At 69.9% G+C, this 57671-nt stretch carries 45 protein-coding genes and 1 pseudogene (1 of these 46 running past the window's edge); 24 read left to right on the forward strand and 22 right to left on the reverse strand.

Annotated features, from left to right (window positions below; translation table 11 throughout):
• The 3 genes and pseudogenes from AC5Y5Z_RS02385 to iniC form a co-directional block, all read left to right on the forward strand.
• Nucleotides 1–1505, forward strand: a pseudogene (locus tag AC5Y5Z_RS02385) (IniB N-terminal domain-containing protein); the annotation flags it as partial.
• Nucleotides 1506–1608: 103 nt separating this feature from the next.
• Nucleotides 1609–3450 (forward strand): dynamin family protein, encoded by a 1842-nt coding sequence (locus tag AC5Y5Z_RS02390; protein ID WP_499923188.1) that lies wholly within the window; start codon nucleotides 1609–1611, stop codon nucleotides 3448–3450.
• Nucleotides 3447–4940, forward strand: coding sequence for an isoniazid-induced dynamin-like GTPase IniC (gene iniC / locus AC5Y5Z_RS02395; RefSeq protein ID WP_463825494.1), 1494 nt, complete (start codon nucleotides 3447–3449; stop codon nucleotides 4938–4940). The genes AC5Y5Z_RS02390 and iniC overlap by 4 nt, the downstream gene beginning before the upstream one ends.
• Nucleotides 4941–4944: 4 nt before the next feature.
• On the opposite strand, the gene AC5Y5Z_RS02400 is transcribed toward iniC, so the two are convergent.
• Entirely contained in the window at nucleotides 4945–6771 is a 1827-nt protein-coding gene (locus AC5Y5Z_RS02400) for an Hsp70 family protein (protein ID WP_499923189.1), read from the reverse strand.
• A 104-nt stretch (nucleotides 6772–6875) separates the two neighbouring features.
• On the opposite strand from AC5Y5Z_RS02400, the gene AC5Y5Z_RS02405 reads away from it, so the two are divergent.
• Nucleotides 6876–7187, forward strand: coding sequence for a hypothetical protein (locus AC5Y5Z_RS02405; RefSeq protein ID WP_499923190.1), 312 nt, complete (start codon nucleotides 6876–6878; stop codon nucleotides 7185–7187).
• Between the two features lie 262 nt (nucleotides 7188–7449).
• Here the strand turns inward: AC5Y5Z_RS02405 and AC5Y5Z_RS02410 are convergent, their stop codons facing one another.
• The 4 genes from AC5Y5Z_RS02410 to AC5Y5Z_RS02425 all read right to left on the reverse strand — a co-directional run bounded on the left by AC5Y5Z_RS02410 (nucleotide 7450) and on the right by AC5Y5Z_RS02425 (nucleotide 11287).
• A complete protein-coding gene (locus AC5Y5Z_RS02410) occupies nucleotides 7450–8313 on the reverse strand; it encodes a hypothetical protein (RefSeq protein WP_499923191.1) in 864 nt (287 codons plus the stop codon).
• 27 nt (nucleotides 8314–8340) lie between these two features.
• Nucleotides 8341–8913 (reverse strand): hypothetical protein, encoded by a 573-nt coding sequence (locus tag AC5Y5Z_RS02415; RefSeq protein ID WP_463825498.1) that lies wholly within the window; start codon nucleotides 8911–8913, stop codon nucleotides 8341–8343.
• Between the two features lie 120 nt (nucleotides 8914–9033).
• On the reverse strand, nucleotides 9034–10464 hold the full coding sequence (locus AC5Y5Z_RS02420; RefSeq protein ID WP_499923192.1) for an amino acid permease: 1431 nt from the start codon (nucleotides 10462–10464) through the stop codon (nucleotides 9034–9036).
• A gap of 130 nt (nucleotides 10465–10594) precedes the next feature.
• The gene (locus AC5Y5Z_RS02425) at nucleotides 10595–11287 is read right to left on the reverse strand and encodes a YoaK family protein (RefSeq protein ID WP_463825500.1); all 693 of its coding nucleotides are present in this window, start codon (nucleotides 11285–11287) and stop codon (nucleotides 10595–10597) included.
• 335 nt (nucleotides 11288–11622) lie between these two features.
• Between AC5Y5Z_RS02425 and dnaK the strand changes: the two genes are divergently transcribed.
• Genes dnaK through AC5Y5Z_RS02445 form a run of 4 tightly spaced genes read left to right on the forward strand, consistent with a single transcriptional unit; the run spans nucleotide 11623 to nucleotide 15741 of the window.
• A complete protein-coding gene (gene dnaK, locus AC5Y5Z_RS02430; protein WP_473139488.1) occupies nucleotides 11623–13494 on the forward strand; it encodes a molecular chaperone DnaK in 1872 nt (623 codons plus the stop codon).
• Complete coding sequence (grpE, locus tag AC5Y5Z_RS02435) at nucleotides 13491–14141, forward strand: nucleotide exchange factor GrpE (protein WP_463825502.1); 651 nt, start codon at nucleotides 13491–13493, stop codon at nucleotides 14139–14141. The genes dnaK and grpE overlap by 4 nt, the downstream gene beginning before the upstream one ends.
• A 53-nt stretch (nucleotides 14142–14194) precedes the next feature.
• Entirely contained in the window at nucleotides 14195–15358 is a 1164-nt protein-coding gene (gene dnaJ, locus AC5Y5Z_RS02440; RefSeq protein WP_499923193.1) for a molecular chaperone DnaJ, read from the forward strand.
• Nucleotides 15358–15741, forward strand: a complete 384-nt coding sequence (locus AC5Y5Z_RS02445) for a heat shock protein transcriptional repressor HspR (RefSeq protein ID WP_463825504.1) — start codon at nucleotides 15358–15360, stop codon at nucleotides 15739–15741. Before dnaJ ends, AC5Y5Z_RS02445 begins: the two co-directional genes overlap by 1 nt.
• A 17-nt stretch (nucleotides 15742–15758) precedes the next feature.
• Here AC5Y5Z_RS02445 and AC5Y5Z_RS02450 read toward each other — a convergent pair whose 3' ends face one another.
• Both AC5Y5Z_RS02450 and AC5Y5Z_RS02455 read right to left on the reverse strand, forming a co-directional pair.
• Complete coding sequence (locus AC5Y5Z_RS02450; protein WP_499923194.1) at nucleotides 15759–16919, reverse strand: FAD-binding oxidoreductase; 1161 nt, start codon at nucleotides 16917–16919, stop codon at nucleotides 15759–15761.
• Nucleotides 16920–17017: 98 nt separating this feature from the next.
• Complete coding sequence (locus AC5Y5Z_RS02455) at nucleotides 17018–24139, reverse strand: PE family protein (RefSeq protein ID WP_499923196.1); 7122 nt, start codon at nucleotides 24137–24139, stop codon at nucleotides 17018–17020.
• Between the two features lie 246 nt (nucleotides 24140–24385).
• Between AC5Y5Z_RS02455 and clpB the strand changes: the two genes are divergently transcribed.
• Nucleotides 24386–26932 (forward strand): ATP-dependent chaperone ClpB, encoded by a 2547-nt coding sequence (gene clpB / locus AC5Y5Z_RS02460; protein WP_463825507.1) that lies wholly within the window; start codon nucleotides 24386–24388, stop codon nucleotides 26930–26932.
• Here clpB and AC5Y5Z_RS02465 read toward each other — a convergent pair.
• Complete coding sequence (locus AC5Y5Z_RS02465; RefSeq protein WP_463825508.1) at nucleotides 26898–27707, reverse strand: enoyl-CoA hydratase/isomerase family protein; 810 nt, start codon at nucleotides 27705–27707, stop codon at nucleotides 26898–26900. The genes clpB and AC5Y5Z_RS02465 overlap by 35 nt on opposite strands.
• 11 nt (nucleotides 27708–27718) lie before the next feature.
• On the reverse strand, nucleotides 27719–30625 hold the full coding sequence (locus AC5Y5Z_RS02470) for a PE family protein (RefSeq protein ID WP_499923198.1): 2907 nt from the start codon (nucleotides 30623–30625) through the stop codon (nucleotides 27719–27721).
• Nucleotides 30626–30915: 290 nt separating this feature from the next.
• Between AC5Y5Z_RS02470 and ttfA the strand changes: the two genes are divergently transcribed.
• The 6 genes from ttfA to AC5Y5Z_RS02500 are packed head-to-tail and all read left to right on the forward strand — an operon-like array spanning nucleotide 30916 to nucleotide 35803.
• Nucleotides 30916–31770 (forward strand): trehalose monomycolate transport factor TtfA, encoded by an 855-nt coding sequence (gene ttfA / locus AC5Y5Z_RS02475; RefSeq protein ID WP_463825510.1) that lies wholly within the window; start codon nucleotides 30916–30918, stop codon nucleotides 31768–31770.
• A gap of 6 nt (nucleotides 31771–31776) precedes the next feature.
• Complete coding sequence (locus AC5Y5Z_RS02480) at nucleotides 31777–32589, forward strand: SDR family NAD(P)-dependent oxidoreductase (RefSeq protein WP_499923199.1); 813 nt, start codon at nucleotides 31777–31779, stop codon at nucleotides 32587–32589.
• Nucleotides 32576–33115 (forward strand): orotate phosphoribosyltransferase, encoded by a 540-nt coding sequence (pyrE, locus tag AC5Y5Z_RS02485; RefSeq protein WP_499923663.1) that lies wholly within the window; start codon nucleotides 32576–32578, stop codon nucleotides 33113–33115. The genes AC5Y5Z_RS02480 and pyrE overlap by 14 nt, the downstream gene beginning before the upstream one ends.
• Before the next feature lie 9 nt (nucleotides 33116–33124).
• Nucleotides 33125–34033, forward strand: a complete 909-nt coding sequence (locus tag AC5Y5Z_RS02490) for a hypothetical protein (RefSeq protein ID WP_499923201.1) — start codon at nucleotides 33125–33127, stop codon at nucleotides 34031–34033.
• The gene (locus tag AC5Y5Z_RS02495) at nucleotides 34030–34674 is read left to right on the forward strand and encodes a TrmH family RNA methyltransferase (protein ID WP_499923203.1); all 645 of its coding nucleotides are present in this window, start codon (nucleotides 34030–34032) and stop codon (nucleotides 34672–34674) included. Before AC5Y5Z_RS02490 ends, AC5Y5Z_RS02495 begins: the two co-directional genes overlap by 4 nt.
• Before the next feature lie 16 nt (nucleotides 34675–34690).
• Nucleotides 34691–35803 (forward strand): glycoside hydrolase family 76 protein, encoded by a 1113-nt coding sequence (locus AC5Y5Z_RS02500; RefSeq protein ID WP_499923204.1) that lies wholly within the window; start codon nucleotides 34691–34693, stop codon nucleotides 35801–35803.
• Here AC5Y5Z_RS02500 and AC5Y5Z_RS02505 read toward each other — a convergent pair.
• Nucleotides 35786–36475: a VTT domain-containing protein gene (locus AC5Y5Z_RS02505; RefSeq protein WP_463825516.1), complete on the reverse strand. Its 690-nt coding sequence runs from the start codon at nucleotides 36473–36475 to the stop codon at nucleotides 35786–35788. The genes AC5Y5Z_RS02500 and AC5Y5Z_RS02505 overlap by 18 nt on opposite strands.
• 84 nt (nucleotides 36476–36559) lie before the next feature.
• Between AC5Y5Z_RS02505 and fbaA the strand changes: the two genes are divergently transcribed.
• Complete coding sequence (gene fbaA, locus AC5Y5Z_RS02510; RefSeq protein WP_463825517.1) at nucleotides 36560–37594, forward strand: class II fructose-bisphosphate aldolase; 1035 nt, start codon at nucleotides 36560–36562, stop codon at nucleotides 37592–37594.
• Here fbaA and AC5Y5Z_RS02515 read toward each other — a convergent pair.
• Entirely contained in the window at nucleotides 37591–38391 is an 801-nt protein-coding gene (locus AC5Y5Z_RS02515) for an Rv0361 family membrane protein (protein ID WP_463825518.1), read from the reverse strand. The genes fbaA and AC5Y5Z_RS02515 overlap by 4 nt on opposite strands.
• 70 nt (nucleotides 38392–38461) lie before the next feature.
• Here AC5Y5Z_RS02515 and AC5Y5Z_RS02520 point away from each other — a divergent pair, with 70 nt between their 5' ends.
• The gene (locus AC5Y5Z_RS02520) at nucleotides 38462–38875 is read left to right on the forward strand and encodes a DUF3151 domain-containing protein (protein WP_463825519.1); all 414 of its coding nucleotides are present in this window, start codon (nucleotides 38462–38464) and stop codon (nucleotides 38873–38875) included.
• Here AC5Y5Z_RS02520 and AC5Y5Z_RS02525 read toward each other — a convergent pair whose 3' ends face one another.
• The 3 genes from AC5Y5Z_RS02525 to AC5Y5Z_RS02535 all read right to left on the reverse strand — a co-directional run bounded on the left by AC5Y5Z_RS02525 (nucleotide 38876) and on the right by AC5Y5Z_RS02535 (nucleotide 41341).
• Complete coding sequence (locus AC5Y5Z_RS02525) at nucleotides 38876–39769, reverse strand: cation diffusion facilitator family transporter (RefSeq protein WP_473139479.1); 894 nt, start codon at nucleotides 39767–39769, stop codon at nucleotides 38876–38878.
• A gap of 129 nt (nucleotides 39770–39898) precedes the next feature.
• The gene (locus AC5Y5Z_RS02530) at nucleotides 39899–40678 is read right to left on the reverse strand and encodes a site-2 protease family protein (protein WP_463825521.1); all 780 of its coding nucleotides are present in this window, start codon (nucleotides 40676–40678) and stop codon (nucleotides 39899–39901) included.
• Nucleotides 40679–40687: 9 nt separating this feature from the next.
• Nucleotides 40688–41341 carry a peptidase M50 gene (locus tag AC5Y5Z_RS02535; protein WP_499923205.1) on the reverse strand — a complete coding sequence of 218 codons (654 nt, stop codon included), beginning with the start codon at nucleotides 41339–41341 and terminating at the stop codon, nucleotides 40688–40690.
• Nucleotides 41342–41430: 89 nt separating this feature from the next.
• Here AC5Y5Z_RS02535 and AC5Y5Z_RS02540 point away from each other — a divergent pair, with 89 nt between their 5' ends.
• Nucleotides 41431–42729, forward strand: a complete 1299-nt coding sequence (locus tag AC5Y5Z_RS02540) for an adenylosuccinate synthase (protein ID WP_499923206.1) — start codon at nucleotides 41431–41433, stop codon at nucleotides 42727–42729.
• The gene (locus AC5Y5Z_RS02545; protein WP_499923207.1) at nucleotides 42726–43364 is read left to right on the forward strand and encodes a PaaI family thioesterase; all 639 of its coding nucleotides are present in this window, start codon (nucleotides 42726–42728) and stop codon (nucleotides 43362–43364) included. The genes AC5Y5Z_RS02540 and AC5Y5Z_RS02545 overlap by 4 nt, the downstream gene beginning before the upstream one ends.
• A gap of 3 nt (nucleotides 43365–43367) precedes the next feature.
• Here AC5Y5Z_RS02545 and AC5Y5Z_RS02550 read toward each other — a convergent pair whose 3' ends face one another.
• Nucleotides 43368–44627, reverse strand: coding sequence for a PPE family protein (locus AC5Y5Z_RS02550; protein WP_473139511.1), 1260 nt, complete (start codon nucleotides 44625–44627; stop codon nucleotides 43368–43370).
• 13 nt (nucleotides 44628–44640) lie between these two features.
• Nucleotides 44641–44952: a PE family protein gene (locus AC5Y5Z_RS02555; RefSeq protein WP_499923209.1), complete on the reverse strand. Its 312-nt coding sequence runs from the start codon at nucleotides 44950–44952 to the stop codon at nucleotides 44641–44643.
• A gap of 123 nt (nucleotides 44953–45075) precedes the next feature.
• Between AC5Y5Z_RS02555 and AC5Y5Z_RS02560 the strand changes: the two genes are divergently transcribed.
• Genes AC5Y5Z_RS02560 through AC5Y5Z_RS02570 form a run of 3 tightly spaced genes read left to right on the forward strand, consistent with a single transcriptional unit; the run spans nucleotide 45076 to nucleotide 47810 of the window.
• Nucleotides 45076–46200 (forward strand): ATP-grasp domain-containing protein, encoded by a 1125-nt coding sequence (locus tag AC5Y5Z_RS02560; protein ID WP_499923210.1) that lies wholly within the window; start codon nucleotides 45076–45078, stop codon nucleotides 46198–46200.
• On the forward strand, nucleotides 46197–46616 hold the full coding sequence (locus tag AC5Y5Z_RS02565) for a rhodanese-like domain-containing protein (RefSeq protein ID WP_499923212.1): 420 nt from the start codon (nucleotides 46197–46199) through the stop codon (nucleotides 46614–46616). The genes AC5Y5Z_RS02560 and AC5Y5Z_RS02565 overlap by 4 nt, the downstream gene beginning before the upstream one ends.
• A complete protein-coding gene (locus AC5Y5Z_RS02570; RefSeq protein ID WP_463825528.1) occupies nucleotides 46617–47810 on the forward strand; it encodes an O-succinylhomoserine sulfhydrylase in 1194 nt (397 codons plus the stop codon). It begins immediately after the preceding gene.
• Here AC5Y5Z_RS02570 and AC5Y5Z_RS02575 read toward each other — a convergent pair.
• Genes AC5Y5Z_RS02575 through AC5Y5Z_RS02585 form a run of 3 tightly spaced genes read right to left on the reverse strand, consistent with a single transcriptional unit; the run spans nucleotide 47807 to nucleotide 50679 of the window.
• Nucleotides 47807–49234 carry an NAD(P)/FAD-dependent oxidoreductase gene (locus tag AC5Y5Z_RS02575; protein ID WP_463825529.1) on the reverse strand — a complete coding sequence of 476 codons (1428 nt, stop codon included), beginning with the start codon at nucleotides 49232–49234 and terminating at the stop codon, nucleotides 47807–47809. The genes AC5Y5Z_RS02570 and AC5Y5Z_RS02575 overlap by 4 nt on opposite strands.
• Before the next feature lie 48 nt (nucleotides 49235–49282).
• Nucleotides 49283–49768: a hemerythrin domain-containing protein gene (locus AC5Y5Z_RS02580; protein ID WP_463825530.1), complete on the reverse strand. Its 486-nt coding sequence runs from the start codon at nucleotides 49766–49768 to the stop codon at nucleotides 49283–49285.
• Nucleotides 49765–50679: a Rieske (2Fe-2S) protein gene (locus AC5Y5Z_RS02585; RefSeq protein ID WP_463825531.1), complete on the reverse strand. Its 915-nt coding sequence runs from the start codon at nucleotides 50677–50679 to the stop codon at nucleotides 49765–49767. The genes AC5Y5Z_RS02580 and AC5Y5Z_RS02585 overlap by 4 nt, the downstream gene beginning before the upstream one ends.
• A gap of 97 nt (nucleotides 50680–50776) precedes the next feature.
• Here AC5Y5Z_RS02585 and AC5Y5Z_RS02590 point away from each other — a divergent pair, with 97 nt between their 5' ends.
• A complete protein-coding gene (locus tag AC5Y5Z_RS02590; RefSeq protein WP_499923213.1) occupies nucleotides 50777–52096 on the forward strand; it encodes an aminotransferase class I/II-fold pyridoxal phosphate-dependent enzyme in 1320 nt (439 codons plus the stop codon).
• Nucleotides 52097–52124: 28 nt separating this feature from the next.
• A complete protein-coding gene (locus AC5Y5Z_RS02595; RefSeq protein WP_463825533.1) occupies nucleotides 52125–53633 on the forward strand; it encodes a cytochrome P450 in 1509 nt (502 codons plus the stop codon).
• A gap of 1 nt (nucleotide 53634) precedes the next feature.
• On the opposite strand, the gene AC5Y5Z_RS02600 is transcribed toward AC5Y5Z_RS02595, so the two are convergent.
• The 3 genes in view from AC5Y5Z_RS02600 to AC5Y5Z_RS02610 are tightly spaced (each overlapping or abutting the next) and all read right to left on the reverse strand, a layout consistent with a single transcriptional unit that may run on beyond the window.
• The gene (locus tag AC5Y5Z_RS02600; RefSeq protein ID WP_499923215.1) at nucleotides 53635–56592 is read right to left on the reverse strand and encodes a thiamine pyrophosphate-binding protein; all 2958 of its coding nucleotides are present in this window, start codon (nucleotides 56590–56592) and stop codon (nucleotides 53635–53637) included.
• Nucleotides 56585–57634, reverse strand: a complete 1050-nt coding sequence (locus AC5Y5Z_RS02605; RefSeq protein ID WP_463825535.1) for a pyridoxal phosphate-dependent aminotransferase — start codon at nucleotides 57632–57634, stop codon at nucleotides 56585–56587. Before AC5Y5Z_RS02605 ends, AC5Y5Z_RS02600 begins: the two co-directional genes overlap by 8 nt.
• Nucleotides 57631–57671 carry the final stretch of a UbiA family prenyltransferase gene (locus tag AC5Y5Z_RS02610; RefSeq protein WP_463825536.1) on the reverse strand. It continues 1027 nt past the right edge of the window, so 41 of the gene's 1068 nt are visible here — the last part of the coding sequence; its start codon lies beyond the right edge, outside the window; the stop codon is at nucleotides 57631–57633. The genes AC5Y5Z_RS02605 and AC5Y5Z_RS02610 overlap by 4 nt, the downstream gene beginning before the upstream one ends.

The following is a 57671-nucleotide window of genomic DNA, read 5'->3' on the forward strand; positions in this document are numbered from 1 at the left end:
GCGGCATCGGTGGCCAGGTCGGTAACGGCATCGGTGGCCAGGTGGGTGGTGCCGTTGGTGCTGGTGGCCAGGTGGGTGGCGCTGTCGGTGTTGGTGGGCAGGCTGGTGGTGCCATCGGTGGGGGTCTTGGCGGTGGCATAGGTGCTGGTGCTCAGGCCGGTGGCGCTGTCGGTGGTGTTGTTGGTGGTCAGGCCGCTGCCGGTATCGGCGGCCAAGCTGCTGCCAGCGCCGCAGGGCACGCCGGTCTCGCCGGGCAAGCCGGCCTTGCCGGTCAAGCTGGTCTTGCCGGTCAAGCCGGCCTTGCCGGTCAAGCTGGTCTCGCCGGGCAAGCCGGCCTTGCCGGTCAAGCTGGTCTTGCCGGGCAAGCCGGCCTTGCCGGTCAAGCTGGTCTTGCCGGTCAAGCCGGCCTCGCCAGCCAAGCTGGTCTTGCCGGGCAAGCCGGCCTCGCCAGCCAGGCGGGCGTCGCTGGTCAAGCCGGTGTAGCCAGCCAGGCGGGCATCGCCGGCCAGGCCGGACTCGCCGGGCAGGCGGGCGTTACCAGCCAGGCGGCTCTCGCCGGTCAGGCCGCGGCAAGCCAACCCGCGTTGATCGCCAGCGAAGGCGCAGCGCTGAATGGTGCTGGTACTGCCCACGTCGGGGGACCGTTGGGCGGTGTCGGCGTCGGGGGTCAGGCCGGTGCTGCCGGTAGCGCCGGACTCGGTATCGGCGGCGGCGGAAATGCCCCCCTCAGTGGCCACCCGAACCCGCAACCGGCCGCTGCAACCGGTGCGGCCGGCGCAGGTGCCGGCGTCCAGGCGGGGCCCAGCGGTGCCGCAGCGACCGGAGCGGGCGGCGGCACAGTGGCCGGCGGTGCCACCGGACCCGGCGGCGTCGCGACGAACCCAGGCACCCACGGCGGGCCCGCGGCAGGCGGATACGGCGACATCCTCGGTCAGGAAGGAACCGTGCTCGGCGGCGGTGCCGGAGCGGGCGCCGGAGCCGCCGGTGGCGCAGGGTCAGGAGCTGGAGCTGGAGCTGGAGCTGGTGCCGGCGGTGGAGCTGGAGCGGGTGCCGGTGCTGCCGGTGGAGCCGGCGCAGGTGCGGGTGGCGTCGGCCCGAGTGAACACGGATCGACGGTCCCCGCAGGTCAGGGCCCGGTCATCCAAACCGGCGGTGCCGGCACCGGCGGTGCGGGCAGCACGACACCGGGCGGCCACGGCCCCGTCATCCAGACGCCAGGTGGGTCGACGGGTCACGAGACCACGCCGGGCGGTGCTCATCCGCCGGTGATCAACGCGCCGGCCCCGCACACCCCGACGCCGCAGACCGAGACGCCGACCCCGGCGCACCCGGCACCGGTCGAGCACGCTCCGACGCCCGCGCCGCAGCAGCACGAGCCGGTCCAGCAGCCGACCCACCACGAGCCGCAGAGCCCGTCGGTGTTCGGCCACGAGCCGGCCGGGCACACGCCGCCGGCGCACACCGAGCCGCAATCGCACGGTCCGGCTGAACACCACGGGTTCTGATTCGGCGACCTGACAGACAACCGGCGGGGACCTTCATGGTCCCCGCCGGTTTGTCCGCATAACGTGATCGGAAAGCACGCGATCAAGAAAGTGGGGCGGCGCGGTGACGCAAGCTGATGACCCGCGTCGGGTCAGCGTGATCGTCGAACTGATCGACCACACCGTCGCGATCGCCGAGCTGCACGGGCGCAGTGACATGGTGCAGCGCCTGCGACGGGCACGCGAGCGGATCAGCGACCCGCGAATCCGTGTGGTGATCGCCGGTCAGCTCAAACAGGGCAAAAGCCAACTCCTCAATTCGTTGCTGAATCTGCCGGTGGCACGGGTCGGTGACGACGAGGCCACCGTCGTGATCACAAGCGTGAGTTATGCGGCTCAACCATCAGCGCGACTCGTCGTCAAGGCCGGTCCCAACGGTGAAACCGCCGCCGTCGACATTCCGGTTGACGATGTCAACACCGATGTGCGCCAAGCGCCCCAGGTCGGCGGACGGGAAGTGATGCGGCTCGAGATCGGGGCACCCAGCCCGTTGCTGCAGGGCGGGTTGTCGTTCATCGACAGTCCCGGCGTCGGGGGCCACGGACAACCACACCTGTCGGCCACGCTCGGCTTGTTGCCCGATGCCGACGCGATCCTGATGGTCAGCGATACCAGCCAGGAGTTCACCGCACCCGAAATGTGGTTCCTGCGCAAAGCGTCGCAGATCTGTCCGGTCGGCGTGGTCGTGGCCACCAAGACCGACCTGTATCCGTACTGGCGGCAGGTCGTCAACACCAATGCCAACCACCTGCAGCGCGCGCGGGTCCCGATGCCGATCATCCCGGTGTCGTCGCTGCTGCGCAGTCACGCCGTGAGCCTCAACGACAAGGAACTCAACGACGAATCCAACTTCCCGGCGATCATCAAATTTCTGAGCGAGAAGGTGCTCACCCGCGAGACCGACCGGGTGCGCGACGAGGTGCTAGGTGAAATCCGCTCGGCGGCAGAGCAATTGACGATCACAGCCGGATCGGAACTGTCCTCGGTGAACGACCCGGCGCTGCGCGAACGCCTTGCCGACGACCTGGCCAGGCGAAAGAAGGAAGCCCAGGACGCACTCGAGCAGACCGCACTGTGGCAGCAGGTACTCAACGACGGGTTCACCGATCTGAGCAACGACGTGGATCACGACCTGCGCTCCAGGTTTCGCGCCGTCACCGACGACATCGAGCGTCAGATCGATGCGACGGACCCGACACTGCACTGGGCCGAGATCGGTGCCGACGCCGAGGATGCAATCGCCACCGCGGTCGGGGACAACTTCGTCTGGGCCTACCAGCGCGCCGAGGTGATGGCGCTCGACGTCGCCCGATCGTTCTCCGACGCTGGCCTCAACTCGGTCATGTCGCCCGAGCTCACCTCGCGGTTGATGGGCGGACACTTCGGTGAACTCAAGGCGCTGGCGGAGCTGGAAGCCAAGCCGCAGGGCAAGGGTCAGAAGGCGCTGTCCGGACTGCGGGGCTCCTACGGTGGCGTGGTGATGATCGGCATGTTGTCCTCGGTGGCGGGTCTGGGGCTGTTCAACCCGGTGTCGGTGGGCGCAGGGCTGCTGCTGGGTCGAATGGCCTACAAAGAGGAGAAACAGAGTCGGTTGTTACGGGCCCGGGCCGAAGCCAAAGCCAATGTGCGTCGGTTCGTCGACGAGGTTTCTTTCGTGGTGGGCAAGGAGTCGCGTGACCGGCTCAAGACGATCCACCGCACGCTGCGCGATCACTACCGTGGCATCGCGATCGAGCTCACCCGCTCGCTCAACGAATCGCTGCAGGCCACGGTCACCGCGGCGCACCTTGAGGATGTCGAACGCGACACCCGGGTCCGCGAGCTGGAACGCCAGCTGAACATCCTCGACCAGATCACCGACAACTTGAACAAGTTGCAAGCACCGGTGAGTCTCGGGAAACCGTGAGCACCAGCGACCGGGTCCGCGCGATTCTGGGCGGAACTATTCAGGCCTACCGGGGCGAACCGGCCTACCGCCAGCGTCCCGATGTCTTCTACGAACTGGAACGCATCGGGGCGCGCCTCAACGAGCCCATCCGAATTGCGCTGGCCGGCACGCTCAAAGCCGGCAAATCGACGTTGGTCAACGCCCTGGTGGGCGACGACATCGCGCCGACGGACGCGACGGAAGCCACCCGGATCGTGACGTGGTTCCGGCACGGCCCCACTCCGAAAGTCACCGCCAACCACCGTGGCGGACGGCGCAGCAACGTGCCGATCACGCACCGCGACGGGCTGAGCTTCGACCTGCGCCGGCTGGACCCCGTCGATGTGGTGGACCTGCACGTCGAGTGGCCCGCCGAGGAACTGACGCAGGCCACCATCATCGATACGCCGGGAACATCGTCGTTGACCCGGGAGGCCTCCGAGCGCACGCTGCGGCTGTTGGTCCCCGACGACGGTGTGCCCCGGGTGGATGCGGTGGTCTTCTTGCTGCGCACCCTCAACGCGGCCGACATCGCGCTGCTCAAGCAGATCGGCGGGCTGGTCGGGGGGTCGGCGGGCGCATTGGGCATCATCGGGGTGGCGTCGCGGGCCGACGAGATCGGTGCTGGTCGCATCGACGCGATGCTGTCGGCAAACGACGTGGCCAAACGATTCACCAGCGAGATGACTCAGACCGGCATCTGCCAGGCGGTGGTCCCGGTGTCCGGGTTGCTGGCGATGACGGCGCGCACCTTGCGGCAGGGCGAGTTCGTCGCGTTGTCGAAACTGGCCGGGTCCGATGCCACCGAACTCAACAGGGCGCTGCTCAGCGTCGACCGATTCGTGCGGCCGGACAGTCCGTTGCCGATCGACGCCGCCATCCGTGCGCAACTGCTGGAACGGTTCGGGATGTTCGGCATCCGGATCTCGATCGCGGTGCTGGCCGCCGGAGTCACCAGCGCGGCCGCACTGGCCGCTGAACTGCTGGAGCGCAGCGGGCTGGTGGCGCTGCGCAGGGTGATCGATCAGCAGTTCGCGCAGCGTTCGGACATGCTCAAGGCGCATACCGCTCTGGTGTCGCTGCGCAGGTTCGTCGAGACGCATCCGGTCATGGCCACACCGTACGTCATCGCCGACATCGATCCGCTGCTGGCCGACACCCACGCGTTCGAAGAACTTCGGTTGTTGAGTCTATTGCCCTCGCGCACAACGACTTTGAAAGAAGATGACATCGCTGCGCTGCGCCGGATGATCGGCGGCTCTGGCACCGACCCGGCGAGCCGACTGGGGGTGGACCCGCAGGAGTACGCGGCCAACCCGCACGTGGCTCAGCGGGAGGCGTTCGCCGCGGCGCAATACTGGCGCCGGCGCGCCGAGCATCCGCTCAACGATCCGTTCACCACCAGGGCGTGCCGTGCGGCGGTGCGCAGCGCCGAGGCGATGCTCGCGGAATTCTCCGCACGCCGCTAAACGCTCAGCCGCCGGGCGCCGCGCTGGTCGGCGGGACCGGTGCCGCGGTGGTCGGAGGGACCGGTGCCGCGCTGCTGGTGGGGGCCTGCGTGGTGGGCTGGGGTGCCGAGGTGGTCGGCGGGCTGCTGGTGGTGGGCCGCGTCGTGGTCGGCGCGGTAGTCGTGCTGGTGGACGGCGATGTCGTCGTGGTGGTCGTCGATGTCGTGGTCGTCGTCGACGTGCTGGACGAGGTGGTGGTGGGCGCCGTGGTGGTCGTGGTCTCCGTAGCCGTGGTCACCACGGTCGGGGGCGGCGTCACCACCGTCTGAGTGGGCAGGCCGTCCGAGCCGGTGGTGCTGGTGGTGAACGGCGGCGGCTGCGAGGTGATGGTGACGACCGGCTTGGTGCCCGTGTCGCCGACGGTGAGCGCCAGCACGACGGCGAGCAGTATCGCCGCGGCCGCACCGAACAGGCTCAACAAGATTGCCGGACGCCGGTACCAGGGCGGGAGCTCGGCTTCGTCGACGTCGGGCTCCTGCGGGGGACCGGTGTACCCGGGCGCAAGCACCGGCTCACCAGGACTGGTGTAGTCGGCGGGACCGGAGTAGGGGACCGGTTCCATCCCGGTGCCACTGTCTTCCGACCACGCCAGGGCGCGGTCGGTCTCGTTGCGGGCGTCCTCGGGAAACGCCTCGGTGGGCACCGCTCCGGTGGGTTCGGTCGTGGGCGCGGTAGGCGACGCCATGGTGGCGGCACCGGCGGCGCCGGCGGCCGCAGCGGCACCGACGATGCCGGTCGGCATGTCCACGGCGGGACCGATGCCCGTGGCCGCTCCCGCTGAGGTGCCCAGAGTGGCTGCCCCGATGGCCGCACTGAACAGCGGCTGCGGCGGGGTGAGGACAGGTACTCGCAGTCCTTCGGACAGACGTGTCGCGATCAGCGGGATGTTGGCGCCGCCGCCGACCGCCGCCACCGCAGAGAGCTGACCAATTCCGTTGCGCTGCAGTACTTCTCGAACCGTGCCGACGAAGCGGTCCAGCGGTGCGGTGAGGAGTTGTTCCAGATCGCTGCGGGAAAGGTGCTGAGCCCCTCCGGGGTTGCCGGTCGCGATGCTGGCCACTGTTGTCGCGGAGAGTTGTTCCTTGGCGGTCCGGCAGCTGCCGAGCATCCGCGTCACCGACCCCATCGAGGTCGCCGTGACGGAGAGGTTGGTGGTGTCGGCTCCGGGTGCGACGGTCAGCAAGTGGTTCAGGATGAGCTGGTCGATCTCGTCACCGGAAAGTTCGCTGTACCGGACCGTACTGCCGATCTGGTCGAAGTTTCCCCCGGCGTTGGCCAACGTGATGCTGGTGCCGCCGGCGCCGAAATCGCACACGGCTATGACGCCGCCGGTGGGGAACCCGGGCTGAGTGGCCAGCGCCGCCAGCGCCGCGGTGGCATCAGATACCAGCGTCGGCGTCCCGCCTTTGGCGGCGAGGTCCGGTTGGGCGAACAGTTCCTGACGCAGCGCGGCGACCTGGTTCTGCGACCAGTACGCAGGGACGGCGACGGTGATCGGGGTCCCGTAGCCGACGGTGCGGGCCATCGCCTCGAGCGCCTCGATGGTGAGTGCCTGGCCGAGGTATTTGGTGCCGTCGGCAGCGACCAGCGGCGACGGGTCACCGACCCGCTCGACAAAACCCCGCAGTACCAGGCCGGACTCGGTGAGGTTCGGGTTCTCGTCGGGCAGGCCGACTTCGGATTGCCGGTTGTCGAACAGCGTCAGTACCGGTGTGCGGGCGACCGGGGCGCTACCCGAGCGTGCCGCGACCAGGTTGGCCACCCCGATCGACAAGCCGAGCGGCTCGCTCATGTCCCCACCCCTGTGTCCGTTGTTTCGCTGACGGTCGACGGCCGTTCCCCACCATAGCCGCCCCGGATCCGACGGAGACGGGTCACAGGCCCGGCGGCAAATTGATGACAGTGGGTATCGACGGCAGCGTGATCTGCGACGGCAACCGCGGCAGGACACCGGATCTCGGGGATTCGGCCGGCGTCGTGGTAGGCGAGGCGGACGTGGTGGTCGGCGTCGTGGAAGTGGTCGTCTCGGTCGTCGTCGTCGTCGTCGTCGTCGTGGTGGTCGTGGTCGTGGTTGTCGTCGTGGTGGTGGTCGTGGTGGGGGACGTTGACGTAGCCGTCGTGCTCGTCGTCGTCGTCGGAGTGGTGGTTGTGGTAGTGGTGACCGAAGCCGGACTCGGGCGGCCCTGGGCCAGCAACACGATGCCGTAGATGATGAGCCCCAGCAGCACCGCGATCAGCACACCCCAGCCCACCAGGGCGAGAGGCTTACGCCAGCCGGGAGTGGGCTCGGGTTCCGGACCCTGGCCGTACGCCGGGACGCCGGTGGCGCCATAGCCGTAATTGCCGTGAACGGTCGGGTCGTTGGCGCCGTAATCCGGCGGGTCGTACCTGGTCACGGCTGCCGATGCTAGTTGTCAGAGCCTTGCCCAGAGCACAGCCACGCGGGCCCGTTGCCGATCGGTGACCTGACTCAGGGCAGCTTCGGCACCGTGATCGTGGGTCCGCCCGGAATCGTGATTGTCGGCGGCAGCGGCGGCAGTTGCGGCAGATGCGGGCCGCGATGGGTCGGTTGCTGTGTCGGCTGTTGGGGCGGCTGACTGCGAGGCGGGTTGTTCGGCGGTGCGGGTGCCGGGCTACTCGGCTCGCTCGGCTCTTCGCTGGACGACTCGGTAGTGGTGGTCGTCGTGCTAGTGGACTCACTGGTGGTGGTTGTCGTGGTGCTGGTCGTTGAGGAGGTGCTCGGTGCGGGAGCTGGGCTGGTGCCGCTGCCGAACAGTTGGCTGACGCCGTAGGCGATCAGGGCGAGCAGGATCAGCACCAACGCCGCCCACAGGGCGAGCGTCACGGGTTTGCGGTACCAGGGCCGTGCGTCGGCATTGGGGTCGTCGGAGTCCAGCGGTGCGAACTGGTCGGGCGGGGACCCCTCCACCGTCGGCTGGTACATCAGCGACGGGTCGCCGGGCGGATATTGCGACTCGGGGCCCAGTGGCGGTCTGCCCTCCACGGTCGGCTGGTGCATCAGCGACGGATCACCCGGCGGGTACTGGGCGCCGCCGGGCGGCGGGCCCTGGACGGTCGGCTGATACTGCGGACCGGAGGGCGGCGGACCTTGAACCGTGGGCTGATTCTGCGACGGGTTGCCGGGCGGCGGGCCCTGGACGGTGGGCTGGTGCTGTTGCGGCACCCCGGGAGGTGGGCCCTGCTGAGTCGGACCTTGATAGGGCCCGCCCTGCGGCGGCCTGCCGGCGGGCGGGCCTTGCGGCGGATGGCCGCCGAACCCCCCGTACTGGGTCGGCTGTTCGTTGAAGTCGTCAGGTGGGCCGTTGTTTGCCACGAGTCGATGGTATAGGTCGGCGGCCGGTCAGAACGTGCTGACCTTGTCGATGCTGACGAACATTCCGTGCCGGGTGCCGTTGTTCTCGAAACGCGTGCCGTCCTTGGTGGCGACGATCGTCCAGCCCTGCGCGTCGTAGGTCTTGTAGTCGATGGTGACGGTGGGGATGGCGCCGAGATTGCCCAGGATCCACTGCACGTTGCCGGCGGCGGTGATGTGCACCCCGTTGGCGTGCTCACCTTCCTGGATCGGCGAATTGGTGAACGGCGCCTCGCAGCCGACGCTCTCCTTATTGATCTGGCAGCGGGTGATGCCCGATTTTGTCTCGATGAAGACATAGCCGTTGTCGTCGGCCTTGAGCGGGATGGCGCCCGGCGCGGGGCTACTGGTGGTCCCGGGGTTGGTGGGTGGGAGCGCGACGGGGGAGGAGGTCGGCGCCAGCGGCGGGGGAACCGAGGGCCGGGGCGTGGGAAAAGTCGGTTCGGCCGGCCCATGACCGCCCGGGGCGGCGATCGGCCTGCCGTCAATCGTGGTGCTGCATCCGGCGACGAGCACGGCAACGGCCAGCAGGCCTAACCGTGCCTTCGGCAATAACCGCACGCGCTACTCCCTGCAATCTCAGATATCAGGAAGTCAGAGTAAGGGCGTGCGTACGCAAGTTGCTGCGGCGACGCGCGGTTGGAACGACGCCGTAGGCAAAGCGTTACCGCTACATGGTGCTCAGGCCGGGGGTGGCTCGTGCGCCGAGCGGGCATCAGCGGCGGCCCGCACCCGGTTTCGCACCAGGAACCAGCCGCCGACCAGCGCAGGAATGCCGAGCAGCATGGCCGCGATCATCCACTTGCCGTATTCCTTGTCGAACATCATCAGCACCAGCACACCCGCCAGGAACGCCAAGGTGACCCACCCGGTGTACGGCGAGAGCGGCATGCGGAACTTCGGCCGTTCGTGCTCACCGGCCTGCGTCAGCTTGTGAAAGCGCAACTGGCAGGCCACGATCGTCGCCCACGCCACGATCACGCCGGTGGCGGCGATGTGCAGCACGATCTCGAACGCGTGCTTCGGTGTGACCGCGTTCAGTCCGATTCCGAACAACCCGATTCCGGCGGTCAACAGAATGCCGCCGAACGGCACCCCGTTCTTCGACATCACACCGGTGAACTTGGGGCCGCTGCCGTTGATTGCCATCGACCGCAGGATCCGGCCGGTGGAGTAGAGACCGGCATTCAGGCTGGACAGCGCAGCGGTGAGCACCACCAGGTTCATCAGGTCGTCGCCCCAGGAGATACCGAGCTTGTTGAAGAACGTCACGAAGGGGCTTTCGCCGTCCTTGTATTCGGTGTAGGGCAGCAGCAGCGCCAGCAGGACGGTCGATCCGATGTAGAAGACAGCGATCCGGAACACCACCGAGTTGATCGCGCGCGGCATGATCTTCTCCGGATCCTCGGTCTCCCCGGCCGCGATGCCGACCAGTTCGATTGCGGCATAGGCGAATACCACTCCCGAGGTGACCAGTACCAGCGGCAGCAGGCCGGTCGGCAGCAGCCCGCCGTGGTCACTCCACAGCGACCAGCCGGTGTCGTGGCCGTCGACCTTGAACCGGCCGGCAAGGAAGACCGTGCCGACGATGAGAAACGTCACCAGCGCCAGCACCTTGATCAGCGCGGCCCAGAATTCCAGCTCCCCGAAGAGCTTGACCGAGATCAGGTTCATCGACAGCACCGCGATCAGCGCGATCAACGCCAACAGCCATTGCGGGATGACCTGGAACATGTGCCAGTAGCGGCAGTATTGCGCGATCGCGGTGGTGTCCACGATGCCGGTCATCGCCCAGTTCAGGAAGTACATCCAGCCGGCGGCGTACGCCACCTTCTCACCGAAGAACTCGCGCGCGTAGGACACGAACGAACCCGACGACGGCCGGTAGAGCACCAGTTCCCCGAGAGCGCGCAGGATGAGGAAGACGAAAACACCGCAGATTCCGAAGACGATGAACAGGCCCGGGCCTGCAGAGGCGAGTCGGCCGCCGGCGCCGAGGAACAGTCCCGTCCCGATTGCGCCGCCCAGGGCGATCATCTGAATCTGACGCTTCTTGAGCGCCTTGTGATACCCCTCGTCTTCGCGCTCCAGCGCATTAGCGGACGGTGTCATCCGGTTCCTTATCGCCGTAGCTACCGCGAAGTCTTGCGAGAATTGGAAGTCAGGCTATCTCACCAGCACGACGTGAGCGTGCCGTGTCAACCCGGCTGCCGCAATTCACCCGACCGGACTCGGGAGAGATTCAGACGGCGACCGCTTCAGCCGCCGGGACCTCGCGTGGCGCACGGCTCACTGCGACGTTCACGACACCCATGGTCAGGCAGATCACTGCGGGAACCGCCAGTGCGTAGCCGTCGAACTTCGCGCCCGCGAACAGGCCGGCGACCGCGCCGCTGATGAACATCAGCAGCGTGGTGGCAAGAATCGCCGCCTTCCACTTGTCGAATCCGTGCTCGCGGCTGCGGCCCAGCATTAACCCGAGGTCGGTGACGGTGCCGGTGAAGTGGGTGGTGCGGACCGCCATCCCGCGGAAGCTGGACGTCAGCCCGTTTTGCATGCCGAGCGCCGCCGCAGCGAAGAGCCCCTGCACCGCGGTCTCTTCGATGCCGAGCAGCGCGATCTCGTTCTTGTCCGCGGTGACGCCGGCGGCGGCTGCCAGCAGCAGGATGGCCTCGATGGTCAATACCGCCGCGTGCCGACGGGCCAGCGGCTGCCGATTCGATGACAGCAGCGTGCCGGCGACGGCCGCTCCCAGCAGAAAGCCCAGCAGAATCGCGCCGAGCACGTGGCTTTCGTAACGCCACGGGTGGGCGGTGTCCATGCCGATCTGGGTGGTGACACCGGTGAGGTTGCCGACCGGAACGGCCAAGGTCAGGATCGCCACCGCGTTCACCCAGCCGGCGATCAGCGCCAGCACCGCGCTGTAGGCCAGCATCCTGCCCTGCGCCGACAGGCCGCTCCTACGTACTTGCTCACTCGGCGCCATGCTGCTAGACACCCACTCCCCGTTCTGTACTTGCCCCGCCACAAATATAAGAGCCGACACGTAATTTATTTCGCGAATTCTGCGTTTTCATAGCGACTGCATACGGCGTATCCGGCGCCGCCCCGGGAACAAAGTTCGGCAGTCTGCCGTTAGCATGATCGACAAGTTGAGTGAACTAGACTCAAGTCCGAGTTGACAGCAAGGTGTCGGACGGAGCAGTCTTGAGCGGGGTTCACTCAGCATAGTGCAACAACGAAGCTCTACACATTCAGGAGGAAATCACTATGGCTCGTGCGGTCGGCATCGACCTCGGGACCACCAACTCCGTCGTCGCAGTTCTGGAGGGTGGCGACCCCGTCGTCGTCGCAAACTCCGAGGGCTCGCGGACGACGCCGTCCGTCGTCGCGTTCGCGCGCAACGGCGAAGTGTTGGTCGGCCAGCCCGCCAAGAATCAGGCGGTCACTAACGTCGACCGCACCATCCGATCAGTGAAGCGCCACATGGGCACGGACTGGTCGGTCGACATCGATGGCAAGCAGTACACCGCGCCGGAGATCAGCGCCCGGGTGCTGCAGAAGTTGAAGAGGGACGCCGAGGCCTACCTCGGTGAGGACATCGCCGACGCGGTGATCACCGTTCCCGCCTACTTCAACGACGCCCAGCGTCAGGCGACCAAGGACGCCGGCCAGATCGCCGGCCTCAACGTGCTGCGCATCGTCAACGAGCCGACCGCGGCCGCGCTGGCCTACGGCCTGGACAAAGGCGAGAAAGAACAGACCATCCTGGTCTTCGACCTCGGCGGCGGCACCTTCGACGTGTCATTGCTCGAGATCGGCGAGGGCGTCGTCGAGGTGCGTGCCACCAGCGGTGACAACCACCTCGGCGGCGACGACTGGGACCAGCGCGTCGTCGACTGGCTGGTGGAGAAGTTCAAGGGCACCAGCGGCATCGACCTGACCAAGGACAAGATGGCCATGCAACGGCTGCGTGAAGCCGCCGAGAAGGCCAAGATCGAACTCAGCTCGAGCCAGAGCACCTCGATCAACCTGCCCTACATCACCGTCGACGCGGACAAGAACCCGCTGTTCCTCGACGAGCAGCTCACCCGGGCCGAGTTCCAGCGCATCACTCAGGATCTGCTGGACCGCACCCGCAAGCCGTTCCAGTCGGTCATCGCCGACGCCGGCATCTCGGTGGGCGACATCGACCACGTGGTTCTGGTCGGTGGCTCGACCCGTATGCCCGCGGTCACCGACCTGGTCAAGGAGATGACCGGCGGCAAGGAGCCCAACAAGGGCGTCAACCCCGACGAGGTTGTCGCCGTGGGCGCCGCTTTGCAGGCGGGCGTCCTCCGGGGCGAGGTCAAAGACGTTCTGCTGCTTGACGTCACACCGCTGAGCCTGGGTATCGAGACCAAGGGCGGCGTGATGACCAAGCTGATCGAACGCAACACCACGATCCCGACGAAGCGCTCGGAAACCTTCACCACGGCCGACGACAACCAGCCGTCGGTGCAGATCCAGGTCTTCCAGGGGGAGCGGGAGATCGCGTCGCACAACAAGCTGCTCGGCAGCTTCGAGCTGACCGGGATCGCACCCGCCCCGCGTGGTGTCCCGCAGATCGAGGTCACCTTCGACATCGACGCCAACGGCATCGTGCACGTCACGGCCAAGGACAAGGGCACCGGCAAGGAGAACACCATCCGCATCCAGGAGGGGTCCGGCATCTCGAAGGAAGAGATCGACCGGATGATCAAGGACGCTGAGGCGCATGCGGACGAAGACCGCAAGCGTCGCGAGGAAGCCGACGTGCGCAACCAGGCCGAGACGCTGGTCTACCAGACGGAGAAGTTCGTCAAAGAACAACGCGAGGCCGAAGGTGGCTCGAAGGTGCCCCAGGACACGCTGAGCAAGGTGGAAGCCGCGGTCGGCGACGCGAAGTCGGCGCTGGCCGGCGACGACATCTCCGCGATCAAGTCGGCTATGGAGAAACTGGGCCAGGAGTCCCAGGCGCTGGGTCAGGCCATCTACGAGGCCGCCCAGGCTGAGGGCGGCGCGGCCGGCGGCGGGCAACCCGGCGGCGGCTTCGATCAGGCCGGCGGGCCCGACGACGTGGTGGACGCGGAGGTGGTCGACGACGACCGGGAGTCCAAGTGACCGGAACTCACGACAACCAGCCGGAGCCGGTGACCGTCACCGACAAGCGCCGGATCGATCCCGAGACGGGCGAGGTACGCGACGTTCCTCCTGGCGCTTCGGCGCCAGGAGGGTCCGGCCCGGCCGAGTCCTCCACCAAGGTGGCCGAGCTGACTGCTGACCTGCAGCGCGTGCAGGCCGATTTCGCCAACTACCGCAAGCGGGCACTGCGCGACCAGCAGGCCGCGGCCGATCGGGCCAAGGCCAACGTCGTCAGTCAACTGCTGGGCGTGCTCGACGACCTGGACCGGGCGCGCAAGCACGGCGACCTGGAATCGGGGCCGATGAAGTCGGTCGCGGACAAGCTGACGAATGTGCTGACCGGGCTCGGGCTCACCGAATTCGGCGCCGAAGGCGAGGATTTCGACCCTGCCCTGCACGAAGCGGTGCAGCACGAGGGCGACGGTGGGCCGAATTCCAAGCCGGTGATCGGCACCGTGATGCGGCAGGGCTACCAGCTCGGCGATCAGGTGCTGCGGCACGCGATGGTCGGTGTGGTCGACACCGTCGTCGACGAGACCGCCGCGGCGGAGTCGGATCCATTTGCCAGCATTCTGGAATCCGAGCCGGCCGACACGGCGGATAACCCCGGCACTCAGGCGCAGTAGGGCACAGAATCAGGAACATCGGAAATGAAGACAAGGTAAGGAGGTGACGCGAAGTGGCTCAGCGTGAATGGGTCGAGAAGGACTTCTACAAGGAGTTGGGCGTTGCCTCCGATGCCGACGCCAAAGAGATCAAGACCGCATACCGCAAGTTGGCCTCGGACCTGCATCCGGACAAGAACCCGGCCGGAGCCGAACGGTTCAAGGCGGTTTCGGAGGCCTACAGCGTCCTGTCCGACGAGGCCAAGCGCAAGGAATACGACGAGACCCGCCGGTTGTTCGCCGGCGGCGGCGGCTTCGGCGGCCGTCGCTTCGACACGGGCGGGTTCGGCGGCGGTGACGGTGCCGAGTTCAACCTGAACGACCTGTTCGACGCCGCCGGCCGGTCCGGCGGCGCCAACATCGGCGACCTGTTCGGTGGCCTGTTCGGCCGCGGCGGCAGCACGCCGCGGCCCAGCCGGCCCCGGCGCGGGAACGACCTGGAAACCGAGACGGAACTGGATTTCGTCGAGGCCGCCCAGGGCGTCGCGATGCCGTTGCGGCTGACCAGCCCGGCACCGTGCACCAACTGCCACGGCAGTGGCGCACGGCCCGGCACCAGCCCCAAGGTGTGTCCGAACTGCAACGGCGCCGGCGTGATCAACCGCAATCAGGGCGCGTTCGGCTTCTCCGAACCCTGCACCGAGTGCCGGGGCAGCGGCTCGATCATCGAGCACCCCTGTGAGGAGTGCAAAGGCACCGGCGTCACCACCCGCACCCGCACCATCAATGTGCGGATCCCGCCGGGCGTCGAGGACGGTCAGCGGATCAGGCTGGCCGGCCAGGGCGAGGCCGGGCTGCGCGGCGCGCCGTCCGGGGACCTCTACGTCACCGTGCACGTGCGGCCCGACAAAGTCTTCGGCCGCGACGGTGACGACCTCACCGTGACAGTGCCGGTCAGCTTCACCGAGTTGGCTTTGGGCTCGACGCTTTCGGTGCCGACGCTGGACGGCAAGGTCGGTGTCCGGGTGCCCAAAGGCACCGCCGACGGACGCATCTTGCGGGTGCGCGGACGCGGCGTGCCCAAGCGCAGTGGCGGTAGCGGCGACCTGCTCGTCACCGTCAAGGTGGCGGTGCCGCCGAACCTGGAAGGCGCCGCCCAAGAGGCGCTGGAAGCCTACGCGGCCGCCGAGCGGGCCAGCGGATTCGATCCGAGGGCAGGTTGGGCAGGTAATCGCTGATGGCGGCCAAGAAGGGCGAGGAAGCGCGGACGTTTCTGATCTCGGTGGCCGCCGAGCTGGCCGGTATGCATGCGCAGACGCTGCGCACCTACGACCGGCTCGGGCTGGTCAGCCCGCAGCGCACTCCCGGCGGCGGGCGCCGCTATTCCGAGCACGACGTGGACCTGCTACGCGAGGTGCAGCGACTGTCCCAGGACGAAGGCGTTAACCTCGCCGGCATCAAACGCATCATCGAGCTGACCAACCAGGTCGATGCCCTGCAGTCCCGGCTGAAGGAATTGGCCGAAGAGGTGGCGGCGTTACGTGCCAACCAGCGCCGCGAGGTCGCGGTGGTGCCCAAGAGCACGGCGCTGGTGGTCTGGCAGCCGCGCTCGCGCCGTTGATGCGTCAGGCTCAGGGTCTAGCGCGACAACGGATCGTGCTGAATGCGGTCGGGCGGCGCGCCTTTGGCGATCAGCGCCGCTCGGGTGGCTGCAACCATGCCGGGTCCGCCGCAGATCAGGATCTGCCGGTCACCCCAGCTGCCGTACCTGGCGACGACGTCGGGCAGTCGTCCGGTCTGACGGACGTGCAGTCCGCGTGGCGGCGACGGGTCCGGGTAGTCGGCCGCCCACGGCGGGTCCCGGTTGTATTCCGACACCGGCGATACCGACAACCACGGGTTGTGTGCGGCCACCTGCCATAACGTCCGCAGGTCGTAGAGCTCGCACGGGTAGCGGGCGCCGAAGAACAGGTGCACCCGCGGATTCTCGGCGAACCGGCACAGGTCCATGATCAGTGCGCGCAGCGGGGCCAGCCCGGTGGAGCCGGCGACCATCAGCACGTCGTCGCCGCCGCGGTCGACGTGCAGGCCGCCGTGCGGGCTTGACAACCGCCACCGGTCGCCGGCCCGGGTTTCGGTGACGACGGCGTTGCTGACCAGGCCGCCCGGCACCACGCGGACGTGGAACTCGACCCCACCGTCGGGATCGGCGGGTATGGCGGGGGACAGGTATCGCCAGCGGCGCGGGCACTGCGGTATCTGCACGTTGACGTACTGCCCGGGGTGGTGCTGCAGCGATCGGTCCAGGCGCAGCCGCACGACCGCGAGATCGCGCGACACCCGGGTGTGTTCGATGACTGTTCCGTCCCACCAGGCAGGAGCGTCCTCGGAGTCCGCGGCCCCACTCATCACTCCGGCAAACAGGTTGAGCGACTGATCGGCGGCCTCGGCGATCGCGTCGGTCCATCCGCCGTCCAGGTGGCTGCGCAAGGTCGCATGCAGCGCGCGTCGCAGCGTCGCGTAGTGGGCCGGCAGCACCCCGTACTTGCGGTGGTCGCGGCCCAATTGGGCCAGGAAGGCCACCGGCTCGTCGGCGCGCTGGGCGATCAGTTCGCCGTAGAGCCAGTGCATCGCGTGCGCGAAAGCAGCGCGCTGGCTCGCCATATCGGGGGGAAACAGGTCGCGGACGCCGGGGTCCAGGGCGAACCAGTGGGTGTAGAAGCGGTGGACGACATCGGTGTCGCCGGGCTTGAACGCGTCCCGCAACACCTGTAGAGATTCCCGGTCGTCAAGGCCCACGGGACCCGATTCTAGGTACCTAGCGGTCCACTCTGTCGCCGAGCGCGCTCACCAGTCGCGGGAGGTCTGGCGCCGCGTCGACCCGATATCACCGGGTGCTATGCCGGCCCACCTACGCCTCCGGCCCCACCGGTCCCACCGCCAACCCCGGTCGGAATCGTTCCGGACTGGCCCTCGCCACCCTTCCCGCCCTGGCCGGGGCCGCCGTTGCCACCGTCGCCCCCCTCGCCTCCGAAGGTGTTATAGAACGCGTTGCCTTCACCTCCGGATCCACCGGTGCCACCGTTACCGCCGGCTCCGCCGGGGCCGGCACCGGCTCCGCCGTTGCCCCCGTCGCCCCCGTCACCGCCATCGCTGTCGGCGCCGGAGAACCAGCCGAAACCGCCGCGGCCACCGTCGCCACCCCGGCCCTTGACGGCGTTGCCGCCGGTTCCGCCGTTGCCGCCGTTACCGCCGGGGGCCTGACCGGGGATCGGCATGCCGCTGAACGGAACACTCGCGACGCCGGCGGAGTTGCCCGATCCGCCGGTGCCACCGGCACCTCCGGCGACGATGCCGTCGCCGCCGGCTCCGCCGTTGCCGCCGTTCCCGCCGGCTGCGCGGGTGTGGCTCGACCCGCCGGTCCCACCTTGGCCGCCGTTCCCCCCGGCGCCACCGATGTAACCGTCTCCACCCCGGCCGCCGTTGCCACCGGTACCACCGGACGCATCAGCTTTGCTGATGTTGAGGTTGATGGTGGAATTGCCACCCGTTCCGCCGGCGCCGCCTTTGCCGCCGGTGACGGTCGTGCTGCCCTGGCCACCGGCGCCGCCGGTGCCGCCCGTGCCGCCCGGACCGTAGTTGCTGTCGCCTCCGGTTCCACCGGCGCCGCCGGTTCCGGCAGTGCCGGCAGCACCCCCGCCCACGCCTGGGGTGCCGGCTTTGCCGCCCGTGCCACCGGTGCCACCGGTGCCCGGACCCTGGGTGCTGGTTGCTGCGGCGCCGGTGCCACCATTTCCGCCTGTTCCACCGGTGCCGGCAGTGCCGCCGACGCCGTTGTGGCCCGCTGCGCCGGCACCGGTCCCTGTTTTGCCGCCAGTACCGCCCTGCCCGCCGTCGCCACCCGTACCGCCCTGGCCGGCTGCGATGGGTGTGGTGCCCTGCGCACCGGGACCGCCCTGCCCGCCCGGGCCGCCCTGACCGCCTTGGCCGCCCTGGCCGCCGTCGCCGTTGGTGCCGCCGACACCCGCGGTGCCGCCGTTGCCACCCTTGCCGCCCATGCCGCCGGTGCTGCCCTTGCCGCCAGTGCCGCCGGGCTGGGTGGCATCGATGCCGGCGGCACCGGTGCCACCCTGACCACCCTGGCCCCCGGTACCTCCGGCGCCGGCGTTGCCCCCGGCCGCGGCGGTGCCGGCCGCCCCGCCGTTGCCGCCCGTTCCTCCGGTACCGGGCAGCAGGCCGCTGCTGCCGGATGCACCCTGGCCGCCGATGCCACCGGTGCCGCCGGTGCCCGCAGTGCCGCCGGTACCGTTGCTGCCCGCTGCTCCGGCACCGGTGCCGGCCTGACCGCCGGAATTGCCCTGGCCACCATTGCCGGCCTGGCCACCTTGGCCGCCCTGACCGCTGTCGCCGCCGCCGACCGGAGTGGCGCCCTGCGTCCCTAGGCCGCCTGCGCCGCCGGTGCCGCCGGTGCCGCCCTGGGCGCCCTGGCCACCGTCGCCGTTGGTCCCGCCGATGCCCGCGTTGCCGCCGTTTCCGGCCAGGCCGGCGTTACCGCCGTGGCCACCGGTCCCCCCGGTGCCGGGCCCGTTGGTCCCATCACCGGCCGCGCCTCGGCCGCCCGTGCCGCCGGTGCCGCCCTGTCCGCCGGCGCCTCCGTCACCGCCGTCGCCGACGGTGCCGGCACCGACACCGGCCAGGCCGCCGGTGCCACCCTGGCCCCCGTTGCCGCCTCGGCCGCCCATTCCGCCCTGACCATTGGTGCCGCCGATCGGTGCAGCGCCTTGCGCGCCAGCACCACCGGTGCCGCCTTGGCCGCCCTGACCACCGGTGCCGCCCAGGCCGCCGTCGCCGTTGGAACCGCCGATTTCTGCCTGGCCACCGGTACCAGCCAATCCGGCGGCGCCTCCGGTGCCTCCGTCACCGCCGGTGCCGGCGCCCTGGGTGGCCGTGCCGGCGGCACCCGTGCCACCGAGACCGCCTGCGCCACCGGTGCCCGCCGTGCCGCCGGTGCCGCCGCCGCCCACTTCGCCGGCGCCGGCGCCGGCGATGCCGCCTTCGCTGCCCGTGCCACCGGCACCACCCCGGCCGCCGGTGCCGCCCTGAGCAACGGTTCCGCCGGCGGGTGCGGCGCCCTGGGCGCCGTTGCCACCTTGGCCGCCCTGGCCGCCGGTGCCACCCTGGCCGCCGTGGCCACCGTCGCCGTTGGCGCCGCCGATGGTCGCCGCGCCGCCCGCGCCGGCCTGTCCAGCGGAGCCACCAACGCCGCCGGTGCCGCCGGTGCCGGGGCCCTGGGTGGCGGTGCCGTTGGCACCCCGTCCGCCGAGCCCACCGGTGCCGCCGGTGCCCCCGGTGCCGCCGTCGCCGCCATCACCCACGGAACCAGCGCCGGTACCGGCCACGCCACCCTGGCTGCCTTGGCCGCCGGTGCCACCCGCTCCGCCGACTCCGCCTTGGGCGTCGGTACCTCCAACGGGGCTGCTGCCTTGCAAGCCGGTGCCGCCCAGGCCGCCGGTGCCACCTTGCCCGCCCTGGCCGCCGTGGCCGCCGTCGCCGTTGGCGCCGCCGATGGTCGCCGTGCCGCCCGCGCCGGCCTGTCCAGCGTTGCCACCGACGCCGCCGGTGCCGCCGGTGCCGGGTCCCTCGGTCAGCGTGGCGGTGGCGCCGTTGCCGCCGTTGCCGCCCTGGCCGCCGCTGCCGCCGGTGCCGCCGGTGCCGCCGTTGCCAACTGTGCCGGCACCGGTACCCGCCTCGCCGCCCTGGCTGCCCTGGCCGCCGGTACCACCTGCGCCGCCCTGGCCACCCTGACCGTTGAGTCCGCCACCGGTAGGCTTGGTCCCTTGCGTACCGGTGCCGCCGTTCCCGCCTCTGCCGCCGGTACCGCCCTGGCCGCCGTGGCCGCCGTGGCCGTTGGATCCGCCCGCGACTGCCTCTCCGCCGTCGCCGGCCTTGCCCGCGGCACCACCGGTTCCACCAGTTCCGCCGGTACCGGGGCCCTCAGCACCGGTGACGTTGGCGCCTCGGCCACCGAGGCCTCCGGTGCCACCGGTGCCGGCGGTACCGCCGACACCCCCATCGCCCGCTGCGCCGGCGCCGGAACCGGCCTTGCCGCCCACGCCGCCCGCACCGCCGGTGCCACCGTCACCGCCTTGGCCCCCCTGGCCACTGGTGCCGCCGCCGACCGGTTCAATTCCTTGTGCGCCAGCACCGCCAGTGCCACCGTCACCGCCTTGACCACCCTGGCCGCCTTGACCGCCGTCACCGTTGGCGCCGCCGACACCGGCCGCGCCACCCCGGCCGCCCTGGCCGCCATCGCCGCCACCGGTGCCGGTGCCACCGGTGGCGCCGGGGCCGGTGGCGTTGACGCCTTTGGCGCCATCGCCGCCCTGACCACCCATGCCTCCGGTGCCGCCGGCCCCCGCGCTGTCCGCGCCGGCATTGGTGCCTGCGGCGCCGGCTTTGCCGCCGGTTCCGCCGGTGCCGCCCTTACCGGCACTCGTGGTGCTGGTGGCTGCTGCGCCTTCGCCGCCAGTTCCGCCGGTTCCGCCGGTTCCTGCCGTGCCGCCGTTGCCGGAATTGCCCGCTGTCCCGGCACCAGAACCCGCGTTGCCGCCTTGCCCGCCGGTGCCGCCGGTGCCACCTTCACCACCGAGGCCGCCCTGGCCGCTGTTGCCGCCGCCGGCCGGTATGGTGCCGTGCGCGCCGTCGCCGCCGGTACCGCCGGAACCGCCGGTGCCGCCTTGACCGCCCCGGCCGCCATCGCCGTTCGTCCCGCCGGTGCCGGCCGCGCCTCCGGTACCGCCTTTGCCACCCATTCCACCCTCGTCGCCGGAACCACCTGTGGAACCGGCCGCTATGCCGTTGTTGCCCTTGTGGCCGGTGCCACCTTGGCCGCCCTGACCGCCGGTTCCCCCGGTGCCGGCGTTGCCCGTGCTCGAACCAGCTCCGGCGGTGCCGGCGTTGCCTCCACTACCACCGGTGCCACCGGTGCCAGGGCCATCGATGCTGGTAGCAGCGGCGCCTTGGCCGCCGTGACCGCCGGTGCCGCCGGTGCCGGCGGTGCCACCGACACCGGTGTTGCCTGATGCGCCGGCACCCGCTCCGGCGCTGCCACCCTGTCCGCCGTTGCCGCCCTGACCACCGCTGCCGCCCAGCCCACCTTGGCCGAGGGAGCCACCACCGGTCGGGCTGATCCCCTGGGCGCCGTCGCCGCCGGTACCGCCGGTGCCGCCGGAGCCGCCTCGGCCTCCGTTGCCCCCGTTGCCGTTGGTGCCACCGATGCCCGCGGCGCCCCCGGTGCCGCCATTACCACCCGACCCGCCGGTGGACCCGGAGCCACCGGCGCCCCCGGGGTCGGTTGCGTTCGCGCCGGAGTGTCCGGTGCCGCCGGTGCCTCCTGTCCCGCCGTTGCCGCCGGTGCCGGCGTTACCGCTAACGCCTGCGCTGCCGACCCCTTGCCCGGCGAGGCCGCCGCCGCCGGCCGCCCCGCCGGTGCCGCCGCTGCCGCCGTCGCCTGCGGCGGCGCTGCTGGTGCCGGTGATTCCGGTGCCACCCTGACCGCCGTCGCCGCCCTTGCCGCCCTGGCCGCCGTTGCCGTTAGTGCCGCCGGTGCCGGCCGCTCCGCCATCGCCGCCCTGGCCACCCTGGCCACCCTGGTAGCCGGTGGCGTCGCTGCCGTTGGCGAGTGTGGCGTGGTGCCCGACGTCGCCCTTGCCGCCGGTGCCACCCACACCCCCGGCGCCTCCGGTGCCCGCCGCACCTTGGACGCCGGCCGAACCGGCGCCGGTGCCGGCCAGACCACCGTCACCGGCCTGCCCACCGGTGCCGCCGGTGCCGCCGGTGCCACCGGCGCTGTTGTTGCCGGTGATTCCGATGCCGCCCTGGCCGCCCTGTCCACCGTTGCCGCCGCGTCCGCCGTTGCCGTTGGTAGCACCGGCGCCGGCCGCTCCGCCCTGGCCGCCCTGGCCACCCTGGCCGCCCTGGTAGCCGGTGGCGTCGCTGCCGTCAGCCTTCGTCGCGGCCGGACCGGTGCCGCCCTGGGCGCCGTCGCCACCGACGCCGCCGGTGCCGCCGTTGCCGTGATTACCGCCGTCACCGCCGCGGCCGCCGGCTGCGCCGGACGCTCCGGCGACGGTGGCATCGGCACCCTTGCCGCCGGTTCCACCATTGCCGGTGCTGGTGGGAGACTGCCCGCTGAGGCCCTGTGCACCGGTGGCGGACCCGTTGCCGCCCAAGCCGCCGGCACCGCCGTCCCCGGTGTCGCCGCCCTGTCCACCGGTGCCGCCGACGCCGGCGTTGGTCGTCCAGCTGCCGTCACCGCCCTTGCCGCCGTCGCCGGCGGTACCGCCCTGTCCGCCGACGCCGCCACCGCCGCCTCTGCCCGCCACGGCGACGTTGCCGTGCGCGTCGCTGCCGCCGTCGCCGCCGTCACCACCTTGACCGCCAAAGCCGCCACTTCCGCCATTGCCACCGGTCTTGCCGGTCTCACCTGCACCGGTGGCGTTCGCGCCAGTCATGCCCGCGCCCCCGGTACCACCGGTGCCGCCGGTGCCGCCGTCACCACCCTTGCCGCCGCTGCCGCCCAGGGCACCGCCATCACCGCCTTGTCCACCGCGGCCACCGAGACCGCCGGTAGCGCCGGTGGTACCGGACTGACCCGGAGCAGACCCGTCGGCGCCCGGACCGCCCTGCGCACCGGCGCCGCCGGTGCCGCCGGTGCCGCCGGTGCCGTAGTTGCCCCCGTTGCCGCCCCGCCCGCCTGCGGCTCCCGTCCCGCCTATCGCGGTGGCATCGGCACCCTTGCCGCCGGTGCCACCGCTGCCGCTGTCGGTGGGAATCTGCCCGTTGAGGCCTTGCGCGCCGGGCTGGGACCCTGCGCCGCCCGCGCCGCCCGTGCCGGCCGTGCCGGTATTGCCACCCTGTCCACCGGCGCCCCCGACGCCGTTGTTATACGCCCATGTGCCCTCGCCGCCCGTGCCACCGCGACCGGCCGTGCCGGCATCACCGCCATTACCGCCCCGGCCGCCGGCTCCCTGGATCCCGTCGCCACCGATCAGCCCGCCGGCACCGCCGGCACCGCCGTAGCCACCTTTCCCGCCGGAGGCACCGTTGCCGCTGTCGCCGCCGGTGCCACCGTCGAGGCCAGGGGTGAGCTGGTTGGCACCGGCCGCACCGTCGCCACCGGCGCCGCCGACGCCGCCGGCGCCTCCTGCCCCGCCGGCCCCGCCAGCCCCGACCAACATGCCGCCGGCGCCGCCTGCGCCGCCGTTGCCACCCGTCCCGCCCGCCGTGCCCGAGCCGGCAGTTGACCCGGAGATACCCGGGGTACCGGCCTGGCCCTCGCCGCCGGCCCCGCCGACGCCGCCGGGTCCGATGAACCAGGCGCGACCGCCCGCCCCGCCGGCGCCGGCGGCCACCCCGCCCGCCCCGATGCCGCCGGCTCCACCGGCCCCGCCACCGCCGTACAGCCAGCCGCCGCTACCGCCCTGCCCACCGGATGCGCCCGCGCCGCCGGCGCCACCGCTACCGCCGTTGCCGATCAGGCCCGCGGCACCGCCGGCGCCCCCGGGCAGACCCGCGGTGGTCTGCGAGTAACCGTTGCCGCCGTTGCCCCACAACAACCCTCCCGGGCCGCCGTCGGGGCTGGTCGCAGTACCCCAGGCGCCGTTGCCGATCAGCGGCCGGTTCAGTAACTGCTGGGCAGGCGCGTTGATCGCATTCAGGGCTGCCTGCAGCGGCGACACATTTGCGGCCTCGGCCCCCATATAAGCGCCGGCCGCGGTGGTCAGCGTGTGGCAGAACTGGCTGTGGAACAACGACGCCTGCGCGCTCAACTCCTGATATTCGCGCCCGAGGGTGCCGAACAGCGCGGCGACCGCAGCCGACACCTCATCCAGTCCGGCCGCCGCCACCGCGGTTGTCGGCGCCGCCGCCAACCCGGTGGCCGCGCGCAGCGAACTTTCGATGCCGGCGAGATCCGTCGCCGCCCAGGACAAAACGTCCGCATTGACCATGATTGACATCGTGAAAAACCCTCCAACACCAGGTACTTCCGCGGACAGGTAGGCAGGAATCGACGGACACGTTACGCAGCGAACCGTTTTTGGGAAGGGCATTTCGCAAACTCGTTTTTGGAGCATCGGCTCCCCAAGACGGGTCCCGTGACGGCCCGGCAGACATTAAGTTAGAGTTGAGCGGAACAGACTCAACCTTGACGGCGTTGGACTACGCGACGAGATTTTGAACTACGTATCAGAAACGGAGGTGTCGTGGACTCTTTCAACCCGACCACCAAGACGCAGGCGGCTCTGACGTCGGCACTGCAGGCGGCATCGTCCGCGGGCAACCCCGAAATCAGGCCGGCCCATCTGTTGATGGCGCTGCTGACCCAGAACGACGGGATCGCCGTCCCCCTGTTGGAGGCTGTCGGTGTCGAGCCCGCCGCCATCCGCACTGAGACCCAGCGACTGCTGGACCGGTTGCCGCAGAGCAGCGGAGCCAGCTCGCAACCCCAGCTGTCCCGCGAGTCGCTGGCGGCGATCACCACCGCTCAGCACCTGGCCACCGAGATGGACGACGAGTTCGTCTCCACCGAGCACCTGCTGGTCGGCCTGGCCACCGGTGACTCCGACGTCGCCAAGGTGCTTACCGGCCACGGCGCGTCGCCGCAGGCGTTGAGTGACGCGTTCGTCAAAGTGCGCGGCAGCGCGCGGGTGACCAGCGCCGACCCCGAAGCCACCTATCAGGCGCTGGAGAAGTACTCCACCGACCTCACCGAACGCGCCCGCGACGGCAAACTCGACCCGGTCATCGGGCGCGACAACGAGATTCGTCGGGTGGTGCAGGTGCTGAGCCGCCGTACCAAGAACAACCCGGTGCTCATCGGTGAGCCCGGCGTCGGCAAGACCGCGATCGTGGAGGGTCTCGCCCAGCGCATCGTCGCCGGCGACGTGCCGGAAAGCCTGCGCGACAAGACCGTCGTCTCCCTGGATCTCGGATCGATGGTGGCCGGCGCCAAGTACCGCGGTGAGTTCGAGGAACGACTCAAAGCCGTCCTCGACGACATCAAGAACTCCGCCGGGCAGATCATCACGTTCATCGACGAGCTGCACACCATCGTCGGCGCCGGTGCCACCGGCGAATCGGCGATGGACGCCGGCAACATGATCAAGCCGATGCTGGCCCGCGGCGAACTGCGACTGGTCGGCGCGACCACGCTCGACGAGTACCGCAAGTACATCGAGAAGGACGCCGCGTTGGAGCGCCGTTTCCAGCAGGTGTTCGTCGGCGAGCCGTCCGTGGAGGACACCGTGGGCATCCTGCGCGGCCTCAAGGACCGCTACGAGGTGCACCACGGCGTGCGGATCACCGACTCCGCGCTGGTGGCCGCGGCCACGCTGTCCGACCGCTACATCACTGCGCGTTTCCTGCCGGACAAGGCGATCGACCTGGTCGACGAGTCCGCGTCGCGGCTGCGGATGGAGATCGACTCGCGTCCGGTGGAGATCGACGAGGTAGAGCGGCTGGTCCGTCGGCTCGAGATCGAAGAGATGGCGCTGGCCAAGGAGGAGGATGCCGCCTCACGCGAGCGACTGGAGAAGCTGCGCGCCGAACTGGCCGACTACAAAGAGAAGCTGGCCGAGCTGACCACCAGATGGCAGAACGAGAAGAACGCCATCGACGTCGTCCGCGAACTCAAGGAACAGCTGGAAACGCTGCGCGGCGAAGCCGAGCGTGCCGAGCGGGACGGCAACTACGAAAAGACCGCCGAACTGCGCTACGGCCGCATCCCTGAGCTCGAAAAGAAGCTCGACGCGGCGATCCCGCAGGCCGAGGCCCGCGAGAACGTGATGCTCAAGGAGGAGGTCGGCCCCGACGACATCGCCGACGTGGTGTCGGCGTGGACCGGCATCCCAGCGGGGCGGCTGCTGGAAGGTGAGACCGCCAAGCTGTTGCGCATGGAAGACGAGCTGGGCAAGCGCGTCGTCGGGCAGAAGAAGGCCGTGCAGGCCGTGTCCGACGCGGTGCGCCGCAGCCGGGCCGGGGTAGCCGACCCGAACCGGCCCACCGGCTCGTTCCTGTTCCTCGGACCGACCGGTGTCGGTAAAACCGAGCTGGCAAAAGCGTTGGCGGACTTCCTGTTCGACGACGAACGCGCCATGGTCCGCATCGACATGAGTGAGTACGGCGAGAAGCACTCGGTGGCTCGGCTGGTCGGTGCGCCGCCCGGCTACATCGGTTACGACCAGGGTGGTCAGCTGACCGAGTCGGTGCGCCGCCGGCCCTACACCGTGGTGCTGTTCGACGAGGTGGAGAAGGCCCACCCGGATGTGTTCGACGTGCTACTGCAGGTGCTCGACGAGGGCAGGTTGACCGACGGCCAGGGCCGCACGGTGGACTTCCGCAACACCATCCTGATCCTGACCTCCAACCTCGGCTCCGGTGGCACCGAGGAGATGGTGATGGCGGCGGTGCGTTCGGCGTTCAAGCCGGAATTCATCAACCGCCTGGACGATGTGCTGATCTTCGACGGCCTCAACCCCGAGGAGCTGGTGCAGATCGTCGACATCCAGCTGGTCCAACTGGCCAAACGACTCGCCCAGCGGCGGTTGCAGCTGGAGGTGTCGCTACCGGCCAAGCAGTGGCTGGCGCACCGCGGATTCGACCCGGTGTACGGGGCGCGACCGTTGCGCCGGCTGGTGCAGCAGGCGATCGGCGATCAGCTGGCCAAGATGCTGCTGGCGGGCGACGTGCACGACGGCGACGTGGTGCCGGTCAACGTCAGCGCGGACGGGGACTCGCTGGTCCTCGGTTGATCCGCCCGGTGTCCGTCGCCGCCTGCAGCAGCTGGCGGGCCACCGGGGTGGCGACGGTTTGGCGCAACAGTTGGTCTTCGATGCGCAGGCCGGTCGGCAGGTCCGCGGACGCGGCGTCCACCGCGAGTTTGGCTGCCGCGATCGCGGTCCCCGGGGCGGCCGCGATCCGGCGGGCCAGCCGGTCGACGAACCGGCGCAACTCGTCGGCCGGCAGCGCCCGATTGAGGTAACCCCAGGCCTGGGCGGTCTCGGCATCGACGTCCAGACCGCCCAGGATCACTTCGAGAGCCCGCGACCGGCCCACCAGCCGCGGCAGCCGCTGGGTGCCGCCACCACCGGGAACGATGCCCACCGACACCTCCGGATGGCCCAAAACCGTTGTGCCGGTTGCCCCGTAACGCATGTCGAAAGCCATGACCAGTTCGCAGCCGCCGCCGCGGCACACCCCTTCGATGACGGCGATGGTCGCTTTCGGCAGGGTTCGCACCCGCTCGGTGAGGGCGTGGAAGAGCGACAACTCCTCATGCAGCCCGACGTCATCGGGTGGCAGGTGCGCGATCAGCGCCACGTCCGCGTGCGCGATGAAGGTCTGCGGGTCCGCCGAGTCCAGTACCAGCACCCGCACCCCGTCATCGGCGGCCACCTCGATGAGCAGCCGGTCGAGTTCGGTGAGCAGTGCGACATCGAGCAGGTTGATCGGCGGATTGTCGATAGACGCCCGGCAGATCCCGTCCCCGGCGGCCACACGCAGCAGCCGATAGTCCCGGTAGTGCATGGACACCTCGCCTATGTTTGTCCGCCGCCGCTTCCGCCGGTACCCGCGGTACCGCCGCTGCCGCCGATGGTGCCGTTCGGGGGCTGACCCGGCCCGCCGGGTCCACCCCCGAGTCCGAGCTCGAGCATTCCGGGTCCGCCGGCGCCGCCGCTGCCGCCGTCCCCACCGGGCCCGCCGCTGCCGGAGTCGGAGTCGCCGCCGTCGCCTCCGGTACCGCCGCTACCACCGTCGCCACCCGGTTCGAGCGGCGTCCCGCGGCCACCGTCGCCACCATTGCCACCCGTGCCGCCGTTTCCGCCGCTGCCGGCACCGATTCCCTGGCCGCCGTCGCCGCCGTCGCCGCCGCCACCCCCGGGCGCGTTGCCCTGGCCTACGGTGCCGCCGTAGCCGCCTTGTCCGCCAGTGCCACCGGCCCCGCCGGGATCACCGGCACCACCCGTGCCGCCGTCTCCGCCGTCACCACCGGACAGCACGGCGGCGTTACCGCCGATACCGCCGTCCCCGCCCTTACCGCCGGTGCCGTTGGTGGCGTTGCCGCCCTCACCGCCCGTGCCGCCGTCACCGGCTGCCGCGTTTGCGGTCCGGCCCTCGCCGCCGGTTCCGCCGTTCCCGCCCTGACCGGCGGTGCCGTTGGCGGCGTCGCCACCTTTGCCGCCGCTGCCACCGTTACCGGCGCTGGTTCCGGTCGACGTACCGCCGTCGCCACCCGCGCCGCCATGACCACCCGCGCCTGCCGTGCCGCGTCCACCGTCTCCGCCGTCCCCGCCGAGGCCGCCGTTGACTGCTCCACCCCCAGGCACGTTCGAGCCGCCACCTGCGCCGCCCTTTCCGCCGTTTCCGCCGGTTACGCCGTCGCCGCCAGCACCGCCTTCGCCTCCTGCGCCGCCCGACCCGCTGGCTGAGAAGAATATGGCGCGACCGCCGTCACCGCCGTCACCGCCGGTTCCGCCCGCTGCCTGGGTGCCGCCCTGGCCGCCGGCGCCGCCGCTCCCGCCGTCACCCCCGCTGCCGTTGCTGGTCGTCAGCGTGCCACCGTTACCGCCTCTGCCACCGTCGCCCGCGGCGAAGGTAACGCCGTCACTGCCCTGGTCGCCTGCCGAAGAGCCCAGCCCGCCGTGCCCTCCGGTTCCCGCCGTCCCGGAGTTGCCTCCGTCGCCGCCGTCGCCACCGGGGCCGCCGATCGGGGTGGCGAAGGTTGCCGAGGTTCCGATGGCACCGTTTCCGCCCTTGCCGGCAACGCCGGCATCTGCGCCGTCACCGCCGTCACCGCCGGCACCGCTGAGCGCCTGCCCACCCACTCCGGTCCCACCCGTCCCGCCGTCGCCGCCGCGGCCGCCGTCACCGCCGGCACCCGCGTCGCCGCCGTCGCCGCCGTCTTGCCCGGCGAGGACGGCGGTGGCTCCTTCAACGCCATTGCCGCCGGTGCCGCCGTGGCCGGCATTTCCGCCGGTCCCGCCCATACCCCCGACGCTGCTCGCGGTGCCACCGTTTCCACCGTCGCCCCCACTGCCGCCATCGCCACCTCTGCCGCCATCGGTGCCGTCTCCGGTCACGGCGGTGTAACCGGCCGACCCGTCGGCCCCGTCGCCGCCGATACCCCCGACCCCACCGTTGCCGTACTTGCCCCCGTCGCCGCCGGCGCCGCCGTCCGCACCGTTGGCGCCCGGGATGGTGCCGTCGGCGCCGGTGCCGCCGGCTCCGCCGTCACCTCCGGTGGTCGGGGAGGACCCGGCAGCTCCGTCTGCACCCCGGGTGGAACCCGCGCCACCGGCACCGCCGCCACCGCCGAGCCCCGGGTCGCCGCCCTTGCCGCCGGCACCGCCGACGCCGGCATTGACGGTCCAGGTGCCGGTGGCGCCCGCCCCGCCGTCACCGGGTGCGTTGCCGGCCCCGCCGGTGCCACCTGCGCCACCGACCCCCTGGGCGGCGGTCTGGCCCAGGACGTTGGTGCCGCCCGCGCCACCCGCGCCACCGTTGCCGCCCTGACCGCCGGATCCGCCGTTGCCGCCGTCGGTGCCGTCGGCGCCGCGAACGGGACCGACGGCGCCGTCGTGCCCCAAACCGCCTGCACCACCCGCGCCGCCCGCCGCACCTGCGCCGCCGATACCGCCGCTGCCGAGCAGGCCGCCGCCTCCGCCGGCACCGCCGTTGCCCCCGCTGCCACCCTGGCCGCCAGTGGCGCCGTCCGGAGCGCCGGCTATGCCGTCCGCGCCGCTCGCCCCGGTCGCGCCGGCCCCACCGTTGCCGCCGACGCCGCCCGTACCGATCAGTCGGGCCGCCCCGCCGGCTCCGCCGTCGCCCCCGGCGCCACCGGGTATCGCGGCGGCACCACCCGCCCCGCCGGCCCCGCCGTTGCCCAGCAGCCAGCCACCGCTGCCGCCGGCACCGCCCGCGGCGCCGGCCCCACCGGTGCCACCGTTGCCGCCGTTGCCGATCAAACCGGCGGCACCACCGGCGCCGCCGGCAACGCCCGGTGTGCTGGGCGAGTAGCCGTTGCCGCCGTTGCCCCACAGCAGACCCCCGGCGCCACCGTTGGGGCTGGCCGCCGTGCCGCCGGCACCGTTGCCAATCAGTGGGCGTCCCAGCAGGGTTTGCGTAGGTGCGTTGATGAGCTGTTCGACCAGCTGAAGGGGAGCGGTGTTCGCGGCTTCAGCTGCGGCGTATGCCCGTCCCGCCCCGCCAAGCACCGCGGCGAACTGGTCGTGATACGCCGCCGCCCGGGCCACCAGGAGCTGGTAGTCGCGGCCATAGTTGCCGAACAGGGCGGCGATCGCCGCGGAGATCTCGTCCCCGGCGGCGGCAAGCACGCCGGTGGTCGGTATCGCGGCGACCGTGCTGGCCTGCGTGACTGTCGAGCGAATGCCGACCAATTCGTCGGCCGCTTGTTGCAGAGCTTGCGGGGTGACCAATAGTGCCATGGTGAATCCATTCAAGAGCGGGGAATTTGTTCGCTGACGGCAGGTGAGCTGCAACGACGTTACTCAGCCCGCCACTGGTTCGTCGGGCTTTTGCCGAATCGGTAGGCCTGACGCATTTCGGCTGATGGCCAAATGAAATTCATGAAATACAGATCAATGAAAATGGCCGTGCAATTCGCCTGCTGCCCGCCCGCCGCACCGTTCCGCCCCGCCGGTCACCGCACCTGTGACGCGGTTGTGACCTGCTCGGATTCTGTGTTCCACCCGCACAACAGATAAGCTGTGCTGCGATGGTCCCGCTCTGGTTCACACTGTCCGCACTGTGCTTCGTCGGTGCGGCGGTGTTGTTGTACGTCGATATCGATCGACGTCGCGGACGCAGCAGACGCCGCAGGTCGTGGGCCAGATCGCACGGGTTCGACTACGAACGCGAATCGACCGACATCCTGCACCGGTGGAAGCGCGGCGTGATGTCGACGGTCGGCGATGTCCCGGCCCAGAACGTCGTGCTGGGCCAGATCCGCGGCGAAGCGGTGTACATCTTCGACCTCGAAGAGGTCGCCACCGTGATCGCGCTGCACCGCAAGGTCGGCACCAACGTGGTGGTGGACCTGCGGCTCAAGGGACTCAAGGAGCCACGGGAAAGCGACATCTGGCTGCTCGGTGCGATCGGGCCGCGGATGGTCTACTCCACCAACCTCGATGCGGCCCGGCGGGCCTGCGACCGGCGGATGGTCACTTTCGCCCACACTGCCCCCGATTGCGCCGAGATCATGTGGAACGAGCAGCACTGGACGCTGGTCGCGATGCCGATCGCCAGCACCCGTGCCCAGTGGGACGAGGGCCTGCGCACCGTCCGTCAGTTCAACGACCTGCTGCGGGTGTTGCCGCCGCTGCCCGCCGACGCAGCCGAGGAGCCCGGCGAACCCGAGAATCTGCGTGCTCCGGGCCGTCCGTTGGCTTCGGCCGCCCGCGCGGAGTTGCCGTCGCGGCGTACGCAAGCCGACCCGGCCGCCGGGATCATGTCTGATCTGGGACGTCGGGCGGCGGAGCCCGTCCGCCGCGAGGAGAGCCGTCCCGAAGGCGCTCCGCGTCCGCCGCGAGCGGGACGCAACGGCCAGCAGGCCAGCAACTACCAGCACTGAGAGTTCATGCCTCGACCTGTTGCGTTGATCACTGGGCCCACGTCCGGAATCGGTGCGGGCTACGCGCGCCGGTACGCCCACGACGGCTACGACCTGGTCCTGGTTGCCCGCGACGCGGTGCGCCTCGAGCAACTCGCCGACGAATTGGCCGCGCAGCCGGGCGCGGTCGAGATCCTGCAAGCAGACCTGGCCGATGCCGACGACCGTGCCAAGGTCGCCGAACGGCTGGCCGCCGGGGTGCGGGTGCTGGTGAACAACGCCGGTTTCGCCACGTCTGACGAATTCTGCGACGCCGACCCCGCAGTCCTGCAACAGCAGCTCGACGTCAACGTCACCGCGGTGATGCAGCTGACCCGGGCCGCGCTGCCGGCCATGCTCGACGCCGGCGCAGGCACCGTGATCAACATCGCCAGCGTGGCCGGCCTGCTGCCCGGCCGTGGGTCGCTGTACCCGGCGTCCAAGGCATGGGTGATTTCATTCACCGAGGGCCTCGCCGACGCGTTGCGTGGTACCGGCGTCGGGGTGCATGCGGTGTGCCCGGGCTACGTGCACACCGAATTCCACACTCGGGCCGGGGCGGACGTGACAAAGGTCCCCGCGCTGCTGTGGCTCGAGGTCGACGACGTGGTACGCGAAAGTCTCGCCGACATCGCTCGCGGCAAGGCGGTCAGTGTTCCCAGCCTCCGATACAAGGCTCTGATCGGTGCCACCGGCGTGGTGCCACGTGGGGTGTTGCGCGCGGCCACCGGACGGTATTCACCCCGCAACGTGATTGCGGCGGTCAATCGACGGATCGGCGGTGGCCGTGGCCGCACCTGAGCGCGCCGAACTCGCCGACCTGGTGCGCCGGCTGTCGGTGGTGCACGGTCGGGTCACGCTGTCGTCGGGCAAGGAGGCCGACTACTACATCGATTTGCGCCGCGCCACCCTGCACCACCGCGCGTCCGCGCTGATCGGCCGGCTGATGCGCGAGCTCACCCACGACTGGGACTACGCGGTGGTCGGCGGCCTGACGCTGGGGGCCGATCCGGTGGCCACCGCCGTCATGCACGCGCCGGGCCGCCCGATCGACGCATTCGTGGTCCGCAAGTCGGCGAAAGCCCATGGCCTGCAACGGCTTATCGAAGGTTCCGAGGTGTCCGGTCAACGCGTGCTGGTGGTCGAGGACACCAGCACCACCGGCGGTTCGGCGCTGACGGCGGTGCGCGCCGTCCAGGATGCCGGCGGTGAGGTGGTCGGCGTGGCCACCGTGGTGGACCGGGCAACCGGTGCCGCGGAAGCAATCCGGGCCGAGGGGTTGCCGTACCGCAGTGTGCTGGGCCTAGCTGACCTGGGGCTGGGCTAGGGTCGCTGCGTGCGCGTCCCGGTGGTGTTGGCCTTCGTGCTGACCACTGTGCTGGCCACGGTGCTCGGCTGTTCGGGCTCGGATCATTCCGGTCGCATCTACGGCGCGTTCCGCGCCCACGTCGGAGAATCGCAGGCGGTGCTGGGCTGGAACGTGTCGGTCACCAACCTGCGCTGGTCCGACGACTATGTGCTGTTCGACGTCGACGCGTCGCCGACCGATCCGCACCAGCCGCACGCCAAGGCCGAAGAACTGCGTTTCGGCCTCTACGGCGCGCTGTCGCATCCGATGGAGTCGACCGGGCTGGGCAGCTGCGACGAAGCGGTCACCAAGGTGTCCGACATCGTCTCGCCGTTGAGAGCGCCACCGGACCGGCTCACCGGCACCGCGTGCCTGGGACCCACGAAGGACCGCAGCGCCGTGCGCGGGGTGTACCTGTATTCGCCGCACGACCGCATCGCCGGCACCGCGGCCGCCTACCCGGCGGCGTTCCCGGTGGGCCTGCTGCCGACCAAGGAGAGCGACACCGGCCTGGTGGTGAAGACCACCAGCGTGTCGGCCTGGCGCGCCGACGGCGTACCGGTGAATCAGGCCCAATTGAGCAACCCCGCGGCGTTCAACGGCAACGGCTACATGTTGTTGGGCCTGCAGGCCGACGCCGAAGGGGCGCGGTATCGCGACGACTCCGCAACGCGGGGCGGGCCGCTGATGCTGACGGCCGCGCCGACGCTACCCGGCAAGGGGTTGAACCCGGGGTGCACGGCCTACGGGTCCTCGGTGCTGCTGCTGCCGGACGCCTCACGGGATGCGGTGCAGGTCAACGCATCCCTGTGCACGCAGGGCGAGATCAACCAGGCGTTGCTGTACGCGACGGTCGCGATCGTCGGCACCCACGCCGCGGTGTGGACCACCAAGTGACCGAGCCGGGGCCCACCGAATGGGGTGCGCCGGCCGCCGGAGTCGGACCGTGGTCCGGGGACCTGCCCGACGACCCCAGATACGACCCGGAGCTGCTGCGCGAAGGCGATTCCCGCAATGTCGTCGATGCCTACCGGTACTGGACCCGGGCGGCGATCGTCGCCGATATCAACCGCCGGCGGCATCCCCTGCACATCGCGATCGAGAACTTCGGTCACGACGCCAACATCGGGTCGGTGGTGCGCACCGCGAACGCGTTCGCCGTCGACACCGTGCACATTGTCGGCCGTCGGCGCTGGAACCGGCGCGGCGCCATGGTGACCGACCGCTACCAGCGGTTGCGCCACCACGACAGCACCGCCGAGTTGATGGAGTTCGCGGCGGGCGCCGGGCTGACCGTCGTCGCGGTGGACAACGTCCCCGGTGCCGCCCGGCTGGAAGGGACCACCCTGCCGCGCCGCTGTCTGCTGGTTTTCGGCCAGGAAGGGCCGGGCATCACCGACGACACCCGCGGCGGCGCGGCGCTCACGGTGTCGATCGCCCAGTTCGGCTCGACCCGCAGCATCAACGCCGGGGTGGCCGCGGGCATCGCGATGCACACCTGGATCCGCCAGCACGGTGATCTCTCCCAGGCTTGGTAGGGCAGGATCGACAGGTATGGACCAGGTATGGGCGAACCGCGCCGCCAGTTCCGAAGCCGCCGTCACGCAACGGAATCTGACCCGGCTGTGGGGTCTGCCCGCCACCCAGCTCGGGGTGGTGGCCTGGCCGTCGAATCGGCACGACCGGCTGTTCGGCACCTGGCACTACTGGTGGCAGGCCCACCTGCTGGACTGCCTGATCGACGCGCAGTTGCGGGACCCGCAGCCGGAGCGGCACACCCGGATCAACCGGCAGGTCCGCTCGCACCGGTTGCGCAACAACTTGCGCTGGACCAACAGCTACTACGACGACATGGCCTGGCTGGCGCTGGCGCTGGAACGGGCGGCCCGCCTGGTCGGGGTGGAGCGCAGCCGCGCGCTGCCCAAGCTGGCCAGGCAGTTCGTCAACGCCTGGATGCCCGAGCATGGCGGCGGCATCCCGTGGCGTAAACAGGACCGGTTCTTCAACGCACCCGCCAACGGTCCGGCGGGCATCTTCCTGGCCCGCTACGAAGGGCACCTGCGGCGGGCGCAGCAGCTGGCCGACTGGATCGACGAGACCCTGATCGACCCTGACAACCACCTGGTGTTCGACGGCATCAAAGAAGGTTCACTGGTCCGCGCGCAATACACCTATTGCCAGGGTGTGGTGCTGGGGCTGGAGACCGAACTGGCCAAACGCACCCACGACGACCGGCACCGGCCGCGGGTGCACCGCCTGGTTGCCGCGGTTGACAGCGAGATGGCGCCCGCCGGTGTGCTGCGGGGGGCCGGGGGCGGCGACGGCGGCCTGTTCGCCGGGATCACCGCGCGCTATCTGGCGCTCGTCGCCACCGACCTGCCGGGGGACGCCGCCGAGGACGTGGCGGCCCGGGACACCGCTGCCAAGATCGTGTTGTCCTCGGCGAAGTCGGCGTGGGAGAACCGCCAGACGGTGGACGGGCTACCGGTGTTCGGCGCGTTCTGGGACCGCGACGCCGAGATACCCGTCGCCGCCGGCAAAGAGGCGCAGTTCGTGGCGGGCGCGGTGAACAGCTCGGAGATCCCGGAGCGAGACCTGTCGGTGCAACTGTCGGGCTGGATGCTGATGGAAGCCGCCCACAGCGTCGCGTCAGTCGGGAAGCACTAGCGGATCGGCCTCGTCTTCGGGCGCCGCCGCAGCGGCCCGGCGTCGGCCGCGAAAGCCTTTCCACGCCGCGATGAACGCCGGGATCATCGACACGAACAGGATGCCCAGGATGATCTTTTCCAGATTCTGGTGCACGAACGGCACGTTGCCCAGGAAATAACCGGCGATGGTGACGCCGCCGCCCCACAGCACGCCGCCGACGATGTCGAAGGCCAGATACACCGGGTAGCGCATGTAGGACACGCCCGCCACCACCGGGGTGAACGTCCGGACGAACGGCATGAACCGGGCCAGGATGATGGCCCACGGTCCGTACTTCTCGAAGAACGCGTGCGACTCGGTCACGTAGTGCTGCTTGAAGAAGCGGGAGTCCTCCCGTTTGAACAGCGCGGGGCCGATGCGCCGACCGATAAAATATCCCGTCTGGTCACCGAGGATCGCGACCACGGCGACGGCCGGTGCCAGCACCCAGATGTCCAGCGTCCCTTTGGCGGCCAGTAATCCGCCGGTGAACAGCAGCGACTCGCCGGGTAGCAGCGGGAACAGCAGACCCGTCTCGACGAAGACGATGACCAGGATGGTCGGCAGTACCGCGGAGGCGAACAGACCCTCCGGGCCGATCCAGAACATCGGGTCCAGGATGCTGCCGGAGGCTACGACGGTAGTGCTCATGATGCTTCAACATACCGGCGTTGTAATACTGAGTAGGCCCAGTCTCTAGGTCTTGAGAAGAGTCTCTGTAGGAGGAGCCGTTCCATGCCCATCGCAACCCCTGAGATTTACGCCGAGATGCTGGGCCGCGCCAAGAAGAACGCCTACGCGTTCCCGGCCATCAACTGCACCTCGTCGGAGACCGTCAACGCCGCCATCAAAGGGTTCGCCGACGCCGGCAGCGACGGCATCATCCAGTTCTCGACGGGCGGTGCGGAGTTCGCGTCCGGCCTCGGGGTCAAGGACATGGTGACCGGCGCGGTGGCGCTCGCCGAGTTCACCCACGTCATCGCGGCGAAGTACCCGATCAACGTGGCCCTGCACACCGACCACTGTCCCAAGGACAAACTCGACACCTACGTGCGGCCGCTGCTGGCGATCTCCGCGGAACGGGTGCGCGCGGGGAACAATCCGTTGTTCCAGTCGCACATGTGGGACGGCTCGGCGGTCCCGATCGACGAGAACCTGGAAATCGCCCGCGAGCTGCTCAAGCACGCGGCCGAGGCCAAGATCATCCTCGAGATCGAGATCGGGGTGGTCGGCGGCGAGGAGGACGGCGTCGCCAACGAGATCAACGACAAGCTGTACACCACGCCGGAGGACTTCGAGAAGACCATCGACGCGCTGGGGCACGGCGAACATGGTCATTACCTGCTGGCGGCGACGTTCGGCAACGTGCACGGCGTCTACAAGCCGGGCAACGTGAAGCTGCGCCCCGACATCCTGGCGCAGGGGCAGAAGGTGGCGGCCGCCAAGCTCGGGTTGTCCGACGACGCCCAACCCTTCGACTTCGTCTTCCATGGCGGGTCCGGCTCGGAGAAGTCCGAGATCGAGGAGGCCCTGCGGTACGGCGTGGTGAAGATGAACGTCGACACCGACACCCAGTACGCGTTCACCCGCCCGCTGGCGGGCCACATGTTCACCAACTACGACGGCGTGCTCAAGGTCGACGGCGACGTGGGCTCGAAGAAGGTCTACGACCCGCGCAGCTATCTGAAGAAGGCCGAAGCCGCAATGGCCGAGCGGGTGGTGGAGGCCTGCAACGACCTGCACTGCGCAGGCAAATCCCTCGCGGGCTAACTGGACTGGCAGATCTTCCACTGGTCGTCGCGGAACTGCAGGTCCAGGCTGCGCGTCGAGCGGGTCTGCGGGTCGTAGGCCATGAACGTGGTGATGTTGGCCTCGGCGTGCTGGCCGTTGACGACCACCTGGTCGATGTTGGCGATCACCGGAAACTGCTTGGCCGCCGAGACCCGCCGGTAGGTTTCTGACCAGGCTTTCTCGTCGTACTCCACGTAACCGTCGCGGGTGGTCCCGCAGGTGATGCTGCGCAGCGCGGTCAGGTCGCCCCGCTGGATCGCGATGTCGAAATTCTGGATGGTCTGCTTGACCTGGTCTTCCTGCGACGCTTTCGGATGGTCCTTGCGGGTCAGCAGGACGGTGCCGAAGATGGCGATCGCCGCCAGTGCCAGCACGATCACCACGATGGCCAGCACCCAGCCCCAGTTGCGGTTCTTGAACGACGCCTTGCCCCCGGTCCGCCCGGGGATCGACTGGGGCACGGCCGCTTTGGCGGGTGGCGTCGGCTGGGCGGCGGGCGGCTGGGTCTGGAACGCCTCGGTGGCCGCCTCCGGCGCCGTGGCGATCACCTGGGTTTCCTTCTCGTCGAAGCCGGGTGCGGTGAAGCGCCGCTCCGGTTCTTCGGCCTCGGCCGGTTCGCTGGCCGCCACCGGTTGCTGCTTGGCGAGTTTCAGCGTCTCGGTTTCGGCCTCACCGGATGCCGGCGGTGGGTTCTGGGTTTCGCCGGGGTCGCGCTGGCTGCCCGGTTTGCCGCGGAAACCGGTGCGGTCGCGGCCTGGCTCGGGTGCGTTGGGCATAGAAGGAGCTTAGCGACCCAACCGCGGCTGGTGTGCTCACCGCGGCAGCCGAATTGGCAGAATGGGCCGCATGACACCGATGGGTGACCTTCTGGGACCTGATCCGATCCTGCTGCCCGGCGACAGCGAAGCCGAAGCCGAGTTGCTGGCCGGCGAGAAGCCGGGCATCGTCGCCGCGACGCACCCGTCGGCGTCGGTGGCCTGGGCTGCACTCGCCGAAGAGGCGCTGGCCGAGGACAGGGCGATCACCGCCTACGCCTACGCGCGCACCGGCTATCACCGGGGCCTGGACCAGCTGCGCCGCAACGGCTGGAAAGGGTTCGGGCCGGTGCCTTACCAGCACCCGCCGAACCGGGGTTTCCTGCGCTGCGTGGCCGCGTTGGCGCGCGCCGCCGACGCCATCGGGGAGACCGACGAGTTCCGGCGCTGCCTGGATCTGCTCGACGACTGCGACCCCGGCGCGCGGCCCGCCCTGGGGCTGTAGTCAGAACGTCTCTTCGCAGTGGCCGTCCGGGCAGTCGATCTGGACGGTGGCGTGCTCCAACCCGCGCGCCGACAGCACCGCGCGTGCCTCGTGCAGCACCCGGCCCGAGTCGCTTGCGCTGGTCAGGTGTGCGGTGACCATGTCCTTGCCGGGGGAGAGCGTCCACACGTGCAGGTCGTGCACCTCGGTGACCCCGTCCACCGCACCGAGGGCCGACCGCAACTCGTCGACGTCGATGTGCGCGGGAGACGATTCGGACAGGATGCGCAGTGCCGCCCGGGCCAGCGCGATCGCCCGCGGCAGCACCCACAGCGCGACCAGCACCGCGACCACCACGTCGGCGTAGGGCCAGTGCGTCGTGACGGTGACGATCCCGGCGATCAGCACCCCGATGCTGCCGACGGTGTCGGCCACCACCTCCATGTAGGCGCCCTTGACGGCCAGGCTGTCCTCGGAGTGCGAGCGCAGCAGCATGGCCACGGCGAAATTGGCGGCCACTCCGGCCAGCGCCACCACGATCATCGGCAGGCCTGGCACGGTCGGTGCGCCGCCGAGCCGGTCGATCGCCTCGTAGAGGATGAACGCCGCCACCCCGACCAGCAGCGCGGCGTTGGCCACCGCGGTGAACACCTCGGCGCGATGCCAGCCGTAGGTGCGGTTCGGCGACGAGCTGCCTTTGCGAGCGAGGACGACGGCGGCCAGTCCCATGAAGACGGCCACCACATCGGTGAGCATGTGGCCGGCGTCGGCCAGCAGCGCGATGGAGTTGATCAGCAACGACGTGGTCAGCTCGATGACGAAGAACGTCGCCAGGATCGCGGCGGCGCCGATCATCTTGGGGATCATCCGCGAGGCGTCCGCCTCGGCGGGGGTGTGACTGTGTCCGGCGCCCATGGCGAGTAATATATGCGCAATCACGCATATATCGCAACAGTGCCAGCGCCGCGACACTGAATCCACGCACCCGACACGCCGGACGGGGTGGGCGTGCTTACCGGCTCGGTGGCCAGCACGCCGGCACGCCTAGAACAACGAACCCCAGAACCGGGTCAGCCCGGCGCCCATCCCCGACAGCCGCGGCGACACCCCCGACAAGCTGAAGAGTTCGTAGACGAGCCCGAAGAACCACTGACTCGTCACCGGCGACAACAGCACGAACAGCAGAAAGAAGACGCCCCACTGCTTGGCGGGGGCCACCGCGCGCTGGGTCTGCGGGCTCAGGTGCGGCTCCAGCGCGTCGTAGCCGTCCAGGCCCGGGATGGGCAGCAGGTTCAACAGCACCGCGGTGATCTGTAGGAACCCCAGAAACGCAACTCCGGCCCACAGCACCCGGTGCGACGGCTGGTAGCACCACCGGACCGTCGTCAACAGCAACACGGCCAGCAGGAGATTCATCACCGGCCCGGCCAGGCTCACCATGGTGCGCCGCGCCGGAGACATGGACCCGGTCCGCACATAGACCGCGGCCCCCGGCAGCCCGATACCGCCCAGGGCGATGAACACCATCGGCAACACCAGTGACAGGCCGAGATGGCTGTAGCGGCGGGGATCCAGCGTGAGGTAACCGCGCACCGCGACATCGTGGTCACCGAATCGCCAGGCGGTGTAGGCATGCCCGAACTCGTGCAGGCACAGCGACACCAGCCACCCCGCGATGACGAAGACGAACACGCCGGCGTAAGCCAGCGGCCGCACCGTGGATCCGGCCGCCCAGGCCAGTGCGGCGCCGACTGCGGTCAACCCGACCAGGCCGAGAAAGATCGGGCTGGGCCGCACCGATTCGTGCACCCGCCGATCGCTCACCGGTCGAAGCTACCGGACCAGCAACCAGCCCTCGACGTTGCGGTAGAACGTCGATCGACGCACCGGACGCTTGGCCGGCACACCGTCACGCAGCACGCGGGCGCCGGGGGTGCCCAGCTGGGCGGCACGCCCGCTCACCCAGCGCGGCCAGCGGCCCGCCAACCCCGCCCGCAGACCCGGGATCGCCGCCGTGGGCTCGATCCACACCTCGGCGGCGTCCCCGTCGAACAGCACGGTGTCGTCGACGATCGCCTCGCCACGGATCGCCGGCGACCCCTCGGCCGGCACCCAGCTGGCCCGTCCCACCAGCACCGTCCCGGTCTCGTCGCGGATCAGCGGGACCCGGCGCGCGGTGCCACCGACGGCCCGTCGCGCCGCCCGGGATCCCGTCGGCAACCGATAGGCCCGGCTGGCGCGGGTGCGCCGGCGCGGGACGTACGCCACTTCGACGTCCAGCCGGTCGACGCGCAACAGGCGGGTCAGTACGGCGGCCAGGTCGGCGTCGGCGCCGACGACAACGAGCCGCCGATAGCGGCCCGGGAGGGTACTGATGTCGGTTCCGCCGACATCCAGACCTCGCAACGCGGGCGGCAGCGGTCCCTCGTCGAACGGCAGAACCGCCACGCTGACCGCGGTTTCCGCCCGGTTAATAGGCGCGTTCATGACACTCCTTGCGCACCGCAGGATAGGGTAGGTCACCGGCTGGACCACAATAAGCGGGCATAACCCGCCAGACGAGGTGGGAGCACGTCATGCCGGCAATCGTGCTGATCGGCGCCCAATGGGGTGACGAAGGCAAAGGCAAGGCCACAGATCTGCTCGGCGGACGCGTGCAGTGGGTGGTGCGCTACCAAGGCGGCAACAACGCCGGGCACACCGTCGTGTTGCCGACCGGTGAGAACTTCGCGCTGCACCTGATCCCGTCCGGCGTGCTGACCCCGGGGGTCATCAATGTCATCGGCAACGGCGTGGTGATCGACCCGGGCGTCCTGCTCGACGAGCTCAAAGGCCTGGAAGACCGCGGTGTCGACACCTCCCGGCTGCTGATCTCCGCCGACGCCCACCTGCTGATGCCCTATCACGTGGCCATCGACAAAGTCACCGAGCGCTACATGGGCAGCAAGAAGATCGGCACCACCGGCCGCGGCATCGGACCCTGCTACCAGGACAAGATCGCCCGGATCGGAATCCGGGTCGCCGATGTGCTGGACCCCGACCAGCTGACCCACAAGGTGGAGGCGGCACTGGAGTTCAAGAACCAGGTGCTGGTCAAGATCTACAACCGCAAAGCGCTCGAACCCGGCCAGGTGGTCGAGGCACTGCTGGAGCAGGCCGAAGGTTTCCGGCACCGCATCGCCGACGCCCGGCTGCTGCTCAACAACGCACTGGACGCGGGCGAGACGGTGCTGCTGGAAGGCTCGCAGGGCACCCTGCTCGACGTCGATCACGGCACCTACCCCTACGTCACCTCGTCGAATCCGACGGCCGGTGGCGCGGCGGTGGGTTCGGGCATCGGCCCGACCCGCATCGGCACGGTGCTGGGGATCCTGAAGGCCTACACCACCCGGGTGGGCTCGGGCCCGTTCCCGACCGAACTGTTCGACGAGAACGGCGAATACCTGTCCAAGACGGGCGGCGAGTTCGGTGTCACCACCGGCCGGCGTCGCCGTTGCGGCTGGTTCGATGCCGTCATCGCGCGATACGCGACCCGGGTCAACGGGATCACCGACTACTTCCTGACCAAGCTCGACGTGCTGTCCAGCCTGGAGACGGTGCCGGTGTGTGTCGGCTACGAGGTCGGCGGCAAACGCACCGACGAGATGCCGATGACCCAGAGCGACCTGTGTCACGCCACCCCGGTGTACGAGGAGCTGCCCGGCTGGTGGGAGGACATCTCGACCGCCCGCGAGTTCGACGACCTGCCCGCTAAGGCCCGCGACTATGTGCTGCGGCTGGAAGAGCTTGCCGGAGCGCATGTTTCGTGCATCGGCGTGGGTCCCGGGCGCGACCAGACCATCGTGCGCCGGGACGTCCTGGCGGCGCGTCCGTGACCGACCCGGACCCCAAGAACCTCGACCCCGAATACGAGCACCACGGCGGCTTCCCGGAATTCGGGCCGGCCGATCCCGGTGCGGGTTTCCGGCGCTTCGTCACCGCCATGCGCCGGGTCCAGGATCTTGCGGTGTCCGCTGCGCCCGACGACGACGTGTGGGACAGGGCCGCCGAGCATGCCGCCGCGCTGGTCGAGTTGCTGGGACCGTTTCAGGCCGCCGAAGGTATCTCACCTGCCGGCCGGACGCCGGATCTGCCCGGCATGGGCAGTTTGCTGCTGCCGCCGTGGGACCTGACCCGTTACGGTCCCGACGGCGTGGAAATGACCGGTCATTTCAGCCGTTTCCACGTCGGCGGCAACATGGCGGTGCACGGGGGAGTGCTGCCGTTGCTGTTCGACCACACGTTCGGCATGATCTCGCACGCAGCCGGCCGGCCGATCAGCCGGACCGCCTTCCTGCACGTCGACTACCGCAAGATCACCCCGATCGATGAGCCGCTGTCCATCCGCGGGCGGGTCACCCGCACCGAGGGGCGCAAAGCGTTCGTGTCCGCGGAGCTGGTGGATGCCGACGAGAACCTGCTCGCGGAGGGCAACGGGCTGATGGTGCGGCTGCTGCCCGGTCAGCCCTGATCGCTACTGCTGCTGGGGATCCGGCGGCACCACGATGATGGTCGCCCCGGGGATGGCGGCCAGCGTCGCGGCCAGATTGGCCACCACGCCGGGCGGCAGCCCGGACGGCAACCCCGGAAACTGCACGCCCGCGGCGGCGGCCGGGATCGCGGGCGTGTTGGCCGCGGGCCGGGTGGCGGCCGCACCGGCGGCCGGGGCCGCCTGGGTCGGCGTCGACGACGCACCGGCCCGCGCTGCCAGCCCGGCCAGACCGGTGCCGGCCAGACCGGCCGCGGCCAAGCCCACATAGCCGCCACCTTCGCCGCCGGTGAACAGCGGTGTGGTGCCGGGGAACATCGCGGCGACTTGACGCACCGCCGGGGGCAGGAACCAGCTCTGCGGCACCGAGAGCCCGTTGAGGCTGGCCGAATTGCCGGAGATCGCGGCGGCCCCCGCTGCGATCGGTCGCGGCGCCAATGCGGCCCGCCCGAGGTACGGCTCCTCGGCAAACCCCGCCTGGCCGGCCTGGAGCTCGTTCTGTTCGAGCTCGTTGCCGGCCTGCAGCTCCTGCTCCTCGACCTCGTCGCTGCGAACCTCTTCGCTGAACTGCCCCAGCGCGACGACCAGGCTGGCAGCCGAGAGGCCCAGCGTGCCGAGCACCAGCAGGTCGAGGTCCTCGAACGGGTTCGGTAGGCCGGCGATCAGGTCGCCGATCACGTCACCCACCGTGGCTGCCGGCGCGGCCGCAGCGGCAGCGGCGTCGGTGGTGGCCGGGGGCGAGGTGAACGGATCCAACTGCGAGGCGGCCTCGGAGTTGCCGGCGTAACCGTCCATCGCGACGATGTCCTGCGCCCACATCTCGCCGTAGTTGGCCTCGGTGGTCGCGATGGCGGGGGTGTTCTGCCCGAAAATATTGGTCCGGACCAGCGACATCGCCGTGCTGCGATTGGCCGCAACCGCCGCGGGCGGCACCGTGGCCGCATAGGCCGCCTCGTAGGCGTTCGCAGCGGCCAGCGCCTGGGCGCGGGCCTGTTCGGCTTGGACGGCAGTGCCGCGCATCCACGTCAGGTACGGCGTGACCGCGGCCGCCATCGACAGTGACGACGGCCCCAACCACTCCTGGCTGGTAAGGCCGGAGATCACCGCGGCGTACGACTCCGCGGCCGCGTTGAGTTCGCCGGCCAGCCGCTCCCAGGCAGCCGCGGCCTGCATCAATGGCCCCGATCCGGGTCCGGCGTAGATACGGGCCGAATTGATCTCGGGGGGCAGCTCGCCGAAGTCCAGGCCCTGCATCGCGTTACACCCCGGCCGAACCGGTCGCGGCGGCGTTGCCCGTCTCGGTGGCCGCATACAAGCCACCGCCGGATGCCAGCGCGGCGACGAACTGCTCGTGCACGTCCGCGGCCTGCGCACTGACCAGCTGATACATGTTCGCGTGGTAGGCGAACCGCAGTGCCGTCGTTGCCGACACCGCGTCTGCGGCCGCGGGCGGCAGCGCGGTGGTGAGGGCGGCCGATGCATCGTTGAGAGCACGCATGGCCGCCCCGATACACGCCAGGTCGTGCGCGGCTGCGCCCAGCGCCTCCGGCTGGGTCGTCACGAACGACATGCACCCTCCCTCGGCCCTAGGCCAGAACTCACAGCGACTCAGCAGAGTTTCACAAGAGTTTCACGAAAATTCAAAATATGAGGCGAGAAGCGTGGTTGCGGCGGCCGCCCCTATCCTTGACCCGTGACCACAGAGCAGGCCGAGGAGGCTGGGCCGCCGCGAGTTCTGCTGCTGGGTGCCGACGAAGCGGCTCAGGAGCTGACCGTCGCGTTGCAGCGGCTGGGTGCCGAAGTGTTCACCGCCGATGCCGAGACGTGGACCGACGCCGAGGAGCTCACCGCGACCACGCAGGCCTTGGCGCCGGATTTCGTGGTGACGCTCACCGGGGTAGCCGTGACCGGTTTGGCAGATCCGGACATCGAGCTGGTGCCCGGGGCGCAGGCCGTGCAGCTGACCTCCGACCGGGAGGGTCTGCGCCGGCTGGCCGCGGACGAACTCGGCCTGCCCACCGCGCCGTTCTGGTTCGTCGAAACGCTCGCCGAACTCGAAGCGGTCGGCGCCCACGCCGGGTTCCCGATCCTGGTCAAGTCCGCCGCCGGCACCGGGCGGTCCCTGGTTCGTGCCGGCGACGAGATCGCAGCTGCGTGGGCACGCGCCACCGAGGGTGGTGTCGGCCGGGTCTGGGCCGAGACGGTGGTCGACGTCGAATTCCTGGTCACCCTGATCGTGGTCCGGACCGAAGGCCCGAACGGGCCGGTCATCGAGTTCTGCTCACCGATCGGGCACCGCAGGCAGGCCGGGGAACTGGAATCCTGGCAACCCCAGCAGCTGACCACCGCCGCCCTGGACGCGGCCAAGTCGATCGCCGCGCGGATCGTCAAGGCGCTGGGCGGGCGCGGCGTGTTCAGCGTCGAACTGATGATCAACGGGGACGAGGTGTACTTCGCCGAGGTCACGACCGGTCCGCCGGACAGCGCCTGGGTCACCCTGCGCAGTCAGCGACTCTCGGTGTTCGAGTTGCAGGCCCGCGTGATTCTGGGGGTGGCGGTGGACACCATGATGGTCTCGCCGGGAGCTGCCGTTCTGCTCGACCAGGGGCCCGCGGCCCCCGGTGCCGACGTGCTCGCCGCCGCGCTCAGTGTCCCGGAAAGCGACCTGCGGATATTCGATCCGGCCGCCGCCGACGCACCCGGCATTGCCACGCCGAATCGGGTGTTGGCGCTGGCCACCGCGCCCGAGGTGGCCGCCGCCCGCGACCGCGCCCGGCAGGTCGCGACCCGGTTGAATATGCGAGACTCTCGCGGGTGAGTTACGCAGGAGACATCACGCCCCGCCAGGCCTGGGACATGATCGTGCAGAACCCCGAGACTGTGCTGGTGGACGTGCGCACCGACGCCGAGTGGAGTTTCGTCGGCGTCCCCGATCTGTCCAGTGTGGGCCGCGAGGTGCTGTTCATCGAGTGGAACAAATCCAACGGCCAGCACAACGAGAACTTCCTGACCGAGCTGCGCGACCAGCTCCCGTCCGCCGGGGCGCCGGATCGCCCGGTGGTCTTCCTGTGCCGGTCGGGCAACCGGTCCATCGGCGCCGCGGAGGTCGCCACCGAGGCCGGCATCACGCCGTCCTACAACGTGCTGGACGGTTTCGAAGGCCAGCTCGACGCCCAGGGCCACCGGGGTGCGACGGGCTGGCGCGCGGTCGGACTGCCTTGGAGACAGGGTTAGATGGCTGAGCTGCCCGACGGTGTCGGCCCGGCAACCCTGGGGGTGCGCGGCGGCCTGACGCGCACCGGCTTCGAGGAGACCTCCGAGGCACTGTTCCTGTCGTCCGGCTATGTCTACCCGTCGGCGGCGGTTGCCGAGCAGTCGTTCACCGGCGAGGTCGAGCACTACGTCTACTCCCGCTACGGCAACCCGACCGTGAGCATGTTCCAGGAGCGGCTGCGCCTGATCGAGGGCGCCCCGGCGGCGTTCGCGACGGCCAGCGGCATGGCCGCGGTGTTCGTCTCACTCGGTGCGCTGCTGGGCGCGGGCGATCGGCTGGTCGCCGCCCGCAGCCTGTTCGGTTCCTGCTTCGTGGTGTGCAACGAGATCCTGCCGCGCTGGGGGGTGGAGACCGTCTTCGTCGACGGTGACGACCTGTCCCAGTGGGAGGAGGCGCTGTCGGTGCCCACCCAGGCGGTGTTCTTCGAGACCCCCTCGAACCCGATGCAGTCGCTGGTGGACATCGCCGCGGTCACCGAACTGGCCCACGCGGCGGGGGCAAAAGTGGTGCTGGACAACGTCTTTGCGACCCCACTGCTGCAGCAGGGTTTCCCGTTGGGCGTCGACGTGGTGGTGTATTCGGGCACCAAGCACATTGACGGCCAGGGCCGGGTGCTCGGTGGGGCGATCCTGGGCGATAAGGAGTACATCGACGGCCCGGTGCAGAAGCTGATGCGGCACACCGGCCCGGCGCTCAGTGCATTCAATTCCTGGGTCATGCTGAAAGGCCTTGAGACACTTGCGGTTCGGGTCCAGTACAGCAATTCCTCGGCGCAGCGCATCGCCGAGTTCCTGGAGGGTCATCCCGCGGTCAGCTGGGTGCGCTACCCGTTCCTGCCGTCGCACCCGCAGCACGATCTGGCCAAGCGCCAGATGACCGGCGGCGGAACGGTTGTCACGTTCGCACTGGACGCCGCAGCGGATGCCGCCAAACAGCGGGCCTTCGAGGTACTGGACAAGCTGCGGCTGATCGACATCTCCAACAACCTGGGCGACACGAAATCCCTGGTGACGCACCCGGCGACCACGACGCACCGGGCGATGGGACCGGAGGGCCGCGCCGCGATCGGTCTCGGCGACGGCGTGGTGCGAATCTCGGTCGGACTGGAAGGCACCGACGATCTGATCGCCGATATCGACCAGGCTCTGAGCTAACCGGCTTTCTGCTCGGCTTTCTCCGCTTGTTCGGCGGCGGCCAGTGCGCCCTGGCTCTCGGCGGCGGAGAGCCCCTGGCTCTCCTCCATCCACTTGGTCACCACTCGGGCGTAGATCATCTGGCTGGTGATGGCCATCTGCCCGCGGGTGCGGCCCAGGAACGAGATCACCCAGGAGAACAGCGCGGCGATCCGGTTGCGGTGGCCGACCAGATACGCCAGGTGCAGCACCAGCCACGCCAGCCAGGCGATGAAACCGCCGAACTCCAGCTTGCCGACCTGCGCCACCGCGCTGTACCGCGAGATGGTGGCCATGCTGCCCTTGTTGAAGTACTTGAAAGGTTCGCGGGTGGCCGGGTCGTCCTTGCCCTTGACCATGTGCTTGATCACCGTGGTCGCGTACTTCGCGCCCTGGATCGCGCCCTGGGCCATGCCGGGCACACCTTCGACCGACGCCAGGTCGCCGATGACGAAGACGTTGGGGTGTCCCTTGACGGTCAGATCGGGCTCCACGACCACCCGGCCGGCTTTGTCGGTCTCGGTGCCGTCGGACTGCTCGGCGACCATCTTGCCCAGCGAACTGGCCTGCACGCCGGCCGCCCACACCTTGACCGCACATTCGATGCGGCGCTCGCCGGCGTCCTTCTCCTTAATGGTGATGCCCTTGTAGTCGACGGCGGTCACCATCGCATTGAGCTGCACCTCGACGTCCATCTTCTCCAGCCGGCGTTGCGCTTTGCCGCCCAGCTTCTCGCCCATCGGGGGCAGCACCAGCGGCGCCGCGTCGACCAGGACCACCCGGCACTCGCTGGGCGTGATGGTCCGGAATGCCCCGGCCAGCGTGCGTTCGGCGAGTTCGACGATCTGCCCGGCCACCTCGACGCCGGTGGGCCCGGCACCCACCACCACGAAGGTCAGCCGGCGTTCCCGCTCGTCGTGGTCGGTGCTGACTTCGGCGGCTTCGAACGCGCCGAGGATGCGGCCGCGCAATTCCAGCGCGTCGTCGATGGTCTTCATACCGGGCGCGAAGGTGGCGAACTCGTCGTTGCCGAAGTAGGACTGCTGGGAGCCGGACGCGACGATGAGGCTGTCGTACCCGGTCACCGTCTCCATGTCCATCAATTTCGACGTGACCGTCTGGGCCTTCAGGTCGATGGCGTTGACCTCGCCCAGCAGGACCCGCACGTTCTTCTGCCGGCGCAGGATCAACCGGGTGGTCGGGGCGATGTCGCCTTCGGAGAGGATGCCGGTGGCCACCTGGTACAGCAACGGCTGGAACAGGTGGGTGGTGGTCTTGGAGATCAGGGTGATGTCGACGTCGGCCCGCTTGAGCTTCCTGGCCGCGTTCAGGCCGCCGAACCCGCTTCCGATGATGACGACGTGGTGGCGCTTGTCGGCAGTCGAGGCCTCGCTGGATGGCGTCATGGTCCTCCTATACCGTACGACTCCATCCGGTAAACGTTATCGGTGCGATCAGAACGCCCGCAACAGTGCCGCCCTGCCTCTGACGTGCATTCGCTGGATCTTGGAGTTGCGGAGCTGGCGCATCCGTTCGGACATGTCGCGGCCCAGCCGATCGAGTTCTTCGTCGCTCAGATCCACCGGTGCCGGCGGCGGGACCAGGTCCCTTTCCTCCTCGTCGGCGTGCGCCTCCAGCACGGTCAAGAAGGAGTTCCATTCCGCTTCGTAGTCCGGCGATTTGGGCGAGGTGCGCAGCGCCACGGCCAGCTGGTCGTAGATCTGCCGGTGCTCGGCGTGCGCGATCGCGATCAGGGTGGTCGCGGCCGCCATCGCGGGGTAGTACAGGTCGTCCTCGATGCGCATGTGGATGTCGAACTCGAGCAGCAGATCGTCGATGCACTTCTGCCGCTCGGGCGTGCCCACCGGGGCCTCGCGCAGTCGGGAGCCCAACGAGCGGAGCAGGTTGTGGTGGTCTTTGAGTACGTCGTAGGCGTTCATCGGATTTCGACCTTGCCCTCGTTCAGCCGAGCCTGGTAGCAGGGCAGCGACGCGGCCGCGGGCCCGCGCACCACGTGTCCGGACTCGACGTCGAATTGCGAACCGTGCCAAGGGCAGACGATCCGGCCGCGGTCCAGCCAGCCGTCGGACATCGGTGCGGCCAGGTGCGGGCAGAACTCGCCGACTGCGGACACCTCGTCGTCACCGGTGCGGCAGACGATCACGCCGACACCGTCCACCTCGACGCGCTGCAGCGCTCCCTGCGGCAATTCCGTCTCGGCCAGCACCGGTGTCCAGTCGGGCAGGTCCAGTCGTGGGCCGGACTGGTCGATGCCGATGCCGGAGCCGAACACCAGCGACCCGCCGAGGTAGCCGCTGCCGGATGCAATGCCGTAGCCGACCGCGCTGACCACCATGCCGCGCAGATTCCGGCCCTGCTGCCGGTCGCGCCACGATGCGATGTACAGCGAGGTGGCGAGCAGGTTCAGCACGCCGTGCACCAGTCCGACCCGGCGGTCTTCTTCATGGGTGTGTTGCCAGTCGGTGACGCCGGTGACGGCGGAGCCGAGGTTGGCCAGGATGCCGATGCCGAGCGCGCGCTGGGCGAATCGTGCCGAGTCGCGCCGTTCGGTGGCGGGCCGGCGCGGCAGCGCATGCAGGACGTCGAGGGCCACGGTCGTGCCGATCGCGCCGCTGGCCAGCGACGCCAGCGGCGGATGGGCGGGATGCCCGAGCCAGACGCCGTTGAGCAGGTTTGTGACCCGATTGCGCGCCGCGCCAAAGGAATTGAACACGAAGCTGAGCACGTTCTCGAGACGGTAGCTGGGTCTGTCCAGCCACTCCTGGCGTCCGATGAACGTAAGAACTCGTTTCCCGATCCCCTCGTGGGGCCGCACCAGTTGATCCACCATTGGCAGCTTTCCTCTCATCGTGAAATTAAATCTAGCATCGTTTGTCATAGGACAAAATCACGCTGTTGATCACCGGTCGGCCGGTACATTGACTGCCGTGCCGCCGATATCCGGGTCGACCGCCAGTGCCATCGCCGACAGCGTGCGTGACCTGGTGTCGCGCGGCGACCTGGCTCCCGGTGCGCTGCTGCCCCCGATCCGCGCGCTGGCGACCGAGTTGCAGGTCAACCGCAACACCGTGGCCGCGGCGTACCGGCAGTTGGTCTCCGCGGGGGTGGCGCAGGCCGGCGGCCGGCGGGGCACCGCGATCGCCGAGATCCCCGATCTCGGCGCCGAGCAGACCCCTGGTTCCGGGCTGGTCGACCTGGCCAGCGGAAACCCCGACCCCCGGTTGCTGCCGGACCCGCTCGCGGCGATTCGCCGGGCCCGCTACCACCCGACGATGTACGGGGCGCCGGCCGTCGAAGACCGGTTGATGACGGTGGCCGAGCGGTTGCTCACGCCGGATGTCGGCGCTTGCGGAACCGGCGCGGTGCAGATCGTGGTGACACACGGCGCGGTCGACGCCGTCGAGCGCGTGCTGAGTACCTGTCTGGCCCGCGGGGACGCGGTCGCTGTCGAGGATCCGTGTTTCCTGGCCAGCATCGGCACCGTGCGGCTCAACGGTTACCAGCGGGTCCCGGTCCCGGTCGACGAAAGCGGCATGACGGTGGCCGGGCTGCGCAACGCGATCGCCAACCGGGGTGCCCGTGCCGTGATCGTCACCCCCCGGGCGCACAACCCGACCGGAGTGAGCATCGACCACCGCCGCGCCGCCGCGTTGCGCGCGGTCTTGGCCGACTATCCCGAGGTGCTGGTGATCGAGGACGACTACTTCTCGCTGGTGTCGTCGGCGCCGTACTGCCGGGTGACTCCGCCGTCGACGAACAACTGGGCGCTGGTACGTTCCGTCGCCAAATTCCTGGGTCCGGACCTGCGGGTAGCCATGGTGGCCGCGAATCCGCAGACCGCTCAACTGATCGGTGCCCGGCTGCGCGCGGGCAAGACCTGGGTCAGTCATCTGCTGCAGGCCGCCGCGGCGCACCTGCTCACCGATCCGGGGACGGCCGCGCAACTCGGCCGGGCCCGGCGCAGTTACGCCAGGCGCAGTCATATTCTGGCGGAAGCTCTGGTGGCCAAAGGTATGTCGCCGCTGGGCAGTCCGGACGGTCTGAACCTCTGGGTCGACCTTGCCGATGCGCAGGCGGTGGATGCGACGGTGGGCCGGTTGACGCGGGCCGGGTGGGCGGTGCAGCCGGGTGACATCTTCGCCGTCGACCCGTACCGGCCCCGGTACGGCATCCGGATCACCTCGTCGACCGTCACCAGCAGGATGGCGACGCGATTCGCGACCGACCTGGCCAGCGCGGTAACTTAGGCCTGCCTAACCGAAAGGGTGTGACGCGTTGACCGCTGCGGAAGAGCCGCTGTACCGGCCGGTCGAGCCGCAGGAGGGCGATGCCGGGAAGTTGGCGTCTGGTCGGCTCAGCGCGGTCGGCGCGCTGCGCGAAGACCCCCTCTGGCCCACCCGGCTCTCGGTGCCCACCTTGCTCGGCGCGGCCCGCGGCTACGGCCGCCCCCTGCCGCTGCCGCCGGGGCCCAGGGGGTTGCCCGTCGTCGGCTCCTTCTTCGAGCTGCGCCGGGACCCGTTCGAGCTGATCAGTCGCGGCGCGGCCGGCTACGGCGACATGTTCCGGATCCCGATGCCGCTGCTCGACATGGTCGCGGTGACCCACCCGGACCTGCTGCGCGAGTTCATGGACGACCAGGACGGCCGGTACAGCCGCTACGACCTGCTCGGTCCGCTGCTCAAGGTCATCGGGGCCAACAGCATCATGCTGGAAGGCCCGAAGCTGCGGGAACGACGCAAGATGCTGATGCCGATGTTCACCCGTCGGCACATGACGACCATGGCGGACATCTTCTGCAGCGAGTTCGACGAGCGCCTGGCCGGCTGGTCGTCGTTCGTCGGCGCCGGGCGTCCGGTGGACCTGCAGTACGAGATCACTCTGCTGACGTTGAAGGTGTACCTCAAGACGCTGTTCTCCGCTTCGATCGGGGAGCAGGAACTGCGCCGGCTGGACGCCGACATGCGGGCGATCACCGGGCTGCTCGGCCTGACCACGCTGATGGTGCCGTTCCCCAATGTGCTTCCGCGCAAAGGCAAGTCGAGCTTGTTCCCGGCGCTGGCGCGGATCTACCGGCTGGTCGGGCGGCTGATCAAGGACCGCAGGAAGAACCCCCTGGAGACGCCGGACTTCCTGGACACCCTGCTGGACGCGCGTTACGAGGACGGGTCGCCGATCAACCGGGCCGACCTGGCAGCCGAGATCGTCGGCCTGCTGGGGGGCGCATACGACCCCACCGGTGCGGCGCTGACCTGGACGGTGGCGCTACTGCTGAAGAACCCCGACAGCCTGGCCAGGCTCTACGCGGAGGTCGACGCGTTGGGCGGCGCCCTGCCCACGTTCGACGACCTGTCCCGCCTGACCTGGGCCAAGGCGTGCTTCGACGAGGGCCAGCGGATGCAGGGTCACCCGTTCTTCCCGCGGTTCTGCATGACCGACAACGAGCTCGGCGGCTACCGGCTGCCCAAGTTCACCCTGGTGGGCGCGTCGATGTCGGTGGTGCACCGCGACCCGCGGTGGTGGCCGGAACCGGACCGCTTCGACCCGATGCGGTTCATCGATGCCGACCAGGTGCGGGAGCGGCCGCGGCTGGCGTTCATGCCGTTCAGCTCCGGGCAGCACTTCTGCCTGGGCACCAGCATGGCCTACCTGGCCGCGCAGTTCTTCCTGACGATCCTGTTCCAGCGCTACCGGCTGAGCGTGCCCGACGGCTGGCACCCCGAGCCGCAGTTCACCTTCTCGGTGATGGTCAAGGGCGGTCTGCCGGCCACGGTTTCGCGAGTGTGAATCACCCGACGCGCCGCAGGCCCGCCTCGTACAGCTTGCCGCGCACCACGGCGCGCAGTACTTCGCGGAACGACGCACCGCCGGCCTGGCGCCCCTCCTTCGTCCACGCCACGAAGAACCCGGCGACCTGGCGCCAGTGCTTGCGGCCGGCCTGCACCGGGGCGTCGTTGAGCACACAGCGGGCGTCGATCAGGTACGGCCGGGGTGCGCCGATGGCCTCGGTGAACGCGGCCCGGAACTCACCCAGGGTGTGCACGCGCCGCGACGCGACGCCGACGGACGCGGCGTAGTCCGCGAAGTTGATATCCGGGATCGCCGAACCGCGGTCCGGCCAGCCCATGATCTCGCTTTCGTACTTGATCGCCGCCAGCGCCAGATTGTTGACGACGACGAACACCACCGGCTTGGTGAGGCCCACTGCCGACCGGATCTGGCTGAGCGTCACCGAGGTGCCGCCGTCACCGGCCACCGCCACCGCCAGCTGGGTTTCGGTGTTGCGCGCCGCCGTGATCGCCGCGGGCACCGCAAATCCCATGGTGCCGAAGGACGCTGACCAGATGCTGCGCGTCATCGCGGTGATGTAGCGGTACACCCACAGCGTATTGACGCCGACATCCGCGCACACCGTGGCCGAGCCGCCGAAGCGGGCCAGTTCCTCGTTGATCGCCTTGGTCAGTGCGGACGCCCGAAGTGGAGCACGCTCGGCGCGCCGACGACGCCGACAGGTGCGCGGCTTGCGTTGTGGCCGTTGGTGGTTGGTAGCCTCCCCGCGGAGCGCACCGACCAGTGCCTCCAACGTGGCCATGGCGTCACCGAGGACGCAGACGTCCTGCTCGCCGAGGCGCAGCATCGCGTTCGGATCGACATTCACCACCACGGTTCGACCGGTAGCGCCCAGATCGAAAGCCGAACCCCGATTCGAAACCCCGATTAGCAGCAACACATCGGCCTGGGCGACGTCGCGGAATGCCCGCAGGTCGCCGGATCCGCCGACCCGTCCCGGCGTGCGCAGTGCCGGGTCGTCGACCACCGAATCGCCACCCATCGTCAGGTGCACCGAGCAGCCCAGCGCCCCGGACAGCGCGGTCAGTAACTCCGCACAGCCCGCCGCGCCGCGACCCGCGACGATGGCCACCCGCTGTGCGCCGCGCAGTGCAGCAATCGCCGCGGCGAGCGCCGATTCGTCGGGCGCGGTGGGCCGCAACGGCACTGATTCGAGTGGGGCAGCGCCGGTTTCGTGCCATTCCGCAGCCAGCGCGGCGGCCCGCACCTGCAGGTGCACCACGCCGGTGCCGGAGTCCGCTGCAGTAGCACATGCCCGCCGCACTATGGCTGCGGCCGTCGCCGGATTGTCGACGACGTAGCGCGCGACACTGACCTCGTCGAGCACCCGGCCCGCATCGACCAGCCACTCCTCGGTTTCCACCGTGGTGACCAGGATTCGGGCGTGGTCGAGCGCCGCATCATAGATGCCGTTGAGCTGCAACAGCAGCGCCGGACCGGTGGCCGCGACGGTCCCGGCTGACGGGCTGCCGGCCTTGCGCAGGGCGGACGCGCTCATCGACGGCGCCTGGGCGTTGGCGCTGCGCTGTGCGCTGCCGAACGCGGGCAGCAGCGGCGCGCAGAATTCGCTGATCTGCACCGGTGCAGCCAGATTCGCCGCCAGACTGGCGGCCAGTGACCGCTCGCCGGTGCGCGGCGGCCGATCCGGCGAGCGGGTCTCCCGAACTGCCGCAGTGATGCCGCCAGGCAATGAGAACGCCTGGCCTAGCAGCGATATCCCGGCCAGATTCGCAGGGGCGTCGGTGCAGACCACGTCGAGATCGGCACCGGCCAGGCTGGACAGATCCGGGGCGAACTGGCTCAGTTGCGCACGGTCGGTGACCACCTTGCACCGCGACCGGCCGGCCAGCGCCGCGCCGATACCCAGGGGTAGGGCGGCACCGGGAATGCCTGCCAGGCTGGATGATCCAGCCACGTCGGCCAGGTCGGTGAACACTGATTCGGGGGCGGTGGCGGCGTCGTCGTCCGGTGCAGGCTCCGATTCCAGGAGGGTATTCAGGGTGGCTGCGACGTCGCAGACGATCTGACGGGTGTAGGGCATCTGCTTGGCCGTGAAACGCCGGTCGGTCAGCTCCAACAGGTTCGCGTGCGCTTGCACGCGCCGGCGCAGCAACGGACTCGATCGCCCCAGCACCAGCACGTCGCCGGACGGGATCACACCGGCATCCCGCACGTCATGTAACGGACAGCCCAGTCGTACCGAAAGCTGTTGGGCCAGTTCGTCATAGGTGGCGTCCGGGCAGGACCGCAGGATGGCCAGGTCGTCGGATTCCAGGAACTCGGCGATCGAGCTGAACTCCTCCTTGCTCGGCAGGGCCGGTGCCGGCGGCCGCGGAACGAAAAGGCTCGTGTTGTCGGCGGCGATCGGCGCGTAGAGCACGTCCCCGGGGATCGCGACGTGACAGGCGGTGGACTCGTGTACGGCCAGCACCGCGGAGCGGGCGAATCGCTCGAATTGACTGGCCGCATGGATCTGCACCGAGGACGAGGTGCAGCACCTGAACAGCGCCTCGGAGTCGATCTCCTGGAACGAGTCCCGGCCGATGCTGGCCACCGGAACCTGACCGGTGATGGCAAGCAACGGAACCCGGCTCACGAAGGCCTCGTAGGCTCCGGCCACCAGGTTGGTCGCGCCGGGCCCGGCGGTGCCGAAGCACACGCCCAGCCGGCCGGATGCCTTGGCGTACCCCACCGCCATCAGTGCCGCGGCGGTCTCGTGGCGGGTGGTGACGACCCGGATCTCGGTGCGCTTGCTCGCCGCATGGACCAGCGAGTTCACCGACTCCGCCGGCATGCCGAAGAGGTATTCCACGCCGAGGGCGATCAGATAGTCCACCAGCTCGTCGGCGAAGCGTTGCCGCCCAAGCGCAGTGGAGAACAGGTGCCGGTTATGCATGGATCCGGCTGTGTTCGGTCAGACAATGGATCACGGCGTCCACGGATGCGCCGGATTGAACGGTGATCCGCACCCCCAGCCCGGGATACTCGCGCACCAGGATGCCGTCGCTGAGTGCCCGCTGAAACAGGGCGTGCGCATCCGGCGCGGGTACCCATACGAAGTTGCCCTGCGACCGCGTCCCGCAGTGCAGGTTGTGACGAATCAGGAACTCTTCCAACCTGTTCCGGTCCTCGATGACGCCGGCCACCCGGCGCTGCAACTGGTGTTGATGTCGCAGCGACTCTGCGGCCGCGGTGATGCCGATCGAGTTCACCGAGTATGTCGGGACGGCGTTCCGGGCGCGCGCGGCCAGGGCGGCGCTGCTGAACACGCCGTATCCGATCCGCAGCCCGGCCAGTCCGTAGGCCTTGGAGAAGCTGCGCAGCACCACCACGTCGTCCGGACCGCTCACCAGGCGCCGCACCGCGTCGTCCGGCAACGTCTCGTCGAACTCTGCGTACGCCTGATCGACCACCAGCAGCACGGTTTCGGGCAGCGCGTCGCGCAGCGCGGTCAGGTCGGTCACGCTCACCGTGGCGCCGGTCGGGCTGTGCGGCGCGCCGACGATCACCTGACGGGTCGACGCATCGGCGCGCGACAGGATGCCCTGCAGCGATTGGTTTCCCGGCGGGTCGCTGGCCACCCCGGCCGGGACACCGCCGGCCCGCGACACCAGCACCGCGTATTCGTCGAAGGCCGGTAGCCCGAAGACCGTCGACCCCCGTACCGGTGCGGCGTGCAGGACGGCGTCCAGGACGCCGACGCTGCCGGGACCGATGACGACCCGGTCTCGCGAAACTCCGTGCAGGGCACTGATCTCCGCGGTCAGTTCGGCGACATGGTGATTGTGGGGGTAGTGGCAGAGGGTGGCCGCACTGCTGGACAGGATCTCCCGCACCTCCGGGAGCGGGTCGAACGCCAACTCGTTGCGGGACAGGTCGAACCTGATCCGCAGCGGGTTCCTGGCGTGGTCGTGCATCGAAATGCGCTTGGCCCTCATGGCAATTCGAAGTCTTCGGCTCGTCTGGTATCCAGAC

This window comes from Mycobacterium sp. NGS29, from assembly GCF_059812965.1.

Bases quoted from the DNA above. Each gene is read 5' to 3' on its own strand.
- AC5Y5Z_RS02400 (WP_499923189.1), bottom strand. From the start codon at position 6,771: ATGAGCGAGCCGCTCGGCTTGTCGATCGGGGTGGCCAACCTGGTCGCG.
- AC5Y5Z_RS02405 (WP_499923190.1), top strand. From the start codon at position 6,876: ATGACAGTGGGTATCGACGGCAGCGTGATCTGCGACGGCAACCGCGGC.
- AC5Y5Z_RS02420 (WP_499923192.1), bottom strand. From the start codon at position 10,464: ATGACACCGTCCGCTAATGCGCTGGAGCGCGAAGACGAGGGGTATCAC.
- AC5Y5Z_RS02425 (WP_463825500.1), bottom strand. From the start codon at position 11,287: ATGCTGGCCTACAGCGCGGTGCTGGCGCTGATCGCCGGCTGGGTGAAC.
- dnaK (WP_473139488.1), top strand. From the start codon at position 11,623: ATGGCTCGTGCGGTCGGCATCGACCTCGGGACCACCAACTCCGTCGTC.
- AC5Y5Z_RS02445 (WP_463825504.1), top strand. From the start codon at position 15,358: ATGGCGGCCAAGAAGGGCGAGGAAGCGCGGACGTTTCTGATCTCGGTG.
- AC5Y5Z_RS02455 (WP_499923196.1), bottom strand. From the start codon at position 24,139: ATGTCAATCATGGTCAATGCGGACGTTTTGTCCTGGGCGGCGACGGAT.
- AC5Y5Z_RS02465 (WP_463825508.1), bottom strand. From the start codon at position 27,707: ATGCACTACCGGGACTATCGGCTGCTGCGTGTGGCCGCCGGGGACGGG.
- AC5Y5Z_RS02470 (WP_499923198.1), bottom strand. From the start codon at position 30,625: ATGGCACTATTGGTCACCCCGCAAGCTCTGCAACAAGCGGCCGACGAA.
- ttfA (WP_463825510.1), top strand. From the start codon at position 30,916: ATGGTCCCGCTCTGGTTCACACTGTCCGCACTGTGCTTCGTCGGTGCG.
- AC5Y5Z_RS02480 (WP_499923199.1), top strand. From the start codon at position 31,777: ATGCCTCGACCTGTTGCGTTGATCACTGGGCCCACGTCCGGAATCGGT.
- AC5Y5Z_RS02500 (WP_499923204.1), top strand. From the start codon at position 34,691: ATGGACCAGGTATGGGCGAACCGCGCCGCCAGTTCCGAAGCCGCCGTC.
- AC5Y5Z_RS02505 (WP_463825516.1), bottom strand. From the start codon at position 36,475: ATGAGCACTACCGTCGTAGCCTCCGGCAGCATCCTGGACCCGATGTTC.
- fbaA (WP_463825517.1), top strand. From the start codon at position 36,560: ATGCCCATCGCAACCCCTGAGATTTACGCCGAGATGCTGGGCCGCGCC.
- AC5Y5Z_RS02515 (WP_463825518.1), bottom strand. From the start codon at position 38,391: ATGCCCAACGCACCCGAGCCAGGCCGCGACCGCACCGGTTTCCGCGGC.
- AC5Y5Z_RS02520 (WP_463825519.1), top strand. From the start codon at position 38,462: ATGACACCGATGGGTGACCTTCTGGGACCTGATCCGATCCTGCTGCCC.
- AC5Y5Z_RS02525 (WP_473139479.1), bottom strand. From the start codon at position 39,769: ATGGGCGCCGGACACAGTCACACCCCCGCCGAGGCGGACGCCTCGCGG.
- AC5Y5Z_RS02535 (WP_499923205.1), bottom strand. From the start codon at position 41,341: ATGAACGCGCCTATTAACCGGGCGGAAACCGCGGTCAGCGTGGCGGTT.
- AC5Y5Z_RS02540 (WP_499923206.1), top strand. From the start codon at position 41,431: ATGCCGGCAATCGTGCTGATCGGCGCCCAATGGGGTGACGAAGGCAAA.
- AC5Y5Z_RS02555 (WP_499923209.1), bottom strand. From the start codon at position 44,952: ATGTCGTTCGTGACGACCCAGCCGGAGGCGCTGGGCGCAGCCGCGCAC.
- AC5Y5Z_RS02570 (WP_463825528.1), top strand. From the start codon at position 46,617: ATGGCTGAGCTGCCCGACGGTGTCGGCCCGGCAACCCTGGGGGTGCGC.
- AC5Y5Z_RS02575 (WP_463825529.1), bottom strand. From the start codon at position 49,234: ATGACGCCATCCAGCGAGGCCTCGACTGCCGACAAGCGCCACCACGTC.
- AC5Y5Z_RS02580 (WP_463825530.1), bottom strand. From the start codon at position 49,768: ATGAACGCCTACGACGTACTCAAAGACCACCACAACCTGCTCCGCTCG.
- AC5Y5Z_RS02585 (WP_463825531.1), bottom strand. From the start codon at position 50,679: ATGGTGGATCAACTGGTGCGGCCCCACGAGGGGATCGGGAAACGAGTT.
- AC5Y5Z_RS02600 (WP_499923215.1), bottom strand. From the start codon at position 56,592: ATGCATAACCGGCACCTGTTCTCCACTGCGCTTGGGCGGCAACGCTTC.
- AC5Y5Z_RS02605 (WP_463825535.1), bottom strand. From the start codon at position 57,634: ATGAGGGCCAAGCGCATTTCGATGCACGACCACGCCAGGAACCCGCTG.